This is a genomic window from Halomonas halodenitrificans DSM 735 (assembly GCF_000620045.1).
Classification (GTDB): Bacteria; Pseudomonadota; Gammaproteobacteria; order Pseudomonadales; family Halomonadaceae; genus Halomonas; species Halomonas halodenitrificans.
The window spans coordinates 1-40395 of record NZ_JHVH01000029.1 but is presented as its reverse complement, the minus strand read 5'-3'; the positions used below and the strand labels follow the sequence as shown (position 1 = coordinate 40395).

At 61.7% G+C, this 40395-nt stretch carries 46 protein-coding genes, 4 tRNA genes and 1 rRNA gene; 3 read left to right on the top strand and 48 right to left on the bottom strand.

Going from position 1 to position 40395, the window contains the following annotated elements; genetic code table 11:
• Both Q358_RS0112860 and Q358_RS0112850 read left to right on the top strand, forming a co-directional pair.
• The coding region (locus Q358_RS0112860; RefSeq protein WP_027962225.1) for an integrase core domain-containing protein at nt 1-294 on the top strand (294 nt) is incomplete at its 5' end.
• A gap of 239 nt (nt 295-533) precedes the next feature.
• Nucleotides 534-1919, top strand: coding sequence for a DEAD/DEAH box helicase (locus tag Q358_RS0112850; RefSeq protein ID WP_211248334.1), 1386 nt, complete (start codon nt 534-536; stop codon nt 1917-1919).
• Between the two features lie 526 nt (nt 1920-2445).
• Here Q358_RS0112850 and Q358_RS0112845 read toward each other — a convergent pair.
• The gene (locus tag Q358_RS0112845; protein ID WP_027962375.1) at nt 2446-3834 is read right to left on the bottom strand and encodes an MFS transporter; all 1389 of its coding nucleotides are present in this window, start codon (nt 3832-3834) and stop codon (nt 2446-2448) included.
• Between the two features lie 163 nt (nt 3835-3997).
• On the opposite strand from Q358_RS0112845, the gene uvrA reads away from it, so the two are divergent.
• Nucleotides 3998-6859, top strand: a complete 2862-nt coding sequence (uvrA, locus tag Q358_RS0112840; protein ID WP_027962374.1) for an excinuclease ABC subunit UvrA — start codon at nt 3998-4000, stop codon at nt 6857-6859.
• A gap of 70 nt (nt 6860-6929) precedes the next feature.
• Here the strand turns inward: uvrA and rplQ are convergent, their stop codons facing one another.
• From rplQ to rrf, 47 genes are all read right to left on the bottom strand, one after another.
• Nucleotides 6930-7313 (bottom strand): 50S ribosomal protein L17, encoded by a 384-nt coding sequence (gene rplQ, locus Q358_RS0112835; RefSeq protein ID WP_027962373.1) that lies wholly within the window; start codon nt 7311-7313, stop codon nt 6930-6932.
• A 39-nt stretch (nt 7314-7352) separates the two neighbouring features.
• Entirely contained in the window at nt 7353-8351 is a 999-nt protein-coding gene (locus Q358_RS0112830) for a DNA-directed RNA polymerase subunit alpha (protein ID WP_027962372.1), read from the bottom strand.
• A gap of 86 nt (nt 8352-8437) precedes the next feature.
• Nucleotides 8438-9058, bottom strand: a complete 621-nt coding sequence (rpsD, locus tag Q358_RS0112825; RefSeq protein WP_027962371.1) for a 30S ribosomal protein S4 — start codon at nt 9056-9058, stop codon at nt 8438-8440.
• Nucleotides 9059-9070: 12 nt separating this feature from the next.
• Complete coding sequence (rpsK, locus tag Q358_RS0112820; protein WP_027962370.1) at nt 9071-9457, bottom strand: 30S ribosomal protein S11; 387 nt, start codon at nt 9455-9457, stop codon at nt 9071-9073.
• Between the two features lie 39 nt (nt 9458-9496).
• Nucleotides 9497-9853, bottom strand: a complete 357-nt coding sequence (rpsM, locus tag Q358_RS0112815) for a 30S ribosomal protein S13 (RefSeq protein WP_027962369.1) — start codon at nt 9851-9853, stop codon at nt 9497-9499.
• 124 nt (nt 9854-9977) lie between these two features.
• Nucleotides 9978-10091: a 50S ribosomal protein L36 gene (rpmJ, locus tag Q358_RS18275; protein ID WP_031384759.1), complete on the bottom strand. Its 114-nt coding sequence runs from the start codon at nt 10089-10091 to the stop codon at nt 9978-9980.
• Nucleotides 10092-10163: 72 nt separating this feature from the next.
• Complete coding sequence (gene secY / locus Q358_RS0112810) at nt 10164-11495, bottom strand: preprotein translocase subunit SecY (RefSeq protein WP_027962368.1); 1332 nt, start codon at nt 11493-11495, stop codon at nt 10164-10166.
• Complete coding sequence (gene rplO, locus Q358_RS0112805) at nt 11496-11930, bottom strand: 50S ribosomal protein L15 (protein ID WP_027962367.1); 435 nt, start codon at nt 11928-11930, stop codon at nt 11496-11498.
• Nucleotides 11931-11933: 3 nt separating this feature from the next.
• Nucleotides 11934-12116 (bottom strand): 50S ribosomal protein L30, encoded by a 183-nt coding sequence (gene rpmD / locus Q358_RS0112800; RefSeq protein ID WP_027962366.1) that lies wholly within the window; start codon nt 12114-12116, stop codon nt 11934-11936.
• 5 nt (nt 12117-12121) lie between these two features.
• Nucleotides 12122-12622 carry a 30S ribosomal protein S5 gene (rpsE, locus tag Q358_RS0112795; protein WP_027962365.1) on the bottom strand — a complete coding sequence of 167 codons (501 nt, stop codon included), beginning with the start codon at nt 12620-12622 and terminating at the stop codon, nt 12122-12124.
• 11 nt (nt 12623-12633) lie between these two features.
• A complete protein-coding gene (gene rplR, locus Q358_RS0112790; RefSeq protein WP_027962364.1) occupies nt 12634-12984 on the bottom strand; it encodes a 50S ribosomal protein L18 in 351 nt (116 codons plus the stop codon).
• A 9-nt stretch (nt 12985-12993) separates the two neighbouring features.
• Nucleotides 12994-13524, bottom strand: a complete 531-nt coding sequence (rplF, locus tag Q358_RS0112785; protein WP_027962363.1) for a 50S ribosomal protein L6 — start codon at nt 13522-13524, stop codon at nt 12994-12996.
• Between the two features lie 9 nt (nt 13525-13533).
• Nucleotides 13534-13926: a 30S ribosomal protein S8 gene (gene rpsH, locus Q358_RS0112780; protein ID WP_027962362.1), complete on the bottom strand. Its 393-nt coding sequence runs from the start codon at nt 13924-13926 to the stop codon at nt 13534-13536.
• Between the two features lie 29 nt (nt 13927-13955).
• Nucleotides 13956-14261 carry a 30S ribosomal protein S14 gene (rpsN, locus tag Q358_RS0112775; RefSeq protein WP_027962361.1) on the bottom strand — a complete coding sequence of 102 codons (306 nt, stop codon included), beginning with the start codon at nt 14259-14261 and terminating at the stop codon, nt 13956-13958.
• A 10-nt stretch (nt 14262-14271) separates the two neighbouring features.
• Nucleotides 14272-14811 (bottom strand): 50S ribosomal protein L5, encoded by a 540-nt coding sequence (gene rplE, locus Q358_RS0112770; RefSeq protein WP_027962360.1) that lies wholly within the window; start codon nt 14809-14811, stop codon nt 14272-14274.
• 17 nt (nt 14812-14828) lie between these two features.
• Nucleotides 14829-15143 carry a 50S ribosomal protein L24 gene (gene rplX / locus Q358_RS0112765; RefSeq protein WP_027962359.1) on the bottom strand — a complete coding sequence of 105 codons (315 nt, stop codon included), beginning with the start codon at nt 15141-15143 and terminating at the stop codon, nt 14829-14831.
• Between the two features lie 14 nt (nt 15144-15157).
• Entirely contained in the window at nt 15158-15529 is a 372-nt protein-coding gene (gene rplN / locus Q358_RS0112760; RefSeq protein WP_027962358.1) for a 50S ribosomal protein L14, read from the bottom strand.
• A gap of 39 nt (nt 15530-15568) precedes the next feature.
• Nucleotides 15569-15829, bottom strand: a complete 261-nt coding sequence (rpsQ, locus tag Q358_RS0112755) for a 30S ribosomal protein S17 (RefSeq protein ID WP_027962357.1) — start codon at nt 15827-15829, stop codon at nt 15569-15571.
• 1 nt (nt 15830) lies between these two features.
• Entirely contained in the window at nt 15831-16022 is a 192-nt protein-coding gene (rpmC, locus tag Q358_RS0112750) for a 50S ribosomal protein L29 (protein ID WP_027962356.1), read from the bottom strand.
• Nucleotides 16022-16435, bottom strand: coding sequence for a 50S ribosomal protein L16 (rplP, locus tag Q358_RS0112745; RefSeq protein WP_023007545.1), 414 nt, complete (start codon nt 16433-16435; stop codon nt 16022-16024). The genes rpmC and rplP overlap by 1 nt, the downstream gene beginning before the upstream one ends.
• A 15-nt stretch (nt 16436-16450) precedes the next feature.
• Complete coding sequence (gene rpsC, locus Q358_RS0112740) at nt 16451-17149, bottom strand: 30S ribosomal protein S3 (RefSeq protein WP_027962355.1); 699 nt, start codon at nt 17147-17149, stop codon at nt 16451-16453.
• Between the two features lie 11 nt (nt 17150-17160).
• Nucleotides 17161-17493: a 50S ribosomal protein L22 gene (gene rplV / locus Q358_RS0112735; protein ID WP_027962354.1), complete on the bottom strand. Its 333-nt coding sequence runs from the start codon at nt 17491-17493 to the stop codon at nt 17161-17163.
• An 18-nt stretch (nt 17494-17511) separates the two neighbouring features.
• Entirely contained in the window at nt 17512-17787 is a 276-nt protein-coding gene (gene rpsS / locus Q358_RS18270) for a 30S ribosomal protein S19 (RefSeq protein WP_084286553.1), read from the bottom strand.
• A gap of 32 nt (nt 17788-17819) precedes the next feature.
• Nucleotides 17820-18650, bottom strand: coding sequence for a 50S ribosomal protein L2 (gene rplB, locus Q358_RS0112725; RefSeq protein WP_027962353.1), 831 nt, complete (start codon nt 18648-18650; stop codon nt 17820-17822).
• Between the two features lie 17 nt (nt 18651-18667).
• Nucleotides 18668-18964 carry a 50S ribosomal protein L23 gene (gene rplW, locus Q358_RS0112720; protein ID WP_027962352.1) on the bottom strand — a complete coding sequence of 99 codons (297 nt, stop codon included), beginning with the start codon at nt 18962-18964 and terminating at the stop codon, nt 18668-18670.
• Complete coding sequence (rplD, locus tag Q358_RS0112715) at nt 18961-19566, bottom strand: 50S ribosomal protein L4 (protein ID WP_027962351.1); 606 nt, start codon at nt 19564-19566, stop codon at nt 18961-18963. Before rplD ends, rplW begins: the two co-directional genes overlap by 4 nt.
• Before the next feature lie 14 nt (nt 19567-19580).
• Entirely contained in the window at nt 19581-20219 is a 639-nt protein-coding gene (rplC, locus tag Q358_RS0112710; protein ID WP_027962350.1) for a 50S ribosomal protein L3, read from the bottom strand.
• Between the two features lie 151 nt (nt 20220-20370).
• Nucleotides 20371-20682, bottom strand: coding sequence for a 30S ribosomal protein S10 (gene rpsJ, locus Q358_RS0112705; RefSeq protein ID WP_021819602.1), 312 nt, complete (start codon nt 20680-20682; stop codon nt 20371-20373).
• A 164-nt stretch (nt 20683-20846) separates the two neighbouring features.
• Nucleotides 20847-22040 (bottom strand): elongation factor Tu, encoded by a 1194-nt coding sequence (gene tuf, locus Q358_RS0112700; protein ID WP_027962349.1) that lies wholly within the window; start codon nt 22038-22040, stop codon nt 20847-20849.
• Between the two features lie 29 nt (nt 22041-22069).
• A complete protein-coding gene (gene fusA / locus Q358_RS0112695; protein WP_027962348.1) occupies nt 22070-24190 on the bottom strand; it encodes an elongation factor G in 2121 nt (706 codons plus the stop codon).
• Between the two features lie 45 nt (nt 24191-24235).
• On the bottom strand, nt 24236-24706 hold the full coding sequence (rpsG, locus tag Q358_RS0112690) for a 30S ribosomal protein S7 (protein WP_027962347.1): 471 nt from the start codon (nt 24704-24706) through the stop codon (nt 24236-24238).
• Between the two features lie 131 nt (nt 24707-24837).
• Nucleotides 24838-25212 carry a 30S ribosomal protein S12 gene (rpsL, locus tag Q358_RS0112685; protein WP_027962346.1) on the bottom strand — a complete coding sequence of 125 codons (375 nt, stop codon included), beginning with the start codon at nt 25210-25212 and terminating at the stop codon, nt 24838-24840.
• Between the two features lie 194 nt (nt 25213-25406).
• Nucleotides 25407-29624, bottom strand: coding sequence for a DNA-directed RNA polymerase subunit beta' (gene rpoC, locus Q358_RS0112680; protein WP_027962345.1), 4218 nt, complete (start codon nt 29622-29624; stop codon nt 25407-25409).
• An 85-nt stretch (nt 29625-29709) separates the two neighbouring features.
• Nucleotides 29710-33789: a DNA-directed RNA polymerase subunit beta gene (gene rpoB, locus Q358_RS0112675; protein ID WP_027962344.1), complete on the bottom strand. Its 4080-nt coding sequence runs from the start codon at nt 33787-33789 to the stop codon at nt 29710-29712.
• A 237-nt stretch (nt 33790-34026) separates the two neighbouring features.
• Nucleotides 34027-34398: a 50S ribosomal protein L7/L12 gene (gene rplL / locus Q358_RS0112670; protein ID WP_027962343.1), complete on the bottom strand. Its 372-nt coding sequence runs from the start codon at nt 34396-34398 to the stop codon at nt 34027-34029.
• 89 nt (nt 34399-34487) lie between these two features.
• Entirely contained in the window at nt 34488-34991 is a 504-nt protein-coding gene (gene rplJ / locus Q358_RS0112665) for a 50S ribosomal protein L10 (protein ID WP_027962342.1), read from the bottom strand.
• 272 nt (nt 34992-35263) lie between these two features.
• The gene (gene rplA / locus Q358_RS0112660; RefSeq protein ID WP_027962341.1) at nt 35264-35956 is read right to left on the bottom strand and encodes a 50S ribosomal protein L1; all 693 of its coding nucleotides are present in this window, start codon (nt 35954-35956) and stop codon (nt 35264-35266) included.
• 2 nt (nt 35957-35958) lie between these two features.
• Nucleotides 35959-36390, bottom strand: a complete 432-nt coding sequence (gene rplK / locus Q358_RS0112655) for a 50S ribosomal protein L11 (protein WP_027962340.1) — start codon at nt 36388-36390, stop codon at nt 35959-35961.
• 85 nt (nt 36391-36475) lie between these two features.
• The gene (nusG, locus tag Q358_RS0112650) at nt 36476-37009 is read right to left on the bottom strand and encodes a transcription termination/antitermination protein NusG (RefSeq protein WP_027962339.1); all 534 of its coding nucleotides are present in this window, start codon (nt 37007-37009) and stop codon (nt 36476-36478) included.
• A gap of 8 nt (nt 37010-37017) precedes the next feature.
• Nucleotides 37018-37386 (bottom strand): preprotein translocase subunit SecE, encoded by a 369-nt coding sequence (gene secE / locus Q358_RS0112645; protein WP_027962338.1) that lies wholly within the window; start codon nt 37384-37386, stop codon nt 37018-37020.
• Between the two features lie 72 nt (nt 37387-37458).
• Nucleotides 37459-37534, bottom strand: a tRNA-Trp gene (locus Q358_RS0112640).
• Between the two features lie 148 nt (nt 37535-37682).
• Nucleotides 37683-37757, bottom strand: a tRNA-Thr gene (locus Q358_RS0112635).
• Nucleotides 37758-37782: 25 nt separating this feature from the next.
• Nucleotides 37783-37856 (bottom strand) — tRNA-Gly (locus Q358_RS0112630).
• A gap of 49 nt (nt 37857-37905) precedes the next feature.
• A tRNA-Tyr gene (locus Q358_RS0112625) sits at nt 37906-37989 on the bottom strand.
• 121 nt (nt 37990-38110) lie between these two features.
• Nucleotides 38111-38950, bottom strand: coding sequence for a type III pantothenate kinase (locus tag Q358_RS0112620; protein WP_027962337.1), 840 nt, complete (start codon nt 38948-38950; stop codon nt 38111-38113).
• Nucleotides 38947-39930 (bottom strand): biotin--[acetyl-CoA-carboxylase] ligase, encoded by a 984-nt coding sequence (locus tag Q358_RS0112615; RefSeq protein ID WP_027962336.1) that lies wholly within the window; start codon nt 39928-39930, stop codon nt 38947-38949. The genes Q358_RS0112620 and Q358_RS0112615 overlap by 4 nt, the downstream gene beginning before the upstream one ends.
• A gap of 292 nt (nt 39931-40222) precedes the next feature.
• Nucleotides 40223-40338, bottom strand: a 5S ribosomal RNA gene (rrf, locus tag Q358_RS0112610).
• Nucleotides 40339-40395 lie beyond the last annotated feature (57 nt).

Below are 40395 nucleotides of genomic sequence, written 5' to 3'. Positions count from 1 at the left end.
GATGGGTTCGCCACGGTCGACGACGCCCGTGAGTGGGTGGCCAGCTTCGTGCAGTGGTACAACCACGAGCATCGCCACAGCGGGATCCGCCTGGTGACACCGGCACAGCGACATGCTGGCGAGGATACCGGCGTGCTGGCAAAGCGGCATGCCATCAATCAGGCAGCGCGTGCGGCCAACCCCGCTCGTTGGAGCGGCAAGACCCGCAATTGGACGCCGATTGGCACCGTGTCTCTTAACCCGGAGCGGGAGCTCCAGGTCACCGTCGCTGAACCGGAAAAACAGGTGGCCTGAATGATCTCAGAGGCGACAGATTTCTTGACAACTACCGAGGCGACCCTCAAGGAAGTCCGTCTGGACTTCCTGACATCGATGGGGGAAACAGAGCGATACAAGCAACTACTCGATGAGATGCCTCACCTCCGCAGCCACGTGGAACACGAGTATCAAGAGGCCAAGGATCGCAGCTCGCGCCTTTTGGGCCACCTCCGAGCGGTAGAGAAGACGCTCACTGCGTTGCCCTCGCAATGACGATGCCGGGACTGCGCACATGGCAGCAGCGGTGCATCGAAGCAGCGCTGGCCCATTTTGTTACCACACCGCACTTCCTATGCCAGGCAACACCGGGCGCCGGCAAGACACGCTTGGCAGCGGCGCTGGCACGCTGTCTCTTTGAGATCAACAAGATCGATCTGGTGCTCTGCTTTGCGCCCTCATGCCAGGTAGTGGACGGGTTTCGTACGACCTTCGCAGACGTACTTGGCAAGCGGCTCGATGGCTTGGTCGGTGCCGTTGGCGGTGCTTACACCTACCAGGCAATGGAGCACCGGGATGAAACCTTCTGGCGGCTACTTGATGAGTATCGCGTGTTCGTCGTCTTTGATGAGATCCACCACTGCGCCGGACATGATCCCCTGTTGAGCAATGCCTGGGGGCAGCAAATCCTAAAGAGAATCCAGGACCGTGCTGCCTATACGTTGGCATTGTCGGGCACTCCGTGGCGTTCTGATGACCTACCCATAGCCCTAGCACGTTATTCATCACCAGAAGGTGAATTGATCTGCGACTATCAATACGGCCTAAGAGAGGCCATCCTTGATAATGTGTGCCGCTCTCCGCGTATCGTTCTTCTAGATAACCAGGAGGTTAAGCTAACCGAGGAAATGAAGGCCAAGAGCGCCGCCAGGCTCTTTCCAAGCATTGCTGCATTGCTCGGAGATTCCCCAATCACCTACGAGGACCTCCTTCGTCACGATGATGTGATGTCTCATATTTTAGGCCTAGCTTGTGAGAGGTTGGATGAAGTGCGGCGAAAAGAGCCGGATGCGGCAGGCTTGGTCGTTGCAACCGATATCGAGCACGCCCACCAGATCGCCCTGGCCCTAGAGGCAAAAGGAGAGGCCTGCCATGTTGTCACTAACAGGACCCCGGGAGCCCATCAGGTCATCAACCGCTTTCGACATAGTGATTGCCGATGGATTGTGGCAGTTGGGATGATTAGCGAAGGAACAGATATCCCACGCCTTCAAGTATGCTGCTATTTAAGCCGCATTAGGACAGAGCTTCACTATCGCCAGGTTTTGGGGAGAGTGCTGAGGCGAAAGGGGAAGAAAGATGACAAGGCTTGGTTTTTTATGTTAGCAGAGTCCAATCTTAGTCGATATGCTGTACGCGTTGCGGAGGACCTTCCTAATGACCTCTCTGTACTAAGGAAAGTGAAGTCTCCTTTCAGCAAGACGAAAACACCCCTCGCTACAACCGGAGCCAGCCACGACGAAGACCATCCTGACGAAAACAAACCCTCTGCCCCCGAACGCGATGAAATCATAAAAAAATACTCATACGACTATCCAGGCGATGCGATTTATAGGGTTGATTTTTCCGGACAATACCGACAGACCCTTCTCAACTTTTTATAGCGCCATCAACGATAACTTCGCACTCCTCCATTTCAAAAACTGAAGGAAAGCCAACATTCAGAAAATAAATTAAAATATTAAACCCACCAAGCTAGAAAAAGTTAAAGACAGAAAATTAAATGGGAAAGAAAGACTGAAAAAATGGGCGCTAACCAAAACGCCTTCGCTATTTTCAAACATATGGTGACTATGTCGCTATGCTTATACAAACGAGCCATGCTAAGAGCAGCAGGTTCCTCTCAGCTCTGCTCCTTCGGTTCTATACGACTGCAGCCGGGTGAGCTTTACTGAATCTCTCAGTCATCCAACAACGCAAGGCATCCATAGGTATCTAGCCGCCAGGACTCACAGCCCGACCATAGAGCAGAATCGTATAGTTAGGTGGCAGTGATAAAAAATGACCTTGTTGATGCCACGGGCCATGAGGGACTCCTTGTTTTCAGGAAAGTGTTGTCATGAATGCATTGTATCGCGGACCGGTTCACTGCATGGCGTGTCGTACCGGCCCGCGCGGATGAGGGCGTCGTCAGGCGTGCGCTCTTCCCGTATCGATCAGTCTAGCCAGCGCCTCCTCGTCGAGGCGCTGGCGATCCACCTTGAGGTAGGCCAGGCGTTCCTCGGGAACCACCAGCACGTCTTCCACGCCGGCCACCTCGGCAAACTTCCCCGCCAGGGTTTTCAGGGCATCATCGCCGTGATCGTCATCGAGCGCCACCACTTCGCTGACCAGGTGTGGCGGCTGACGCATCCCCAGCATGACCACAAGCCAGGCCATGGTCAGCACGGCAGCGCCCAGGAAGACCGCCGACAGGCCCCACTGCTGAGACAGGGCGCCACCCAGCACGCCGCCGAGGAAGGCACCCAGGAACTGGCTGGTCGAGTAGACTCCCATGGCGGTGCCCTTGGCACCGGCCGGGGCCAGCTTGCTGATCATGGATGGCAGCGTGGCCTCGAGCAGGTTGAAGCCGGTGAAGTAAACGAGCAGCCAGCCCAGCAGCCCCCAGAGACCCGCATCGACCCAGGCCATGCCCAACAGGCTGACCAGCATCGCGGCGATGGCCAGCAGACACATGGCCTTCATGCGCCGATACTTCTCGGCGATCACCACCAGCGGCACCATGCCGACGAACGCCAGCAGCATCACGCCCAGGTAGGCCAGGCCATGGCGATCGGTAGGCAACCCGGCCTCCAGCAACCGGAAGGGAACCGCCACGAAGATCGCCATCAGTATCAGGTGCAGGGCGAAGATGGAAAGGTCCAGCCGCAGCAGATCGGGGCGCCCCAGGGTAGTCCCCAGCTGGGTGCGATCGATGCCCACATCGCGATGACGCAGGCGACGCGGTGCGGGGGGCACCAGCCGCCAGAGTACCGGCAGCCCCAGGACCGCCATGGCGGCAGTGAACCAGAAGACCCCGGAGAGGCCGAAACTGGCGGCGACCAGCGGCCCCAGCACCATGGCCACGGCGAAGGCAACGCCGATGGAAAGGCCGATGGTCGCCATCGCCGCGGTGCGAACCTGCTCCCGGGTCTGGTCGGCAAGCAACGCCATTATCGCGGCGGCCACCGCGCCGCTACCCTGCAGGCAGCGCCCCAGGATCACGCCGTTGATGGTCTCGGCACTCGCCGCCACTACGCTGCCCAGCAGGAACAGCACCAGGCCAACGGCGATCACCGGCTTGCGGCCCAGGCGGTCGGAGAGCAGGCCGAAGGGGATCTGCAGCACCGCCTGGGTCAGGCCGTAGATGCCCAGGGCCAGGCCCACCAACAGCGGCGTGGCACCGGCCAGATCATCGGCATACAGGGCCAGCACCGGCAGCACCATGAACAGGCCCAGCATGCGAGTGGCGTAGAGACCGGCAAGACCGGTGATGGCACGCCGCTCGGCGGGGAGCAGCAGCCCGGAGACCTTACGCATAGGCGTAGCCAATCTTCCTTGGAGGGGCGTCGTGCGCCCATGGAGTGGGCCGCCTATTCTAGCGGTTTGCCACCTGCCGGGGAAAGCCGACATCCACGACGGCTTTGCCGGCGCCGGGAGGCGGCCCGTATAATCGATCTTTTGCTGCCGTCATGAGGTGGGAATGGACAGGATTCTGGTCAGGGGTGCCCGCACCCACAACCTGAAGAATATCGACGTCGAACTGCCCCGCGACAGGCTGATCGTGGTCACCGGGCTCTCCGGGTCGGGCAAGTCGTCGCTGGCCTTCGATACGCTCTACGCCGAGGGCCAACGGCGCTATGTGGAATCACTCTCCACGTATGCCCGCCAGTTCCTGTCGATGATGGAGAAGCCCGACGTCGATCACATCGAGGGCCTCTCCCCGGCGATCTCCATCGAACAGAAGTCCACCTCCCACAACCCACGCTCTACCGTGGGGACCATCACCGAGATATACGACTATCTGCGCCTGCTGTTCGCCCGCGCCGGCACCCCGCGCTGCCCGGAGCACGGCGAGGACCTCGAGGCCCAGACCGTCTCCCAGATGGTCGACCAGGTACTGGCACTGCCCGAGGGCAGCAAGCTGATGCTGCTGGCCCCGGTGGTCAAGGGACGCAAGGGCGAGCACCTGCAGCTACTCGCCGAGCTGCGTGCCCAGGGCTTCGTGCGCGCCATGGTCGATGGCCAGGTACTCGAGCTCGACGATATCGCCCCGCTGGAGAAGACCCGCAAGCACGATATCAGTGTGGTGGTCGATCGCATCAAGGTGCGTGATGGGCTGCAGCAGCGCCTGGCGGAGTCCTTCGAGACCGCCCTCGGCCTGGCCGACGGCGTTGCCATGGTTCACTTCATGGACGGTGAGCAGGAGGACATCGCCTTCTCGGCACGCTTCGCCTGCCCGGTGTGCGGCTACTCCATCGCCGAACTCGAGCCGCGCATGTTCTCCTTCAACAACCCCGCCGGCGCCTGCCCGACCTGCGACGGGCTGGGGGTACAGCAGGTCTTCGATCCCGAGAAGCTGATCAGTCACCCGGAGCTGTCCCTGGCCGAGGGCGTGATCAAGGGCTGGGACCGACGCAGCGTCTTCTACTTCAATCAGCTGCAGGCGGTGGCCGACCACTACCGCTTCACCCTGGAGACTCCCTGGAAGGAGCTGGCACGCCACGAGCGCGAGGTGATCCTCCACGGCAGCGGCCGCGACGATATCACCTTCCACTACGTCAACGACCGTGGCCGCAAGGTGTCTCGCGAACACCCTTTCGAGGGCGTGCTGCCCAACCTGCAGCGCCGCTACCGTGAGACCGAATCGAGCATGGTGCGCGAGGAACTGGCCCGCTATATTGCCGTGCAGCCCTGCCCCGGCTGTGAAGGGTCACGGCTGCGCAAGGAATCGCGGCATGTCTTCATCGATGAGCGCTCCCTGCCCGAGATGGTCCGCCTGCCCATCGGCGAGGCCTGGCGCTACTTCAAGGCACTCGAACTGTCCGGCCGCCGCGGCGAGATCGCCGTCAAGATCATCAACGAGATCCATGCCCGCCTGGAGTTTCTGGTCAACGTGGGCCTCGACTATCTCAATCTGGAGCGCAGCGCCGAGACCCTCTCCGGCGGCGAGGCCCAGCGCATCCGTCTGGCCAGCCAGATCGGTGCCGGCCTGGTGGGCGTGATGTATATCCTCGACGAGCCCTCCATCGGCCTGCACCAGCGCGACAATGACCGCCTCCTGAAGACACTCGAGCGCCTGCGCGACCTGGGCAATACCGTGATCGTGGTGGAGCACGACGAGGACGCCATCCGCGCCGCCGACCACGTGCTCGACATCGGCCCCGGCGCCGGCGTGCACGGGGGCGAGATCATCGCCCAGGGCACCCCGGCCCAGATCATCGACAACGACGCCTCGCTGACCGGCCAGTACCTCGCCGGTACACGACGCATCGAGGTGCCGCCCTGGCGCATTCCCGGCAATCCGGAAAAAATGGTCCGCCTCACCGGAGCCAGCGGCAACAATCTCCAGGACGTCACCCTGGAACTGCCCCTGGGGCTGTTCGTCTGTGTCACCGGCGTCTCCGGGTCGGGCAAGTCGACGCTGATCAACTCGACCCTGATGCCCATCGCCGCCCGCGAGCTCAACCACGCCACCAGCCTGACGCCGGCGGCCCACGACGGGATCGAGGGGCTCGACCGACTCGACAAGGTGATCGATATCGATCAGAGCCCCATCGGGCGCACCCCCCGCTCCAACCCGGCCACCTACACCGGCATCTTCACGCCGATCCGCGAGCTCTTCGCCGGCACCCAGGAGGCGCGCTCACGGGGCTACAAGCCCGGCCGCTTCTCCTTCAACGTCAAGGGCGGGCGCTGCGAGGCGTGCCAGGGCGAGGGGATGATCAAGGTGGAGATGCACTTCCTCCCCGATATCTACGTGCCCTGCGACGTCTGCAAGGGCAAGCGCTACAACCGTGAGACCCTGGAGATCGCCTACAAGGGCAAGAGCATCGACGAGGTGCTGGGGATGACCGTGGAAGAGGCGCTGGCGTTCTTCAGCCCCGTTCCGGCCATCGCCCGGCGCCTGCAGACCCTGCTCGATGTGGGCCTCTCCTATATTCGCCTGGGCCAGAGCGCCACTACCCTGTCCGGCGGCGAGGCACAGCGAGTCAAGCTCGCCCGGGAGCTGGCCAAGCGCGATACCGGCAAGACTCTGTATATCCTCGACGAGCCGACCACCGGCCTGCACTTCGAGGATATCCGCCAGCTGCTCGGCGTACTCCACCGCCTGCGCGACCATGGCAACAGCATCGTGGTGATCGAACATAACCTGGACGTGATCAAGACCGCGGACTGGCTGATCGACCTGGGGCCCGAGGGCGGCTCCGGTGGCGGGCGCATCATCGCCGAGGGCACCCCGGAACAGGTCGCCGAGATGGAAGCCTCCCACACCGGGCACTTCCTGAAGCCTTTCCTTGAGCGGGACAAGGAGAAGTCCGCCGAGGCACGGAGTACGGCCTGAACGAAAAAAACCGGCCCCTTGCGGGGGCCGGTTTTTCTTTACAGCGCATGCCTGGCCTGAGGCCCGAGGATCAATCCTCGTCGGCATCCTCGACGATCGGACGATCGACGAGTTCGACGAAGGCCATGGGGGCGTTGTCGCCAGCGCGGAAACCGCACTTGAGAATACGGACGTAACCGCCCGGACGCTCGGCGTAACGCGGACCCAGCTCGTTGAAGAGCTTGCCAACCGCATCCTTGGAACGGGTGCGGCTGAAGGCCAGACGACGATTGGCGACGCTGTCCTGCTTGGCCAGAGTGATCAGCGGCTCGATGACGCGACGCAGCTCCTTGGCCTTGGGCAGGGTTGTCTTGATGACCTCGTGCTCGATCAGCGACACGCTCATGTTCTTGAACATGGCCTGACGATGCGAGCTCGTACGATTGAGGTGACGACCACTCTTACGATGACGCATGGTTGTGATTCCTTACCAAACTGGGACTCGAGTCGGCGCTCACGCTGAGGCCTTGTCGTCCTTCAGGCTTGCCGGCGGCCAGTTTTCCAGCCGCATGCCCAGGGAAAGACCGCGAGCTGCCAGAACGTCCTTGATTTCATTCAGGGACTTCTTGCCGAGGTTCGGCGTCTTGAGCAGCTCCACCTCGGTGCGCTGGATCAGATCGCCGATGTAGTAGATGTTCTCGGCCTTCAGGCAGTTGGCGCTGCGAACGGTCAACTCGAGATCGTCTACGGGGCGCAGCAGGATCGGATCGATATGATCCTCTTCCTCCTCCACTTCCTGTTCCTTGTCGGCTTCCAGGTCGACAAACGCGGCCAGCTGATCCTGCAGGATGGTCGCGCTGCGACGGATCGCCTCTTCGGGATCCAGGGTGCCGTCGGTTTCCAGATCGATGATCAGCTTGTCGAGGTCGGTGCGCTGTTCGACACGCGCGGCCTCGACGCTGTAGGAAACACGACGCACGGGGCTGAAGGTCGCATCCAGCTGCAGGCGGCCGATGGCGCGAGATTCGTCATCGGCACCGACACGTGCATCCGCCGGCTCATAGCCGCGGCCGCGCGCCACCTTGAGCTGCATCTTGAGCTCGGCACCCTCGTTGACGTGGGCGATGATGTGGTCGGGGTTGACGATCTCGACGTCATGGTCGAGGGCGATATCGCCCGCAGTCACGACGGCCGGGCCCTGCTTGTTCAGCGAGAGCACCGCCTCGTCGCGGCTATGCATCTTGATCGCCACGTCCTTGAGGTTCAGGAGGATTTCGATGACATCTTCCTGGACGCCCTCGATCGCGCTGTACTCATGCTCGACGCCGCCGATCTCGGCCTCTACCACGGCACAGCCGGGCATGGACGAGAGCAGGATGCGACGCAGGGCGTTGCCCAGCGTGTGGCCGAAGCCACGCTCGAAGGGCTCGAGCACGATCTTCGCGTGGTGTGCACTGATCTCTTCGACCTTGATGTCGCGCGGGCGAAGAAACTCTGTCACTGAACGCTGCATATGAACACCTTTCAGGCTGCCAAACGGATACTGGGTACTCTTGGCCTGCCCCCGTCACCGAGGGCAGGCACGGCGCTTGGCACCGCTTACTTGGAGTACAGCTCGACGATCAGGGCCTCGTTGATGTCGGCAGACAGGTCGCCACGCTCGGGCAGCGCCTTGAAAGTGCCTTCCATCTTCTTGGCATCGACCTCGATCCAGGCCACGTCGCCGCGGTTGGCGGCCAGGGCCAGGGCGTTCTGGATGCGCGCCTGATTCTTCGCCTTTTCACGAACGGAGACCACGTCACCGGGCTTGACCTGATAGGACGCCACGTTGACGGTCTTGCCGTTCACGACGATGGCCTTGTGGCTGACCAGCTGCCGAGCTTCGGAGCGAGTCGAGCCATAGCCCATGCGGTAGACGACGTTGTCCAGTCGGGATTCGAGAAGCTGCAGCAACACTTCGCCGGTCGCGCCCTTGAGACGGGCCGCTTCCTTGTAGTAGTTGCGGAACTGCTTCTCGAGTACGCCATACATGCGACGTACTTTCTGCTTCTCGCGAAGCTGCAAGCCGTATTCGGAAATACGCTGACGGCGCTGGCCGTGCACACCCGGGATCTGCTCGGATTTGCACTTCTTCTCGAAGGGAGTGACACCGCTCTTCAGAAAGAGGTCGGTCCCCTCACGACGAGACAGTTTGCACTTCGGTCCAATGTAACGAGCCATGAATCTGTCTCCTTAAACGCGGCGTTTCTTCGGCGGACGGCAGCCATTATGGGGAATGGGCGTCGCGTCAATGATGCTCTGCACGCGGAAGCCGGCGGCATTGAGCGCGCGCACGGCGGATTCACGGCCAGGACCGGGGCCCTTGACCAGCACGTCGACGTTTTTCACACCATACTCGGCTGCAGCGTTCGCTGCACGCTCGCTTGCTACTTGAGCAGCGAACGGGGTGCTCTTGCGAGAACCACGAAAACCCGAACCACCGGCAGTTGCCCAGGAAAGAGCATTGCCCTGGCGGTCTGTGATCGTAATGATCGTGTTGTTAAAAGAGGCGTGGATATGCGCAACGGCATCCACTACCTGCTTTTTAACCTTCTTGCGATTGCTACGCGGGTTAGCCATGTTGATGATTCTTCCTGTCTTTACGCCAGAACGTGCGTGTTATTTGCGGATCGGCTTGCGCGGGCCCTTGCGGGTACGCGCATTGGTCTTGGTACGCTGACCACGCAGCGGAAGACCACGACGATGACGCAGACCACGATAGCAACCCAGGTCCATGAGACGCTTGATATTCAGCGTCACATCACGACGAAGGTCACCTTCAACGGTGTACTTGCCGACTTCCGAACGCAGGGTGTCGATCTCTTCAGATGACAGTTCCTGGATCTTGGTCGTCGGCACGATGCCGGACGCGGCACAGATGTCCTGTGCACGTGTGCGGCCAATCCCGAAGATATAGGTCAGCGAGATCGCCGCATGCTTGTTGTCCGGGATATTGACGCCTGCAATACGGGCCATCAGCTTACTCCGAATATGTGAGCGGCTTGCTCGTTGGGTCTACTACAAAAGGCGCAACAGCATACCCCTTCACCCTGCAGAGGGCAAGGGGCATGCCGGCACCCGGTTCAGCGCAGCGTCAGGATCAACCCTGGCGCTGCTTGTGCCGCGGTTCCGTGCAGATGACGCGGACGGCGCCATTGCGACGGATGATCTTGCAGTTGCGGCACATTTTCTTCACGGAAGCTCGAACTTTCATCGTTCCATCTCCAAAGTCGGCTAGCGAGGCGACCCTCACGGGTCGCAACGCGCCAGTTCGACGGGCGGCGCCTCAGCGCGTGATACCACCGCCGCCGTAGCCTTTCAGGTTGGACTTCTTCATCACCGACTCATACTGATGCGACATGAGATGCGACTGCACCTGCCCCATGAAGTCCATGATCACCACCACCACGATCAGAAGCGAGGTACCACCGAAGAAGAACGGTACGTTCCACGCCACGATCAGGAACTGGGGCATCAGGGAAACCGCAGTGATGTACAAGGCGCCGAACAGGGTCAGACGCGTCATGACCTTGTCGACGTAGCGAGCGGTCTGCTCGCCAGGACGAATCCCCGGCAGGAAGGCACCCGACTTCTTGAGGTTGTCGGCGACGTCCTTGGGATTGAAGACCAGCGCTGTGTAAAAGAAGCAGAAGAATACCACCGCCGCGGCAAAAAGCAAGATGTACAGTGGCTGTCCCGGGCCGAGGGCCTGGGATGCACGCTGCAGCCAGTCGAGACCGTCGCCGGCACCTACCCACTGCCCCAGCGACGCCGGAAACAGCAGAATGCTGGAGGCAAAGATGGGCGGAATGACGCCCGCCATGTTCACCTTGAGCGGCAGGTAGCTACTCTGACCGGCATACATCTTGTTGCCGACCTGACGACGCGGGTAGTTCACGGTGATCCGGCGCTGACCGCGCTCGATGAACACCACGAAGGCCACGGTAGCCACCCCCAGGGCAGTGAGGGCCAGCAGCGGCAGGACGTTCCACGCCCCTTCGTTGCGTGCCAGCTCGAAGGCCTGGCCGACGGCGCCGGGGAGTCCCGCCACGATACCGGAGAAAATCAGCAGCGAGATGCCGTTACCGATTCCCTTCTCGGTGATCTGTTCACCCAGCCACATCAGGAACACTGCACCGCCAACGAAGGTGACGATGGCGGTGAAATAGAAGCTGAAGTCGGCGGTATAGGCGACACCCTGGCTGGCCAGACCCACCGACATGCCGGTGGCCTGGACGAGAGCCAGGGCAACGGTGCCGTAGCGCGTATACTGGCTGATCTTGCGCCGCCCGGCCTCGCCCTCCTTCTTGAGCTGCTCAAGATGGGGAGAGACCGCGGTCAGCAACTGCATGATGATCGACGCCGATATGTAGGGCATGATGCCCAGGGCGAAGATACTCATGCGTTCCAGGGCACCACCCGAAAACATGTTGAACATGCCGAGAATGGTGCCCTGCTGCTCCCTGAACAAGGCAGCAAGCTGGTCAGGATTCATACCGGGCACGGGGATGTGGGCACCGATACGGTACACCACGATGGCGAGGAGCACGAAGCGCAGACGCGCCCATAGTTCACCTAGACCGCTGCCCATCGCCGGCACTTTTCCTGACTTCGCCATTTAGCCCTCTACCTTGCCACCGGCGGATTCGATAGCGGCACGGGCACCCTTGGTGACCTTGAGACCGCGGACCGTAACCGCCTTGTTCAGATCGCCGGAGAGGATCACCTTCGCATGCAGCGTGGCGTCCTTCAGCACGTTGGCCTGCTTGAGGGTCTCGAGGGTAACTTCGTCACCGGCAACCTTGGCCAGCTCGGCCAGGCGCACTTCCTCGGAAACCTGCGACTTCGCCGAGGTGAAGCCGAACTTCGGCAGACGCCGCTGCAGCGGCATCTGACCGCCCTCGAAGCCGGGCTTGACGCTACCGCCGCTACGCGACTTGAGGCCCTTGTGACCACGGCCGCCGGTCTTGCCCAGACCGGAGCCGATGCCACGACCCACGCGCTTTTCGGCGTGCTTGGAGCCCGGTGCCGGGCTCAGGCTATTGAGTTTCATGGATTACTCTCCCTCAACGCGCACAAGGTAGTTAACCTTGTGAATCATGCCGCGTACGGCGGGGGTATCTTCCAGCTGGACCGTGTGACCGATACGACGCAGGCCGAGGCCTTGGATGGTGGCCTTGTGCTTGGCCAACACGCCGATGGTGCTGCGGGTCTGGGTAACCTTGATCGTTGCTGCCATGGTGCTCACCCCGTGATCGCTTCGACAGGCATACCGCGCTTGGCGGCGATGTCTTCCGGCGACTGAATGGCGCTCAGACCCTTGACGGTCGCCCGCACCACGTTCACCGGATTGGTGGAGCCGTAGCACTTGGCCAGGACGTCATGGACGCCGGCCAGCTCCAGCACGGAGCGCATGGCGCCGCCGGCGATAACGCCGGTACCCTCGGAGGCGGGCTGCATGTACACCTTGGAGGCGCCGTGACGGGCCTTGATCGGGTACTGCAGGGTGCCGCCGGAGAGGTGCACCTTGACCATGTTGCGACGCGCCTGGTCCATTGCCTTCTGGATCGCAACCGGCACTTCACGTGCCTTGCCGCGACCGAAGCCGACACGGCCCTTGCCGTCACCGACGACGGTCAGTGCGGTGAAACCGAAGACACGGCCACCCTTGACCACCTTGGCAACACGGTTGACCTGTACCAGCTTCTCCTGGAGGTCGCCGCTTTGCTGTTCGTTCTTCGCCATCGTAAAACCCTTTAGAATTCCAGGCCGCCTTCACGAGCGGCGTCGGCCAGGGCCTTGACGCGGCCGTGGTACTTGAAACCGGCGCGATCGAAGGCTACCTGGGTGATGCCCGCTTGCTTGGCGCGCTCGGCAATGAGCTCACCAACCTTGGCGGCGGCGTCAGCGTTGCCGGTAGCACCTTCGCGCAGGACCTTGTCCAGCGTGGAAGCGCTGGCCAGGACCTTGCCGCCATCCGGCGAGATGATCTGCGCGTAAATGTGACGCGGGGTACGGTTGACGCACAGGCGATACACGCCCAGCTCGCGGATCTTGGCGCGAGCACGGCGGGCACGACGGAGACGAGATTCTTTCTTCGCGTTCATAACCCTGCCTTACTTCTTCTTGGCTTCTTTGCGACGCACCTGCTCGTCGGCGTACCTGACACCCTTGCCCTTGTAGGGCTCGGGCGGACGGAAGGCGCGGATTTCCGCGGCAGCATGGCCGAGCTTCTGCTTGTCCGCGCTCTTCAGCACGATCACGGTGTTCTTCGGCGTTTCCGCCGTGACACCCTCAGGCAGTGAATACTCGACCGGGTGCGAGAAGCCCAGTGACAGATTGAGCGTCTGGCCCTTGGCCTGGGCACGATACCCGACGCCGACGATTTCGAGTGTCTTGGTGAAGCCTTCGCTCACGCCGGTCACCAGGTTCTGCACCAGGGCGCGGGTGGTACCGGCCATGGCCCAGGTCTTGGCAGACTGGCTAGGGGCGAAGGTCAGCTGACCCTCTTCATGACCCACCACCACATCGCGATGAAGGGTCATTGACAGTGTGCCCTGGCCGCCCTTGACGGTCAGCTGGTCACCGTCGAGCTTGATCTCGACGCCAGCGGGCACTTTTACTGGATATTTGGCTACGCGGGACATTCCAAACTCCTAGAATACGGTGCAGATGACTTCGCCACCGACACCGGCCTTGCGAGCCGCGCGATCGGTCATCACCCCGTTGGAGGTGGTGACGATAGCGATACCCAGGCCATCGGCGACCTTCGGCAGCGCGTCCTTGCCCTTGTACTGGCGCAGTGACGGCTTGGAAACTCGCTGAATGTGCTCGATGACCGGCTTTCCCTCGAAGTACTTGAGGGTCACGCTCAGCTCGGGCTTGGCGCTTTCGGACACCGCGAAGTCGTTGATGAAACCCTCTTCCTTCAATACGCGGGCCACCTCGACCTTGAGGCGGGAGGACGGCATGGTAACCGTCTCCTTGGTGGCCGTCTGCGCATTGCGGATACGGGTAAACATATCCGCCAGAGTGTCTTGCATGCTCATTTACGTTGCGCTCCTGATTCTTGCGTGGCTTACCAGCTGGACTTCTTGAGTCCGGGAACATCGCCACGCATGGCGGCTTCACGAAGCTTGTTGCGGCCGAGACCGAACTTGTTGTAGAAGCCGTGCGGACGGCCAGTGACGCGGCAGCGGTTACGCTGACGCACCGGGCTGGAGTCGCGCGGCAACTGCTGAAGCTTCAGCGTAGCCTCGAAGCGCTCTTCGTCGGAAGCGTTCACGTCCTGGATGATCGCCTTGAGCTCGGCACGCTTGGCGGCATACTTTTCCACCAGCTTGGTGCGCTTGAGCTCACGCTCTACCATGCTTTTCTTTGCCATGATCCCACCCTTATTTCTTGAACGGGAAGTTCAGCGCGCTCAGCAGCGCACGACCTTCATCATCGGTGTTGGCGGTGGTGGTGATGGTGACATCCAGACCACGGATCCGGTCGATCTTATCATACTCGAGTTCCGGAAAGATGATCTGCTCACGCACCCCCATGGAGTAGTTGCCACGACCGTCGAAGGACTTCGGGTTGAGACCACGGAAGTCACGAACGCGGGGGATCGCGATATTCACCAGGCGATCGAGGAAGTCCCACATGCGCTCGGAGCGCAGGGTTACCTTGATCCCGATCGGCCAGCCTTCACGCACCTTGAAGCCCGCGATGGACTTGCGTGCCTTGGTCACCATCGGCTTCTGACCGGAGAGCTTCTCCAGGTCACCGATGGCATTCTCGATCAGCTTTTTATCGCTGGTCGCTTCGCCGATACCCATGTTCAGAGTCACCTTGGTAACCCGGGGCACCTGCATCACGTTGGCGTAGCTGAACTGCTCTTTGAGTTGAGCCACCACCTCGTTTTGATAACGTTCTTTCAAGTTCGCCATTTTGCTACCCGACTCGCTTAGGCGTCGATCTGCGACTGCGTCGACTTGTAGATACGTACCTTGGTACCGTCTTCCTGAACCTGGAAGCCGACGCGATCCGCCTTTCCGGTCTCCTGGTTGAAGATGGCCACGTTGGACGCGTGAATCGGAGCCTCGCGCTCGACGATACCGCCTTGATTACCCGCCATGGGATTGGCCTTGGTGTGACGCTTGATCATGTTCACACCGGACACCACGAAGCGGTTTTCGAGAACCCGCTTGACGGTGCCGCGCTTGCCCTTGTCCTTGCCGGCGATGACGACCACTTCATCGTCACGTTTAATCTTTTGCATATCCGCCTCGCTCCTTACAGCACTTCAGGCGCCAAGGAAATGATCTTCATGAACTTCTCGTTGCGAAGCTCACGTGTCACCGGCCCGAAGATACGGGTACCGATCGGCTGATCATTGGTGTTGTTCAACAGAACCGCCGCATTTCCGTCGAAGCGAATCAGCGAGCCGTCGGAACGACGGACACCGCTGCGAGTGCGAACCACTACCGCCTTGAGGACCTGGCCTTTCTTGACCTTGCCACGCGGAATGGCTTCTTTCACGGTGACTTTGATGATGTCGCCAACGTGGGCATAGCGGCGGTGAGAACCGCCGAGCACCTTGATGCACTGCACCCGGCGCGCTCCACTGTTGTCGGCGACGTCCAGCATTGTCTGAGTCTGAATCATCGGTTTTCTCCAAACCTAATCTGACAGCAGGTTCAGGGCTTAGCCCTTGGCCTGCTCGACCACCTCGACCAGCGTCCAGGACTTCGTCTTGGACAGCGGACGGCACTCCTGAATGGAGACCGTGTCACCGGCCTTCGCCTGGTTCGCCTCGTCATGGGCGTGGAGCTTGGTGGAGCGCTTTACGTACTTGCCGTAGATCGGATGGCGCACGCGGCGCTCGATCATCACGACGATGGACTTGTCCATCTTGTTGCTCACCACCTTGCCGGTGAGCGTACGGGTTTTCTTCTCTTCGGCCATCTCAGTCACCTGCCTTCTCGTTGAGCACAGTCTTCACCCGGGCGATGTCCCGACGAACCTGCTTGAGCAAGTGCATCTGGCTGAGCTGGCCGGTGGCCTTCTGCATGCGCAGGTTGAACTGCTCGCGGAGGAGTTCGAGGAGCTGACTGTTCAGCTCGTCGACTGATTTTTCACGGATTTCCTGGGCTTTCATCACATCACCGTCCGTTTCACAAAGGTGGTGGAAACCGGGAATTTCTGCGCCGCCAGGCCGAAGGCCTCGCGCGCCAGTTCCTCGGACACGCCTTCGATCTCGTAGAGGATCCGGCCGGGCTGGATCTGAGCGACCCAGTACTCGACGGAACCCTTCCCCTTACCCATACGAACTTCGAGGGGCTTCTTGGAGATCGGCTTGTCCGGGAACACCCGAATCCAGATCTTGCCACCACGCTTGACGTGACGGGTAATCGCACGACGACCGGCTTCGATCTGACGGGCGGTGATGCGGCCACGGCCGGTGGCCTTGAGGCCATATTCGCCGAAGCTTACCTTGCTTCCGCGATGCGCCAGGCCACGGTTGCGGCCCTTCTGCATCTTGCGGAACTTCATGCGCTTGGGTTGTAACATCGACTCGCTCTCCCCTTACCTGGAACCTTTCTTCTTAGAGGGCGCGGCCTGCGGCTGCTTAGCCTTGGCGCGGACCTCCTCGATGCCCCCGAGGATTTCACCCTTGAAGACCCAGACCTTGACACCGATGATGCCGTAGGTGGTCTTGGCCTCGTAGGCGGCGTAATCGATGTCGGCGCGCAGTGTATGCAGCGGGACACGACCTTCCCGATACCACTCGGTACGAGCAATTTCCGCGCCGCCGAGACGACCGGAGAGCATCACCTTGATGCCGCCGGCGCCCAGGCGCATGGAGTTCTGCACGGAACGCTTCATGGCACGGCGGAACATCACACGACGCTCGAGCTGGCCGGCAATGTTCTGGGCCACGAGCATGGCGTCCAGCTCGGGCTTGCGAACTTCCTCGATGTTGACGTGCACGGGCACGCCCATCATCGCGGTGACATCACGGCGCAGCCGATCGACGTCTTCGCCCTTCTTGCCAATCACGATGCCCGGACGGGCGGTGTGAATGGTGATGCGGGCGTTGTTGGCAGGACGCTCGATGGTAATGCGGCTGACGGAGGCGTTCTTGAGACGCTCTTCCAGGAAGCTGCGCACCTCGAGGTCGCTGTTGAGCTTATCGGCATAGGCGCCGCGCTCGGCGTACCACACCGAGGTATGGTCCTTGACGATACCCAGGCGGATGCCTGTTGGATTGACTTTCTGACCCATCTGGTCGACTCCTACTTCTCGGCTACCTTGACGGTGATGTGGCAGGTGCGCTTCAAGATACGATCCGCACGCCCCTTGGCACGCGGCTTGATACGCTTGAGCGTCATGCCCTCATCGACGCAGATGGTCGAGACACGCAGCTCGTCGATATCCATGCCGTTATTTTCTTCCGCATTCGCGATGGCGGACTGCAGCACTTTCTTGACCAGCTTGGCAGCCTTCTTCGGTGAGAAGGTCAGCAGGTCCAGCGCCTCGGCGACCGGCTTATCGCGCACCTGGTCAGCCACCAAACGGGCCTTCTGGGCGGATAAACGAGCGCCACGCAGCTTAGCTGTGACTTCCATCTCTCAATCCTCTCTGGCTTACCGTTTGGCTTTCTTGTCCGCCGCATGACCGCGATAGAGGCGGGTAGCAGCGAATTCGCCCAGCTTGTGGCCAACCATTTCCTCGGATACATGCACCGGGACATGTTGGCGACCGTTATGGACAGCAATGGTGAGTCCAACCATGTTGGGCAGGATCATGGAGCGACGCGACCAGGTCTTGATCGGTTTGCGGTCGCTCTTCTCCACTGCAGCCTCAACCTTCTTCAACAGATGAAGGTCAATAAAGGGACCTTTCTTCAGTGAACGTGGCACAGCCGTTACCTCTTAAAGTCTTGGCGTTTGAATCAGTTCCGAGCCTTACGGCGACGAACGATCAGCTTGTCGGTGCGCTTGTTCTTGCGGGTCTTGTGGCCCTTGGTGGGAACACCCCAAGGCGTCACCGGATGACGACCACCACTGGAACGGCCTTCACCGCCACCATGTGGGTGATCCACCGGGTTCATGGCCACGCCGCGAACGGTCGGACGCACACCTTTCCAGCGCTTCACACCGGCCTTGCCAAGCTGACGCAGGCTGTGCTCTGAGTTGCCCACTTCCCCCAGGGTCGCACGGCACTCGCTCAGCACCTTGCGCATCTCGCCGGAGCGCAGACGCAGGGTGGCGTAGCTGCCATCACGGGCGACCAGCTGGGCGCTGGTACCGGCGCTGCGAGCGATCTGAGCGCCCTTGCCGGGCTTGAGCTCGATGCAGTGCACGGTGGAACCCAGCGGGATGTTACGCAGCGGAAGAGCGTTACCCTTCCTGATCGCCGCGTTGACGCCGGACTCGAGACGGTCACCGGCGCTCACGCCCTTGGGGGCGATGATGTAGCGACGCTCGCCGTCCAGATACTTCAGCAGCGCAATGTTGGCACTACGGTTCGGATCATATTCGAGGCGCTCGACGATGGCCGGAACGCCATCCTTGGTGCGCTTGAAGTCGATGATCCGGTAGTGCTGACGGTGACCACCGCCCACGTGGCGGGTAGTGATACGACCGTTATTGTTACGTCCGCCGTTGCGCGACTGCTTCTCGAGCAGAGGCCCGTAAGGCGCGCCCTTGTAGAGCTCGGCGTTCACGACCTTTACCAGGTGGCGACGACCGGCGGATGTGGGTTTAGTCTTGACGATTGCCATTATCCGTACTCCTGCCCTTATTCGGCGCCAGAGAAGTCTTCAAGGGTCTCGCCGGCGGCCAGCGTAACGTAGGCCTTGCGATACCCCTTGCGGTGACCCAGACCCTGCGCGGTGCGCTTGGTCTTGCCCTTGACGTTCAGCGCCTGTACGCGGTCGACCTTCTTGCCGAACAGAGCCTCAACGGCTTTCTTGATCTCGGGCTTGGTCGCGTCGCCGGCTACCTTGAACACGTACTGGTTGCGTTCTGCAGCCATGGCGGCCTTCTCGGTCACGTGCGGGCCGAGCAGCACCTTGAATACACGTTCCTGGTTCATGCCAGCTTCTCCTCGAATTTACGCAGGGCGGAGACGGTAGCCAGCACCTTGTCGAAGGCGACCAGGCTCACCGGATCAGCGGCGGCCACATCGATGACATCCACGTTGGGGATGTTGCGGGCGGCCAGGTAAAGCTTCTCGTCGACCTCTTCGGTAACGATCAGCACCTTCTCCAGGCCCAGCTCATCGAGCTTGGCGACCAGCTGCTTGGTCTTCGGGGCATCAACGGCAATCTCTTCGACGGCCACCAGACGATCCTGACGAACCAGCTCGGAAAGGATCGAACGCATCGCCGCACGATACATCTTGCGGTTGACCTTCTGGCCATGGTCCTGGGGACGCGCCGCGAAGGTCACGCCGCCAGCACGCCAGATCGGCGAGCGAATGGTGCCGGCACGGGCACGGCCGGTGCCCTTCTGACGCCACGGCTTCTTGCCGCCGCCACGCACGTCGGAACGGTTCTTCTGAGCGCGGGTACCCTGACGACCACCGGCCAGATAGGCGGTGACGACCTGGTGCACGAGCGCTTCATTGAATTCTTTGCCAAAGGTGGCGTCGGACACATCGACGGTGCCGGCGCCGGCAGCAAGATTCAGATTCATCGGTAGATTCCCCTTCAGCCAGCTTTCACAGCGCTGCGCACGATAACGTCACCACCGGTGGCACCGGGCACGGCACCCTTGACCAGCAGCAGATTACGCTCGGCATCGACGCGGACGACTTCAAGACTCTGGACGGTGCAACGCACGTTGCCCAACTGGCCGGCCATTTTCTTGCCCTTGAACACGCGGCCAGGAGTTTGGCACATGCCGATGGAACCCGGGGCGCGGTGGGCCAGAGAGTTGCCGTGGCTGTTGTCCTGGGTACGGAAGTTCCAGCGCTTGACGGCGCCCTGGAAGCCCTTGCCCTTGGAGCTACCGGTCACGTCGATCGACTGACCAGCTTCGAAGAGGGATACGGTGAGTTCGCCGCCCACTTCCGGAGTCTCGTCACCTTCTGTCAGGCGGAACTCCATCAGCGAACGACCGGCCTCGATACCTGCCTTGGCGAATTGCCCAGCCTGGGCCTTCGACAGGTGCTTGGCCTTGCGGGAGCCAGTTGTAACCTGAACCGCTGCATAGCCATCGCCTTCAACGGTCTTGACGCGAGTGACGCGGTTAGGCTCAACCTCGATCACGGTTACGGGCACGGATGCGCCATCTTCGGTGAAGACACGGGTCATCCCGGCCTTCTTGCCGACTAAACCGATAGTCATTCTCAGTCTCCTATAGTGTACGGGGCTATCACCCGCTATGGCTGCTCTTTCCAGAGCATTCCACTAGCACGTTGTGTGGCGCCTCACGGCGCGGCGGCTGCTGCTCGAACATTTCTTGCCAAGCGCTGGGCCGCGGTGTCTAGTGTAAAAATCAGTCGAGCTTGATCTGCACGTCCACGCCAGCGGCGAGGTCGAGTTTCATCAGGGCATCGACGGTCTTTTCCGTCGGCTCGACGATATCAAGCACACGCTTGTGCGTGCGAATCTCGTACTGGTCACGCGCGTCCTTGTTGACGTGCGGCGAGATCAGCACGGTATAGCGCTCGCGGTTGGTCGGCAGAGGAATCGGACCACGCACCTGAGCGCCGGTACGCTTAGCGGTTTCGACAATCTCCGCAGCGGACTGGTCGATCAGGCGATGGTCGAAGGCCTTCAACCGAATGCGAATCTTCTGGTTCTGCATTTGCCCTAACTCCAATGGATTCTGACGGCGCGAGCCGTCAACCCACGCATTCAAAGGATGCGCATTATATGCACACCGCAAACGAGAGTCAAACACTCGTTGACGATGTACAGCAAAGGGGCCCCTCCCGGAGCCCCTTCTCGATCATTCAAGCAGCGCGATGCTTACTCGACGATCTTGGCCACGACGCCAGCGCCGACGGTACGACCGCCTTCGCGGATGGCGAAGCGCAGGCCGTCATCCATGGCGACCGGCGCGATCAGGCTGACCACCATCTTGACGTTGTCGCCCGGCATGACCATCTCGACGCCTTCCGGCAGCTCACAGGTACCGGTGATGTCGGTGGTACGGAAGTAGAACTGCGGACGATAGCCCTTGAAGAACGGCGTGTGACGACCACCCTCGTCCTTGGACAGCACATACACCTCGGCCTCGAACTTGGTGTGCGGTGTGATGGTGCCCGGCTTGGCCAGAACCTGACCACGCTCGACGTCGTCACGCTTGGTGCCACGCAGCAGTGCGCCCACGTTCTCGCCGGCACGACCTTCGTCGAGCAGCTTGCGGAACATCTCGACGCCGGTGACGACAGTCTTGACGGTGTCCTTGATACCGACGATCTCGACCTCTTCGCCGGCCTTGACGATGCCGCGCTCGACACGACCGGTGACCACGGTGCCGCGACCGGAGATGGAGAACACGTCCTCGATCGGCATCAGGAACGGCTGATCGATGGCACGCTCCGGCTCCGGGATGTAGTCGTCCAGGGCCTTGATCAGGTTGGCAACGGCGGTGGTACCCATGCCGTTGTCGTCCTTGCCTTCCAGCGCCATCAGGGCAGAACCGGTGATGATCGGAGTGTCGTCACCCGGGAAGTCGTACTCGTCGAGGAGCTCACGCACTTCCATTTCGACCAGCTCGAGCAGCTCTTCGTCGTCGACCATGTCGGCCTTGTTCAGGAACACGACGATGAACGGAACACCCACCTGACGCGACAGGAGGATGTGCTCGCGAGTCTGCGGCATGGGGCCGTCGGCAGCGGAACAGACCAGGATAGCACCGTCCATCTGGGCGGCACCGGTGATCATGTTCTTGACGTAGTCGGCGTGCCCCGGGCAGTCGACGTGCGCATAGTGGCGCGTCTCGGACTGATACTCGACGTGAGAGGTGGCGATGGTGATACCACGCTCACGCTCTTCCGGCGCGTTATCGATGGCATCGAACTCGCTCCAGTCACCACCGAACACCTCGGCGGAAACACGAGTCAGGGCCGCAGTCAGAGTAGTCTTACCGTGGTCGACGTGACCGATGGTACCGACGTTGATGTGCGGTTTGGAACGCTCAAATTTTTCCTTAGCCACTGCTATAACCTCTTTACGTTAGCTAACGGTTAACCGTTTTGGTTGATGACGGCTTCAACGACGCTGGACGGCGCCTCTTCGTAATCCGCAAACTCCATGACGTAGCTTGCGCGTCCCTGGGTCTGAGAACGCAGATCGGTCGCGTAACCGAACATCTCAGCCAACGGAACTGTGGCGCGAATGACCTTGCCCATCGGCGAGTCATCCATGCCCGACACCAGGCCACGACGGCGGTTCAGGTCGCCCATGACGTCACCCATGAAGTCCTCGGGGGTCACGACCTCGACCTTCATCACCGGCTCGAGCAGCACCGCCTTGGCCTTCCTGGCACCTTCCTTGACTGCCATGGAAGAAGCAACCTTGAACGCGGTCTCGTTGGAGTCCACGTCGTGGTAGGAACCATCGTACAGCGTAACCTTGACGTCGATCATCGGGTAGCCCGCGACAACGCCGTTCTGCAGCTGCTCGTAGGCCCCTTTCTCGACGGCCGGCACGTATTCCTTGGGAACCACGCCGCCGACGATCTCTGAGGCGAATTTGAAGCTCAACTCTTCATCTTCACCCTTGTCTTCCGCGGTAAGCGGCTCGATGCGCAGGTGCACGTGACCGTACTGACCACGACCACCGGACTGACGCACGAACTTGCCTTCCTGCTCAATCATCCCGCGAATGGTCTCGCGGTAGGCGACCTGCGGCTTGCCGATATTGGCCTCGACCTTGAACTCGCGGCGCATGCGATCGACGATGATGTCGAGGTGAAGCTCACCCATGCCGGAGATGATGGTCTGGCCAGTCTCCTCATCGGTACGCACCTGGAAGGAGGGGTCTTCCTGGGCCAGCTTGCCCAGCGCCACGCCCATCTTTTCCTGGTCTGCCTTGGACTTCGGCTCCACGGCCACGGAGATGACCGGATCCGGGAACTCCATGCGCTCCAGCACGATCTTGTCGGTCAGATCGCACAGGGTGTCACCGGTGGTAACGTCCTTCAGGCCGATACAGGCGGCGATGTCGCCGGCCAGCACTTCCTTGATCTCCTCGCGGGAGTTGGCGTGCATCTGCACCAGACGACCGATGCGCTCCTTCTTGCCGCGAACGGAGTTGAAGACGCTGTCACCCGACTTCAGCACGCCGGAGTAGACGCGGATGAACGTCAGGGTGCCGACGAAGGGGTCGGTCGCGATCTTGAACGCCAGGGCAGCGAAGGGTGCCTTGTCGTCAGCCTCACGCGTCTCGAGGGTGCCTTCCTTGTCGTCCAGCTCACCTTCGATCGCCTTGACCTCGGTGGGAGACGGCAGGTACTCGATCACGGCATCCAGTACGGCCTGCACACCCTTGTTCTTGAAGGCGGAACCACAGGTGACCAGTACGACCTCGTTGTCGAGGGTACGACGGCGCAGGCCGGCCTTGATCTCTTCCGTGGTGAGCTCGCCCTCTTCCAGGTACTTGTCCATCAGCTCTTCGGAAGCTTCGGCAGCGGCCTCGACCATCTCTTCGCGGTACTTTTCCGCGCTCTCCTGGAGCTCGGCAGGGATGTCGATCAGGTCATAAGTGGCACCGAAATCTTTCTCGCTCCACTGAATGGCCTTCATCTCGATCAGATCGATGACACCCTTGAAGTCTTCCTCGGTGCCCCAGTTGATCTGGATCGGCACGGCGTTGGCGCCCAGACGATCCTTGAGCTGGTCGACCACCATGAAGAAGTCGGCGCCGGTGCGGTCCATCTTGTTGACGAACACCATGCGCGGAACTTCATACTTGTTGGCCTGGCGCCAGACGGTCTCGGTCTGGGGCTGAACGCCGGACGAACCACACAGCACCACCACGGCGCCATCGAGCACGCGCAGCGAGCGCTCGACTTCGATAGTGAAGTCGACGTGCCCGGGGGTGTCGATGATATTGACGCGATGCTCATCGAACTGGTGGTTCATGCCCTTCCAGAAGGTGGTCACGGCAGCAGAGGTAATGGTGATACCACGCTCCTGCTCCTGCGACATCCAGTCGGTCGTCGAGGCACCTTCGTGGGTCTCGCCCAGCTTGTGGTTGATCCCGGTATAGAACAGCACGCGCTCGGTCGTGGTGGTCTTGCCGGCATCGACGTGGGCGACGATCCCGATATTGCGATAGCGTTTAAGCGGAGTTTTGCGAGCCACGGTGGAACTCCCCGTTGGTTAGCGATGCGTTTGGAAGCCCGGCTCTTAGAACCGGTAGTGGGAGAAGGCCTTGTTGGCTTCTGCCATGCGGTGTACGTCTTCACGCTTCCTGACCGCAGAACCCTTGCTCTCGGCGGCGTCCAGCATCTCGCCGGCGAGGCGCAGCACCATGGTCTTTTCACCACGACGACGCGCGGCATCGGCCAGCCAGCGCATGGCCAGCGCCTGACGGCGAGACGGACGCACTTCAACCGGCACCTGATAAGTCGCACCGCCAACGCGGCGGGACTTTACCTCGACCATGGGCTGAATGCTTTCCAGCGCCTTGTCGAAGATCTCGAGCGGCTCTTCGTTACTACGCTCGGCAACCCTGTCCAGCGCACCATAGACGATACGCTCAGCTACGGACTTCTTGCCGCCGATCATCAGGTGGTTCATGAACTTCGCCAGGCGCTCGCTTCCGAACTTGGGATCCGGCAGGATCTCACGCTTGGCCGCAACTCTTCTTCTAGGCATGATAAGCCCTCTGTTGAAGGGTCCTTCAGGTAAACCCGGAACTCCCGCATGCTCGTCTCGAACTCGCGACGCCCGACCTTACTCTTATCAGACCGATATCAATTGGGTGGTAAAAACGCGCTCTCGACCGATCAGGCCTTGGGACGCTTGGCACCGTACTTGGAACGACCCTGCTTACGATTCTGCACGCCGGAGGTATCGAGGGCACCGCGCACGGTGTGATAGCGCACACCGGGAAGGTCCTTGACTCGACCGCCGCGGATCAGCACCACGGAGTGTTCCTGGAGGTTGTGCCCCTCACCGCCGATGTACGAGGAAACCTCGAAACCGTTGGTCAGGCGAACACGGCACACCTTACGCAGTGCGGAGTTCGGCTTCTTGGGGGTAGTCGTGTAGACGCGGGTACAAACGCCACGCCTCTGCGGGCAGGCCTGCAGCGCCGGCACGTCACTCTTGCTGACGGGGCGCTTGCGCGGCTTGCGCACCAGCTGATTGATTGTTGCCATCTATTGCTCCAATGGGTTGCCTTGTCGGAAGCGAGGTAGCCGCTCGCTTTCCTGTACTACGTTTTCTGTACTACGCTGCCTCACCAGCGGGTTCGGGCGCACCCGCCCCACTGTTAAAGGCTGCGCATTCTACTGGCTGACGCTACCGGCCGTCAAGCCCGGCCGCCTCGCGGCCGGGCCTGGGCCCGATGGTGTCAGATCTCTTCGTCATCCGAATCCAGCGCGGTCAGCTGAGCGCCCAGCGCCTGTTCGACGTCATGGGCCGACGGCGCGGCAGCCTCTTCTTCACCACCCCGGCGGCGGCGACGCTCCGCATGATGAGTCAAGCCGGTACCGGCCGGAATCAGACGGCCGACGACGACGTTCTCCTTCAGACCACGCAGATAGTCGCGCTTGCCGGTCACCGCCGCCTCGGTCAGCACCCGCGTGGTCTCCTGGAAGGAGGCCGCGGAAATGAACGACTCGGTAGCCAGGCTAGCCTTGGTGATACCGAGCAGTACGTGCTGATACTTGGCCGGGAACTTGTCGGCCTTCTCGAGACGCTCATTCTGCTCGAGCACCCGCACCAGTTCGGCCTGGTCGCCGGGAATGAAGTCGGAGTCACCGGCATCGCTGATCTCGACCTTGCGCAGCATCTGACGCACGATCACCTCGATGTGCTTGTCGTTGATGCCCACGCCCTGGAGACGATAGACCTCCTGGATCTCGGCGGTAATGTACTTCGCCAGCTCCTCCACGCCCAGCAGACGCAGGATATCGTGTGGGTTGCTGGGGCCGTCCGAGATGACCTCGCCCTTCTCGACCGACTCGCCCTCGAAGACCGCGATCTGGCGCCATTTCGGAATCAGCGTCTCGAACGGATCGCCGTTCTCGGGGGTGATGGTCAGGCGACGCTTGCCCTTGGTCTCCTTGCCGAAGCTGATCACGCCACTGGTTTCGGCGAGGATCGACGGCTCCTTGGGCTTGCGTGCCTCGAACAGGTCGGCGACACGCGGCAGACCACCGGTGATGTCCTTGTTACCGGACGCCTCTACCGGGATGCGCGCGACCACTTCACCCACGCCGATCTTCGAGCCGTTGTCGGCGGTGACGATCGACTTGCCGGGCAGCGGGTACTGCACCGGGGTATCGGAGCCGGTGACGGTGACCGGCTGGCCGGCCTCGTCATTGAGCAGAATCATCGGACGCTTGTCGCGACCGGCCATGGGACGCGCCGCCGCCTCGATCACCTCGATGGAAGAGAGGCCGGTCATTTCGTCCACGCTGCGGTGGATGGTGACGCCCTCGTCCATGTCGGCATACTGCACGGCACCCTCGGCCTCGGCAACGATCGGGTGGGTGTGGGGATCCCACTTGGCCACCGCCTGGCCGGCATCGACGCTGTCGCCATCGCGCACCGACAGCTCGGCACCGTAGGGCAGCTTGTAGTATTCGCGCTCGCGACCGTGATCGTCGGCAACCGCCAGGGCGCTCGAGCGTGAGACCACCACCAGTTTGCCGTCACCACGCTCCACGAACTTGATGTTATGCAGGCGAACCTTGCCGCCATGCTTGACCTGGACGCTGTCCACGGCGGAGGCACGGGATGCGGCACCACCGATGTGGAAGGTACGCATGGTCAGCTGCGTGCCGGGCTCACCGATCGACTGAGCGGCGATGACGCCGACGGACTCGCCGATGTTGACCTGATGACCACGCGCCAGGTCGCGGCCGTAGCAGGCCGAGCAGACGCCATGGCCGGTCTCGCAGCTGATGGCACTGCGCACGATGATCTCGTCGACACCCATGGTGTCGAGGGCGGCGCACCACTTCTCGTCGAGCAGGGTGCCTCGCGGGATCAGTATCTCGTCGCTGGAGGGGTCGACGACGTCCTGAGCCACCACGCGACCCAGCACGCGCTGCGCCAGGGGCACGATGATATCGCCACCCTCGATGACCGGATGCAGGGTCAGGCCCTGCTCGGTACCGCAGTCGGTCTCGGTGATCACCATGTCCTGGGCCACGTCGACCAGACGACGGGTCAGGTAACCGGAGTTGGCGGTCTTGAGTGCAGTATCCGCCAGGCCCTTACGCGCCCCGTGAGTGGAGATGAAGTACTGGAGTACGTTCAGGCCCTCACGGAAGTTGGCGACGATCGGCGTCTCGATGATCGAGCCATCCGGCTTGGCCATCAGGCCACGCATGCCCGCCAGCTGACGGATCTGGGCGGCACTACCCCGAGCACCGGAGTCGGCCATGATAAACACGCTGTTGAAGGAGTCCTGTTCGACTTCCTTGCCTTCGCGGTTGACCACGGTCTCCTTGGAGATCCCCACCATCATCGCCTTGGCCACCTTGTCGTTGGCCTTGGACCAGATGTCGATCACCTTGTTGTACTTCTCGCCCGCCGTCACGAGACCCGAGGAGAACTGGTCCTCGATCTCCTTGACCTCCTCCTCGGCGGCCTCGACGATCTCGGCCTTGGCATCCGGAATGACGAAGTCGTTGACGCCGATGGAGGCGCCGGACCAGGTGGCCAGACGGAAGCCGGTGTACATCAACTGGTCGGCGAAGATGACCGTCGGCTTGAGGCCGGAACGACGATAGACCTCATTGAGCAGGCCAGAGATCGCCTTCTTCTTCATCGGCTGGTCGACCAGCTCGAAGGGCACGCCCTCCGGCAGGATCCGGAACAGCAGCGCACGCCCGACGGTGGTGTCGCGCAGCACCCGCTGCTCGGTCTTCTCGCCGCTCTCCTCGTCGATGAGGACCTCGTCGAGACGCACCTTGATGCGGGCATGCAGCGCCACATGCTGGGTGCTGAAGGCACGCTCCACCTCATTGAGGTCGGAGAACACCATGCCCTCGCCCTTGTCGTTGATCCTTTCCCGGGTCATGTAATAGAGACCCAGCACCACGTCCTGGGACGGCACGATGATCGGCTCACCGTTGGCCGGCGACAGCACGTTGTTGGTGGCCATCATCAGCGTGCGCGCTTCGAGCTGGGCTTCCAGGGTCAGCGGCACGTGGACCGCCATCTGGTCACCGTCGAAGTCGGCGTTGTAGGCGGCACACACCAGCGGGTGCAGCTGGATCGCCTTGCCCTCGATCAGCAGCGGCTCGAAGGCCTGGATGCCGAGACGGTGAAGGGTCGGCGCGCGGTTGAGCAGCACCGGGTGCTCGCGAATGACATCGGCGAGGATGTCCCACACCTCGGCCGTCTCGCGCTCCACCATCTTCTTGGCCGCCTTGATGGTCGAGGCATGCCCGAGGGACTGCAGCTTGGAGTAGATGAACGGCTTGAACAGCTCCAGCGCCATCTTCTTGGGCAGGCCGCACTGGTGCAGGCGCAGGGTCGGGCCCACGGTGATGACCGAGCGGCCTGAGTAGTCGACGCGCTTGCCCAGCAGGTTCTGACGAAAGCGCCCCTGCTTGCCCTTGATCATGTCGGCCAGGGACTTCAGCGGGCGCTTGTTTGAGCCGGTAATGGCCCGGCCACGGCGGCCGTTATCCAGCAGTGCATCGACCGCCTCCTGCAGCATGCGCTTCTCGTTGCGCACGATGATGTCCGGCGCATTGAGGTCGAGCAGTCGCTTCAGGCGGTTGTTGCGGTTGATCACGCGACGATAGAGATCGTTGAGATCGGAGGTCGCGAAGCGCCCGCCATCCAGCGGCACCAGCGGACGCAGGTCCGGCGGGAGTACCGGCAACACCTCCATGACCATCCACGCCGGGTCGTTGCCGGAACCGTGGAAGGCCTCAAGCAGCTTGAGCCGCTTGGAGAGCTTCTTGATCTTGGTCTCGGAGTTGGTCTGGGGGATCTCCTCGCGCAGGCGCTCGATCTCCTCCAGCATGTCGATGTCCTTGAGCAGCGCCTGGACGGCCTCGGCACCCATGCGGGCGTCGAAGTCATCACCGAACTCCTCGAGGGCCTCGAAGTACTGCTCGTCGTTGAGGAGCTGACCGCGTTCGAGGGTGGTCATGCCCGGATCGATGACGACGAAGCTCTCGAAGTACAGCACGCGCTCGATATCCCGCAGGGTCATGTCCAGGAACATGCCGATGCGTGACGGCAGCGACTTGAGGAACCAGATGTGGGCAACCGGGCTGGCCAGCTCGATATGCGCCATGCGCTCGCGGCGCACGGCGGCCTTGGTGACCTCCACGCCGCACTTCTCGCAGATGATGCCACGGTGCTTCATGCGCTTGTACTTGCCGCACAGGCACTCGTAATCCTTGACCGGACCGAAGATCTTGGCACAGAACAGGCCATCTCGTTCCGGCTTGAAGGTACGGTAGTTGATGGTCTCGGGTTTCTTGACCTCGCCGAACGACCAGGAGCGAATCATGTCCGGAGACGCCAGGGTAATCTTGATCGCGTCAAACTCGTCGGGCTGAGACTGCGATTTGAGGACTTTCACCAAATCTTTCATGGGGTCGGCTCCGCTGCGGAGTTGTCAAGGGCGGGGGCGCTATCGCCACCCCCGCGGACCGTCATAATGTGAAGCGTCGGCCGCCTCAGCTCTCGAGCTCGATGTCGATGCCCAGCGAGCGGATTTCCTTCACCAACACGTTGAAGGATTCCGGCATGCCCGCCTGCATGGCGTGGTCGCCATCCACGATGTTCTTGTACATCTTGGTACGACCCTCCACGTCATCGGACTTGACGGTGAGCATTTCCTGGAGCGTATAGGCGGCACCGTAGGCTTCCAGGGCCCAGACCTCCATCTCACCGAAGCGCTGACCACCAAACTGCGCCTTGCCGCCCAGCGGCTGCTGGGTAACCAGCGAGTAGGAGCCGGTGGAACGCGCATGCATCTTGTCATCCACCAGGTGGTTTAGCTTGAGCATGTACATGTAGCCAACGGTCACCGGACGGTCGAAGGCATCGCCGGTACGGCCGTCATAGAGCGTCATCTGCCCGGAATCCGGCAGCTCGGCCAGGCGCAGCAGATGCTTGATCTCGAACTCTTCCGCCCCGTCGAACACCGGCGTGGACATGGGCACGCCACCCTTGAGGTTCTTCGCCAGGGCGATCACCTCGTCATCGGAGAGCGTGTCGAGATCCTCGACCCGGGTACCCGGAGTGGTGTTGTAGACCTGCCCCAGGAACTCGCGAATCTCGGCCACCTGCTGCTCACGGGCATCGCGCAGCAGGGCATCGATCCTGCGACCCAGCCCCCAGGCGGCGAGGCCCAGGTGGGTCTCGAGAATCTGCCCCACGTTCATCCGCGAGGGCACGCCCAGCGGGTTGAGCACGACGTCCACCGGCTCGCCCTGGCCATCGAAGGGCATGTCCTCAATCGGCATGATCGCCGAGATGACACCCTTGTTGCCGTGACGACCGGCCATCTTGTCGCCCGGCTGCAGACGACGCTTCACCGCCATGTAGACCTTGACGATCTTGAGCACGCCCGGCGCCAGATCATCGCCCTGGGTGAGCTTGCGCTTCTTGTCCTCGAAACGCTCGTCCATCTCCTTGCGACGCGTCTCCAGCTGCTCGTCGGCCTGGGCCAGCAGCTCGTTGAGGGCCTCGTCCTGCAGGCGCAGCTTGAACCACTGCTGACGCGGCAGCTCGTCGAGATAGCTCTCGGAGAGGACGTCGCCCTTCTTGAGCTGAGGCCCGCCATTGACGGCCTGACCGCTCAGGGTGCGCTTGAGGCGTTCGAAGGTGGCGTCCTCGGCGATGCGATAGGTCTCCTGGAGATCCTTGCGGACTTCATCGAGCTGCATCTGTTCGATGGAGAGCGCACGGGAGTCCTTCTCCACGCCGTCCCGGGTGAACACCTGGACGTCGATGACGGTGCCCTTCATGCCGGTAGGGGCACGCAGGGAGGTGTCCTTAACGTCGCTGGCCTTCTCGCCGAAGATGGCACGCAGCAGCTTCTCTTCCGGCGTCAGCTGGGTCTCGCCCTTGGGCGTGACCTTGCCGACCAGGATATCGCCCGGCCCGACTTCCGCACCGATATAGACCACACCGGCCTCATCCAGCTTGCCCAGTGCCGACTCGCCAACGTTGGGAATATCGGAGGTAATCTCCTCCGGCCCCAGCTTGGTGTCGCGGGACACGCAGGTCAGCTCCTGGATATGGATGGTGGTGAAGCGATCTTCCTCCACTGCCTTCTCGGAGAGCAGGATGGAGTCCTCGAAGTTGTAGCCGTTCCAGGGCATGAACGCGATGCGCATGTTCTGCCCCAGTGCCAGGTCGCCCATGTCAACGGACGGGCCGTCGGCGAGGATGTCGCCGCGTGCCACCGAGTCACCCGGGCGCACGATGGGACGCTGGTTCTGGCAGGTGTTCTGGTTCGAACGCACATACTTGGTGAGGTTATAGATATCAACGCCGGCTTCACCGCCGATGATCTCATCCTCGTTGATGCGAACGACGATGCGCTTGGCATCGACGGAGTCGATCACGCCACCGCGACGCGCCACGGCGCAGACACCGGAGTCACGGGCGACGAAGCGCTCCATGCCGGTACCCACCAGGGGCTTGTCGGCACGCAGGGTCGGCACCGCCTGACGCTGCATGTTGGCCCCCATGAGGGCGCGGTTCGCGTCATCGTGCTCGAGGAAGGGAATCAGTGCCGCGGCGACCGACACCACCTGGCGCGGAGACACATCCATCAGCGTCACCTGCTCGGGGCGCATGAAGGTGGTCTCGCCCTTGTGACGTACCTGCACCAGGTCATCCGCCAGCTGGCCGCTTTCGTTCACGGTCGCCGAGGCCTGGGCGATGATGAAGTTGCCCTCCTCGATGGCCGAGAGGTGAACCACATCATCGGTCACCTGGCTATCCACGACCTTGCGGTACGGCGTCTCGAGGAAGCCATAGCTGTTGGTGTGGCTATAGGTCGCCAGGGAGTTGATCAGACCGATGTTGGGGCCTTCCGGCGTCTCGATCGGGCACAGTCGACCATAGTGGGTGGCGTGAACGTCACGCACCTCGAAGCCGGCCCGCTCACGGGTCAGGCCACCCGGGCCAAGCGCGGAGACGCGGCGCTTGTGGGTAACCTCGGAGAGCGGGTTGTTCTGGTCCATGAACTGGGAGAGCTGGCTGGAACCGAAGAACTCCTTGACCGCCGCGGCGACGGGCTTGGCGTTGATCAGGTCCTGGGGCATCAGACCCTCGCTCTCGGCCATGGAGAGACGCTCCTTGACCGCACGCTCGACACGCACCAGGCCCACGCGGAACTGGTTTTCGGCCATCTCGCCCACGCAGCGGATACGACGGTTGCCCAGGTGGTCGATATCGTCCACCTCGCCGAAGCCATTACGGATGTAGATCAGCTCCTTGAGCACGTCGAGGATATCCCGACGATCCAGCACGCCGGAACCGGTATCTTCCTCGCGCCGCAGGCGGCGGTTGAACTTCATGCGACCGACGCCCGAGATATCGTAGCGGTCTTCGCTGAAGAACAGGTTATTGAACAGGGTCTCGGCGGCCTCCTTGGTGGGCGGCTCGCCGGGACGCATCATGCGGTAGATCTCGACCAGCGCCTCGAGCTGAGACCCGGTGGTATCCAGCTTGAGGGTATCGGAGACGAAGGGCCCGCAGTCGAGATCGTTGGTGTAGAGGGTCTCGAGGGAAGTAATGCCGGCCTGACCGACCTTCTCGAGGAGCTCCGGGGTGATCTCGGTATTGCAGGGGCAGATCAGTTCGCCGGTATTGGGGTCGACCTGATCCTTGGCCAGGGTCTTGCCGAACAGGTACTCCATCGGCACCTCGAGGCGCTCGAGGCCGGCCTTCTCCAGCTGACGGATATGCTTCTGGGTGATGCGGCGGCCTTCCTCGACAATCAGGGTCCCTTCGGCATCCTTGATATCGAAGGTGGCCGTCTCGCCGCGCAGGCGCGACGGCACCAGCTCCACGGAGAAGCCTTTCTTCTCGACGTGGAAGGTGCTGGTCTCGAAGAACTCCTCGAGGACCTCCTCGGCGCTCATGCCCAGGGCGCGCAGCAGTACCGTGGCCGGCAGCTTGCGGCGGCGGTCGATGCGCACGAAGACGCTGTCCTTGGGGTCGAACTCGAAGTCGAGCCAGGAACCACGGTAGGGGATCACCCGCGCCGAGTAGAGCAGCTTGCCGGAGGAGTGGCTCTTGCCCTTGTCATGGTCGAAGAACACGCCCGGGGAGCGGTGCAGCTGGGAGACGATAACCCGCTCGGTACCGTTAACCACGAAGGTACCGTTCTCGGTCATCAGGGGGATCTCCCCCATGTAGACTTCCTGCTCCTTGATGTCCTTGATCGCCTTGTTGGATGACTCCTTGTCATAGATGATCAGGCGGACCTTGACGCGCAGGGGAGCCGAGTAGGTGACGCCGCGCAGCTGACACTCCTTGACGTCGAAGGCCGGCGTACCGAAGCGATAGCTGACATACTCCAGGGCGGCGTTGCCGGACAGGCTCGAGATCGGAAACACCGACCTGAAGGCGGCATGCAGGCCGATCTCTAGACGCTCCTCAGGCGCACGGTCCTGCTGGAGGAAGTCGTAATAGGAATCAAGCTGGATCGCCAGCAGGTAGGGCACATCCATCACTTGGGGCAGTTTGCCGAAATCCTTGCGGATGCGTTTTTTCTCAGTGTATGAGTAAGCCATCTGTATTCCCCAGCTTGTTCACCATGGGTGACCGATGCGTGGTCGGCGCCACCCGACGGGATGCGGCTCCGTCAGGCGATGAAGGCAAGCGCCTAGAGGTGGCGCTCGCCTTCTGGAATTCGGCTGGCCAGGCTGTCCAGGACAGTGGCCAGTGACAACAGAAAAAGGCCGGCAGCGGGTGTCCCGCCACCAGCCGTGGAAGCTTACGCAGCGCGTGAAGCCATGTTGCTCAAGAACTTACTTGAGCTCCACGCTCGCGCCGGCTTCTTCCAGCTTGGCCTTGGCCGCCTCGGCATCGTCCTTGGACATGCCTTCCTTGACGGTGGCCGGTGCGCCGTCGACGGCACCCTTGGCTTCCTTCAGACCCAGGCCGGTGATCTCGCGGACGGCCTTGATCACGTTGACCTTCTTCTCGCCGGCGCCGGTCAGCACCAGGTCGAACTCGGTCTGCTCTTCTTCGACTTCCGCTTCACCACCACCCGGGCCAGCCACGACGGCGGCAGCGGCGGAGACGCCGAACTTCTCTTCCATGGCCTCGATCAGCTCGACCACTTCCATGACGGTCATGTCGGAGACGGCGTTGATGATGTCTTCTTTGGTCAGTGCCATTGTCACGCTTCCTAACTTTGCGGGAGCCACGCTCAAGCGTCGGCTCGGGATTCAATATTCGGTTCAGGCTGCCTGCAGGAACTCGCCGTTCAGGCGGCTTCTTCCTGCTTCTGGTCGCGCAGGGCGGCCAGGGTACGAACCAGCTTGCCGGCGGACGCCTCTTTCATGACAGACATCAGCTTGGCAATGCCTTCATCGTAGGTCGGCAGCGTCGCCAGACGATCAAGCTCGGCAGCCGGAATCAGCTCACCTTCGTAGGCCAGCGCCTTGACTTCGAAGCTCTTCTCCTGCTTGGCGAACTCCTTGAACAGACGGGCGGCGGCGCCCGGGTGCTCATAGGAGAAAGCCAGCAGGGTCGGACCCGCGAAGCTTTCGTCCAGAATCTCCCAGGGAGTTCCGGACAGGGCGCGGCGTGCCAGGGTGTTGCGGACAACACGCACCTGGACGCCATTCTCGCGGGCCTGCTTGCGCAGTTCGGTCATCTTGCTGACCGCGACGCCACGAGAATCGGCAACAACGACGGAGAGCGCATCCTTGGCCGCTTCACTGACCTCGGCAACAATCGCCTTCTTGCCTTCGAGTGCTAGTGGCACAGTGATCACTCCTTCGTGCCGGAACCTCGCGATGAGGGTTCCGGTGGTTACCATCTCTTCCGGCGGCCCGAAGGCGGACCGGAAGCCTGGGTGATGGTGCCCACCAGACGCCTGGCGGCCACACCATCTGCGCAGGCCAGCCCCGGAGGGATGATTAAGCCGCCCTGCCTGAGCGAGGCGGCACCTGCGGTCTTTGACGGTGCCCCGCCGGCGAGTCATGACTCGACACGGGGACCGCAAAGTTCTTACTGGGTACTCGACCTACCGACCGATCAAACCAGGCCGGAGTGGTCGATGGTCACGCCCGGGCCCATGGTCGTGGACAGGGTGACCTTCTTGAAGTAGATACCCTTGGAGGTGCTCGGCTTGAGCTTCTTCAAGTCGGCGACCAGCGCCTCCAGGTTCCCCTGGATGGCGGAAGCGTCGAAATCGACCTTGCCAAGAGTGGTATGGATGATGCCGTTCTTGTCGGTCCGGAAACGCACCTGGCCCGCCTTGGCGTTCTTGACGGCGGTGGCCACGTCGGGCGTGACGGTGCCGACCTTGGGGTTCGGCATCAGGCCGCGCGGACCCAGGATCTGACCCAGCTGGCCAACGACACGCATGGCATCCGGAGAGGCGATGACCACGTCGAAGTCGAGCTGACCCTTCTTGACCTGCTCGGCCAGGTCATCCATGCCGATGATATCGGCACCGGCTTCCTTGGCCGCGTCGGCGTTGGCACCCTGGGTGAACACGGCGACGCGGACGTCCTTGCCGGTTCCGTTGGGCATCACGGTCGCACCGCGAACCACCTGGTCGGATTTGCGCGGATCGACGCCCAGGTTGACGGCGACGTCCAGGGATTCCTTGAACTTGACCGTGGAAAGCTCGCCGAGCAGTGCCACGGCTTCCTCGAGAGAGTAGACCTTGGTGGAGTCGACCTTCTCGCTAATCATCTGTGCGCGCTTGGACAGCTTAGCCATGATCAGAGACCCTCCACGTTGAGGCCCATGCTGCGGGCACTACCGGCAATGGTACGCACCGCGGCGTCGAGATCGGCAGCCGTCAGATCCGGCTCCTTGGTCTTGGCGATCTCTTCGAGCTGCTCACGGGTCACGCTTCCGACCTTGCTCTTGTTCGGCTCGCCTGAGCCGGACTTGACACCCGCCGCCTTCTTCAGCAGAACCGCCGCCGGCGGTGTCTTGGTGATGAAGGTGAAGCTACGGTCGGCATAAACGGTGATCACCACCGGAGTGGGCAGACCCGGCTCGATGTCCTGGGTCGCGGCGTTGAACGCCTTGCAGAACTCCATGATGTTAACGCCGTGCTGACCCAGTGCAGGGCCCACGGGGGGACTCGGATTGGCCTTACCAGCTGCTACCTGCAGCTTGATGTAAGCCTGTACTTTCTTGGCCATAGTAAACTCCAGTTGGGTAATAGCGCCTTGCGGCTCCCCGGTATAATCGCCGCTGCTGCGGCACTGCCGGCATCAGGTCGAGGCGTTACTCTTTCTCGACCTGTGCGAATTCAAGCTCGACAGGCGTCGAACGCCCAAAGATCAGCACGCTGACCTGGACGCGACTCTTGTCGTAGTTCACCTCTTCGACAACACCGTTGAAGTCGGCGAAGGGACCATCGATGACCCGCACCGACTGACCCGGCTCGAACAGGGTCTTGGGCTTCGGCTTGTCGGTTCCATCCTCGACGCGACGCAGGATGGCATCGGCTTCCTTCTGGGTGATGGGCGCCGGCTTTTCCTTGGTGCCACCGATGAACCCCATGACACGCGGGGTCTCGTTGACCAGGTGCCAGGTTTCGTCGTCCATCTCCATCTCGACAAGCACATAGCCGGGATAGAACTTGCGCTCGCTCTTGCGGCGCTTGCCGTCACGCATCTCGACGACTTCTTCGGTGGGCACCAGGATTTCGCCAAAGCGATCCTCCATGCCATACATCTTCACACGCTCACCAAGGGAGCGCATGACATGCTTTTCGAAGCCGGAATAGGCGTGAACGACATACCAACGCTTGGACATGAGGGCTCCTAACCGATAACGCCGGACATCGCCCAGCCAAGAAGAGTGTCGATCAGCCACAGCATCAGGCCAACCACCAGCACGGCGACCAGCACGATCACGGTGGTCTGGACGGTCTCGGGCCGGGTTGGCCACACCACGCGTTGAATTTCCTTCTTGGCGGCACGGGCCAGCTCAGTGAGGTTGCGCCCCTTGGCGGTGGTCATTGCCACCAGGGCCGCCACAGCGCTAAGCGCCACCACACCCAACACGCGATAGAGCAATGCCTGGTCGGCGAAGTAGGTGTTGCCCACCACGGCCAGAACCAGCAGAGTGACGACAACCGCCCATTTGAGCCCGTCGTGGCGCGACTCCTGCACCTCGGCGTTATGCTTCATCAAAACGAGACTCCTCAAGGCACGGCAATCGAAACGTGAAATCTTCTGGGGATTAGCCAGCCTGGGGAAGACTGGCAGGCCAGGAGGGAATCGAACCCCCAACCTGCGGTTTTGGAGACCGCTGCTCTGCCAATTGAGCTACTGGCCTGTATCTGCGTTGCCCCGCCCTTTGCAGGCGGCTTGCGACAGCGGGCGCCATGATAGCGAAAGCGACTTCGCCTGGCAACCCCTCTCGCCACACTGAACGTGTCATGGCGAGAGAAAGAAAAGGCGAGCTTGCGCTCGCCTTGTCAATATGGAGCTCATGGACGGATTTGAACCGTCGACCTCACCCTTACCAAGGGTGTGCTCTACCCCTGAGCTACATGAGCCTAACCTTTAGCATCCTTACGATGCTGGAGCGGGCAGCGGGGATCGAACCCGCATCATCAGCTTGGAAGGCTGAGGTTCTACCATTGAACTATGCCCGCCTACCCACTCTTTCGGCGGCAATGAAAACGCATCACTGCAACCCAAATCTGGTGGAGGGAGAAGGATTCGAACCTTCGAAGCTTTCGCGGCAGATTTACAGTCTGCTCCCTTTGGCCACTCGGGAACCCCTCCAGATGGCGGCCCATCTTATCACCGCTGCTCCGATTGTCAAGCCACTGTTTTATCAGTGTCTTTCCAGCGCTGGAGACGCTATTGCGCCATCGCCCTTCGCATCGGAACGCGGCGCATTGTGTCAAAGCTGCATGGAGAATGCAAGCCCGGCGCGTATTTTCTCCAGAGCCACCGGCACCGGCACGCGCGGCGCCCCTGCCATCCGCCCCGCCCGCTCGGCGGCAGTCAGCGGGAAACACGCCTCCAGGCCGCCGTAGACCATGTCGGGCCAGACGGCGTGGGGCACCTGGAGTCCACGGGCCACTACCCGCGCATCGCCTCCTGTCAGCATCAGCGGCAGCGCCACTCCCTCACTATCGCAGACCTCCGCATAGACGCGGTTGATCGCGCTGACCGCCGCCATGTAGATGCCATGATTCACCGCCTTTACCGTGCGTCGACCGGGAGTCAGCAACTCCTCGGGCTCGCTGTCGGGGTCGATGGCGACGTTGCGCGTACCCAGCTTGAGACTCTCCTTCATCAGCCGCAGCCCCGGCAGAATATACCCGCCAAGATGACGCCCCCCCGGCAGCACGAAGTCGATGGTAATGGCACTGCCGCAATCTACCGCGCAGCAGGCACCGACCTGCTGGTAACCGGCCAGCACGCCCAGCCAGCGATCGACCCCGAGGCGTTCGGGTTCTATATAGCCATTGGTAACGCCCAGCGCCTCGGGGCTGGAGCGAGCCACATACACGGCTCCCACGCGCTGACGCAGCAACGCGACGGTTTCCTCGAGCACCGAACGGCGAGCAACGCTGGAGATACGCACCGACTCGACCACATCGAGGTTGGGTATATCGGCACCCGGCCGCCACTCCTCCCGAGTCCACACCGCCCCTCGGGAACGGATTTCGCTGGTATCGACGTCTTTCAGTCGCCACTTGGAGAGCGTATTGCCGATATCAAGATCCAGAATCATGAGCGCACACGCAGGCTGATCTCTCCTCCCGCCAGGTGACGGCGCCGGCCACCCTGGCTTACGACCAGGCTTCCGGAGGCGTCGGCCTCCTCGACCCGTGCCACCTCTCGCGTATTGCCACTCAACACATCCACTTCCCGGCCGGCGAACGCATGCCGCGCGTTCCAGGCATCGCACCAGGGAGCAAAGCCGTCGCGTTCGAAATCCGCCACCAACGGCAGCAGCGCCTCCAGCAGATCGGATGCCAGCGCATTGCGTGATACCCCGGTCGCCTGGTCCTCGACGGCTGCGGCCGACTGACCCAGCGTGCTGCGAAAGCTCTCGGGCAGGAAGACATTGAGCCCCATGCCGACCACCACCTCACAGGGACCGGATGCATCACCGCTCACCTCCACCAGAATGCCCGCCAGCTTGCCGTAGTCACCATTGGGCACCTCCAGCAGGACGTCGTTGGGCCACTTGAGATACGGTGAGACGCCATGGCTTTCCAGCACGCGAGCCAGTACCACGCCGACCGCGAGGCTCAATCCCTCCAGGGCGCCGATGCCGGACTCGACGCGCCACCCCAGGGAGAGCATCAGGCTCTTTCCCCAGGGAGTGTTCCAGGCGCGCCCACGGCGACCGCGTCCGGCGCTCTGCTGCTCCACCAGGCAGACTTCACCATGCCCTGCCCCCTGGCTGAATCGCTCACGCAGGAAGGCATTCGAGGATGGCAGCGTTTCCTCGACGAACAGACGCGTCAGGTAACCACGCGCCTGGCGTGAGAGTCCTGCGATGATCCGCTGCCCATCGAGGAGCTCCAGGGGCTCGGCCAGGCGGTAGCCCTGCCCTTTCACCGCCTCCATGGTAATTCCCAGGGACTCGAGCTTGCGCAGCTGCTTCCATACCGCCGCCCGAGATACTCCGAGCTTCTCCCCGAGCTGTTCGCCCGAGTGAAATTCGCCATCGTCAAGCAGGCGTATGAGGTCACCGATGGTCATGCCTGATATCCCAGACCGGAAAAAACCATATTCTATCGGATGCAGCGCACTCGCGGAAACGTAAGCGCTCGGAAAGAGCCGGAATACAAATGAAAAAGCCCCGAAGGCTGGGTGTGGGTATCCAACTTTCGGGGTGCAGTTCAGAATATCCGGGGCTTTTCGATATAAGCTCGGTATCAGTGCCTGACGATGATCGACTGGCCAATAATCTCGTCGACCCTAACGTCCTACCGCCCGCCAGATATGAAAAAACCCCGAACACGTGAATGTTCGGGGTTTTTTCGATATAAGTGCCTGACGATGACCTACTCTCGCATGGGGAGACCCCACACTACCATCGGCGCAAAGCGGTTTCACTGCTGAGTTCGGCATGGGATCAGGTGGTTCACGCTCGCTATGGTCGTCAGGCGAAAAACGGTGAATCATGCTGACGCGTACGTTTCAAGACGTATCCGGCGTCGTGGG

Coding starts and splice junctions, on each gene's coding strand:
- Q358_RS0112850 (WP_211248334.1), top strand. CDS start 534: ATGCCGGGACTGCGCACATGGCAGCAGCGGTGCATCGAAGCAGCGCTG.
- Q358_RS0112845 (WP_027962375.1), bottom strand. CDS start 3,834: ATGCGTAAGGTCTCCGGGCTGCTGCTCCCCGCCGAGCGGCGTGCCATC.
- uvrA (WP_027962374.1), top strand. CDS start 3,998: ATGGACAGGATTCTGGTCAGGGGTGCCCGCACCCACAACCTGAAGAAT.
- rplQ (WP_027962373.1), bottom strand. CDS start 7,313: ATGCGTCATCGTAAGAGTGGTCGTCACCTCAATCGTACGAGCTCGCAT.
- Q358_RS0112830 (WP_027962372.1), bottom strand. CDS start 8,351: ATGCAGCGTTCAGTGACAGAGTTTCTTCGCCCGCGCGACATCAAGGTC.
- rpsD (WP_027962371.1), bottom strand. CDS start 9,058: ATGGCTCGTTACATTGGACCGAAGTGCAAACTGTCTCGTCGTGAGGGG.
- rpsK (WP_027962370.1), bottom strand. CDS start 9,457: ATGGCTAACCCGCGTAGCAATCGCAAGAAGGTTAAAAAGCAGGTAGTG.
- rpsM (WP_027962369.1), bottom strand. CDS start 9,853: ATGGCCCGTATTGCAGGCGTCAATATCCCGGACAACAAGCATGCGGCG.
- rpmJ (WP_031384759.1), bottom strand. CDS start 10,091: ATGAAAGTTCGAGCTTCCGTGAAGAAAATGTGCCGCAACTGCAAGATC.
- secY (WP_027962368.1), bottom strand. CDS start 11,495: ATGGCGAAGTCAGGAAAAGTGCCGGCGATGGGCAGCGGTCTAGGTGAA.
- rplO (WP_027962367.1), bottom strand. CDS start 11,930: ATGAAACTCAATAGCCTGAGCCCGGCACCGGGCTCCAAGCACGCCGAA.
- rpmD (WP_027962366.1), bottom strand. CDS start 12,116: ATGGCAGCAACGATCAAGGTTACCCAGACCCGCAGCACCATCGGCGTG.
- rpsE (WP_027962365.1), bottom strand. CDS start 12,622: ATGGCGAAGAACGAACAGCAAAGCGGCGACCTCCAGGAGAAGCTGGTA.
- rplR (WP_027962364.1), bottom strand. CDS start 12,984: ATGAACGCGAAGAAAGAATCTCGTCTCCGTCGTGCCCGCCGTGCTCGC.
- rplF (WP_027962363.1), bottom strand. CDS start 13,524: ATGTCCCGCGTAGCCAAATATCCAGTAAAAGTGCCCGCTGGCGTCGAG.
- rpsH (WP_027962362.1), bottom strand. CDS start 13,926: ATGAGCATGCAAGACACTCTGGCGGATATGTTTACCCGTATCCGCAAT.
- rpsN (WP_027962361.1), bottom strand. CDS start 14,261: ATGGCAAAGAAAAGCATGGTAGAGCGTGAGCTCAAGCGCACCAAGCTG.
- rplE (WP_027962360.1), bottom strand. CDS start 14,811: ATGGCGAACTTGAAAGAACGTTATCAAAACGAGGTGGTGGCTCAACTC.
- rplX (WP_027962359.1), bottom strand. CDS start 15,143: ATGCAAAAGATTAAACGTGACGATGAAGTGGTCGTCATCGCCGGCAAG.
- rplN (WP_027962358.1), bottom strand. CDS start 15,529: ATGATTCAGACTCAGACAATGCTGGACGTCGCCGACAACAGTGGAGCG.
- rpsQ (WP_027962357.1), bottom strand. CDS start 15,829: ATGGCCGAAGAGAAGAAAACCCGTACGCTCACCGGCAAGGTGGTGAGC.
- rpmC (WP_027962356.1), bottom strand. CDS start 16,022: ATGAAAGCCCAGGAAATCCGTGAAAAATCAGTCGACGAGCTGAACAGT.
- rplP (WP_023007545.1), bottom strand. CDS start 16,435: ATGTTACAACCCAAGCGCATGAAGTTCCGCAAGATGCAGAAGGGCCGC.
- rpsC (WP_027962355.1), bottom strand. CDS start 17,149: ATGGGTCAGAAAGTCAATCCAACAGGCATCCGCCTGGGTATCGTCAAG.
- rplV (WP_027962354.1), bottom strand. CDS start 17,493: ATGGAAGTCACAGCTAAGCTGCGTGGCGCTCGTTTATCCGCCCAGAAG.
- rplB (WP_027962353.1), bottom strand. CDS start 18,650: ATGGCAATCGTCAAGACTAAACCCACATCCGCCGGTCGTCGCCACCTG.
- rplW (WP_027962352.1), bottom strand. CDS start 18,964: ATGAACCAGGAACGTGTATTCAAGGTGCTGCTCGGCCCGCACGTGACC.
- rplD (WP_027962351.1), bottom strand. CDS start 19,566: ATGAATCTGAATCTTGCTGCCGGCGCCGGCACCGTCGATGTGTCCGAC.
- rplC (WP_027962350.1), bottom strand. CDS start 20,219: ATGACTATCGGTTTAGTCGGCAAGAAGGCCGGGATGACCCGTGTCTTC.
- rpsJ (WP_021819602.1), bottom strand. CDS start 20,682: ATGCAGAACCAGAAGATTCGCATTCGGTTGAAGGCCTTCGACCATCGC.
- rpsG (WP_027962347.1), bottom strand. CDS start 24,706: ATGCCTAGAAGAAGAGTTGCGGCCAAGCGTGAGATCCTGCCGGATCCC.
- rpsL (WP_027962346.1), bottom strand. CDS start 25,212: ATGGCAACAATCAATCAGCTGGTGCGCAAGCCGCGCAAGCGCCCCGTC.
- rpoC (WP_027962345.1), bottom strand. CDS start 29,624: ATGAAAGATTTGGTGAAAGTCCTCAAATCGCAGTCTCAGCCCGACGAG.
- rpoB (WP_027962344.1), bottom strand. CDS start 33,789: ATGGCTTACTCATACACTGAGAAAAAACGCATCCGCAAGGATTTCGGC.
- rplL (WP_027962343.1), bottom strand. CDS start 34,398: ATGGCACTGACCAAAGAAGACATCATCAACGCCGTCTCCGACATGACC.
- rplA (WP_027962341.1), bottom strand. CDS start 35,956: ATGGCTAAGCTGTCCAAGCGCGCACAGATGATTAGCGAGAAGGTCGAC.
- rplK (WP_027962340.1), bottom strand. CDS start 36,390: ATGGCCAAGAAAGTACAGGCTTACATCAAGCTGCAGGTAGCAGCTGGT.
- nusG (WP_027962339.1), bottom strand. CDS start 37,009: ATGTCCAAGCGTTGGTATGTCGTTCACGCCTATTCCGGCTTCGAAAAG.
- secE (WP_027962338.1), bottom strand. CDS start 37,386: ATGAAGCATAACGCCGAGGTGCAGGAGTCGCGCCACGACGGGCTCAAA.
- Q358_RS0112620 (WP_027962337.1), bottom strand. CDS start 38,950: ATGATTCTGGATCTTGATATCGGCAATACGCTCTCCAAGTGGCGACTG.
- Q358_RS0112615 (WP_027962336.1), bottom strand. CDS start 39,930: ATGACCATCGGTGACCTCATACGCCTGCTTGACGATGGCGAATTTCAC.